Origin of the sequence: Bacillus sp. 1735sda2 (assembly GCF_024159245.1) — a bacterium.
Classification (GTDB): Bacteria; Bacillota; Bacilli; order Bacillales; family Bacillaceae; genus Bacillus; species Bacillus pumilus_O.
Genome location: NZ_JAMYWZ010000001.1, coordinates 3269386 through 3327056, shown reverse-complemented (window position 1 = coordinate 3327056; position 57671 = coordinate 3269386). Strand labels below are relative to the sequence as shown.

At 42.0% G+C, this 57671-nt stretch carries 60 protein-coding genes and 1 other RNA gene (2 of these 61 only partly in view); 50 read left to right on the top strand and 11 right to left on the bottom strand.

What is annotated here, in order from left to right; all coding sequences use genetic code 11:
- Nucleotides 1–123 carry the 5' portion of an HTH-type transcriptional regulator SlrR gene (slrR, locus tag NKR21_RS17465; RefSeq protein ID WP_012011329.1) on the bottom strand. The gene continues 348 nt to the left of window position 1, outside the view, so only the first 123 of its 471 coding nucleotides appear in the window; its start codon is at nt 121–123; the stop codon falls past the left edge of the window.
- Nucleotides 124–380: 257 nt separating this feature from the next.
- Here slrR and NKR21_RS17460 point away from each other — a divergent pair, with 257 nt between their 5' ends.
- From NKR21_RS17460 to NKR21_RS17365, 20 genes are all read left to right on the top strand, one after another.
- Nucleotides 381–1112, top strand: coding sequence for a YveK family protein (locus NKR21_RS17460; RefSeq protein ID WP_003213148.1), 732 nt, complete (start codon nt 381–383; stop codon nt 1110–1112).
- Nucleotides 1102–1785 carry a CpsD/CapB family tyrosine-protein kinase gene (locus tag NKR21_RS17455; RefSeq protein ID WP_119125404.1) on the top strand — a complete coding sequence of 228 codons (684 nt, stop codon included), beginning with the start codon at nt 1102–1104 and terminating at the stop codon, nt 1783–1785. The genes NKR21_RS17460 and NKR21_RS17455 overlap by 11 nt, the downstream gene beginning before the upstream one ends.
- A gap of 164 nt (nt 1786–1949) precedes the next feature.
- A complete protein-coding gene (locus NKR21_RS17450; RefSeq protein ID WP_144455493.1) occupies nt 1950–3824 on the top strand; it encodes a polysaccharide biosynthesis protein in 1875 nt (624 codons plus the stop codon).
- On the top strand, nt 3790–4929 hold the full coding sequence (locus tag NKR21_RS17445) for a glycosyltransferase family 4 protein (RefSeq protein WP_012011326.1): 1140 nt from the start codon (nt 3790–3792) through the stop codon (nt 4927–4929). Before NKR21_RS17450 ends, NKR21_RS17445 begins: the two co-directional genes overlap by 35 nt.
- Nucleotides 4930–4931: 2 nt before the next feature.
- Nucleotides 4932–5771, top strand: coding sequence for a glycosyltransferase EpsE (gene epsE / locus NKR21_RS17440; protein ID WP_041815936.1), 840 nt, complete (start codon nt 4932–4934; stop codon nt 5769–5771).
- Nucleotides 5764–6894, top strand: coding sequence for a glycosyltransferase family 1 protein (locus NKR21_RS17435; protein ID WP_012011324.1), 1131 nt, complete (start codon nt 5764–5766; stop codon nt 6892–6894). The genes epsE and NKR21_RS17435 overlap by 8 nt, the downstream gene beginning before the upstream one ends.
- A 14-nt stretch (nt 6895–6908) precedes the next feature.
- Nucleotides 6909–8012: an EpsG family protein gene (locus tag NKR21_RS17430; protein ID WP_012011323.1), complete on the top strand. Its 1104-nt coding sequence runs from the start codon at nt 6909–6911 to the stop codon at nt 8010–8012.
- A 27-nt stretch (nt 8013–8039) separates the two neighbouring features.
- Nucleotides 8040–9062: a glycosyltransferase family 2 protein gene (locus tag NKR21_RS17425; RefSeq protein ID WP_088001173.1), complete on the top strand. Its 1023-nt coding sequence runs from the start codon at nt 8040–8042 to the stop codon at nt 9060–9062.
- A 5-nt stretch (nt 9063–9067) separates the two neighbouring features.
- Complete coding sequence (locus NKR21_RS17420) at nt 9068–10096, top strand: polysaccharide pyruvyl transferase family protein (protein WP_049754928.1); 1029 nt, start codon at nt 9068–9070, stop codon at nt 10094–10096.
- Nucleotides 10097–10124: 28 nt separating this feature from the next.
- The gene (locus tag NKR21_RS17415; RefSeq protein ID WP_144455495.1) at nt 10125–11639 is read left to right on the top strand and encodes an MATE family efflux transporter; all 1515 of its coding nucleotides are present in this window, start codon (nt 10125–10127) and stop codon (nt 11637–11639) included.
- A 20-nt stretch (nt 11640–11659) separates the two neighbouring features.
- Nucleotides 11660–12253 (top strand): sugar transferase, encoded by a 594-nt coding sequence (locus NKR21_RS17410; RefSeq protein ID WP_012011319.1) that lies wholly within the window; start codon nt 11660–11662, stop codon nt 12251–12253.
- Nucleotides 12216–12905 (top strand): acetyltransferase, encoded by a 690-nt coding sequence (locus NKR21_RS17405; protein WP_012011318.1) that lies wholly within the window; start codon nt 12216–12218, stop codon nt 12903–12905. Before NKR21_RS17410 ends, NKR21_RS17405 begins: the two co-directional genes overlap by 38 nt.
- Complete coding sequence (locus NKR21_RS17400; RefSeq protein WP_144455515.1) at nt 12905–14083, top strand: DegT/DnrJ/EryC1/StrS family aminotransferase; 1179 nt, start codon at nt 12905–12907, stop codon at nt 14081–14083. The genes NKR21_RS17405 and NKR21_RS17400 overlap by 1 nt, the downstream gene beginning before the upstream one ends.
- A 149-nt stretch (nt 14084–14232) precedes the next feature.
- Nucleotides 14233–15855, top strand: a complete 1623-nt coding sequence (nikA, locus tag NKR21_RS17395; protein ID WP_144455497.1) for a nickel ABC transporter substrate-binding protein — start codon at nt 14233–14235, stop codon at nt 15853–15855.
- A gap of 28 nt (nt 15856–15883) precedes the next feature.
- Nucleotides 15884–16828 (top strand): nickel ABC transporter permease subunit NikB, encoded by a 945-nt coding sequence (nikB, locus tag NKR21_RS17390; RefSeq protein WP_144455500.1) that lies wholly within the window; start codon nt 15884–15886, stop codon nt 16826–16828.
- Nucleotides 16825–17658, top strand: coding sequence for a nickel ABC transporter permease subunit NikC (gene nikC, locus NKR21_RS17385; RefSeq protein ID WP_144455501.1), 834 nt, complete (start codon nt 16825–16827; stop codon nt 17656–17658). The genes nikB and nikC overlap by 4 nt, the downstream gene beginning before the upstream one ends.
- A gap of 4 nt (nt 17659–17662) precedes the next feature.
- Nucleotides 17663–18478 carry an ABC transporter ATP-binding protein gene (locus NKR21_RS17380; RefSeq protein WP_186299616.1) on the top strand — a complete coding sequence of 272 codons (816 nt, stop codon included), beginning with the start codon at nt 17663–17665 and terminating at the stop codon, nt 18476–18478.
- A gap of 13 nt (nt 18479–18491) precedes the next feature.
- The gene (locus tag NKR21_RS17375) at nt 18492–19307 is read left to right on the top strand and encodes an ABC transporter ATP-binding protein (RefSeq protein WP_144455503.1); all 816 of its coding nucleotides are present in this window, start codon (nt 18492–18494) and stop codon (nt 19305–19307) included.
- 62 nt (nt 19308–19369) lie between these two features.
- Entirely contained in the window at nt 19370–20698 is a 1329-nt protein-coding gene (locus NKR21_RS17370) for an MATE family efflux transporter (protein WP_144455505.1), read from the top strand.
- A gap of 87 nt (nt 20699–20785) precedes the next feature.
- Nucleotides 20786–21936, top strand: a protein-coding gene (locus tag NKR21_RS17365; RefSeq protein WP_119124387.1) for an IS3 family transposase whose coding sequence is annotated in 2 segments (ribosomal slippage) — nt 20786–21059 and nt 21059–21936 — 1152 coding nt in all. Because the reading frame shifts where the segments join, the coding sequence is not laid out codon by codon here.
- A 68-nt stretch (nt 21937–22004) separates the two neighbouring features.
- Here the strand turns inward: NKR21_RS17365 and yvfG are convergent.
- The gene (yvfG, locus tag NKR21_RS17360) at nt 22005–22220 is read right to left on the bottom strand and encodes a protein YvfG (RefSeq protein ID WP_058013655.1); all 216 of its coding nucleotides are present in this window, start codon (nt 22218–22220) and stop codon (nt 22005–22007) included.
- A 70-nt stretch (nt 22221–22290) separates the two neighbouring features.
- Here yvfG and rpoN point away from each other — a divergent pair, with 70 nt between their 5' ends.
- Complete coding sequence (rpoN, locus tag NKR21_RS17355; protein ID WP_144457055.1) at nt 22291–23589, top strand: RNA polymerase factor sigma-54; 1299 nt, start codon at nt 22291–22293, stop codon at nt 23587–23589.
- Between the two features lie 171 nt (nt 23590–23760).
- On the top strand, nt 23761–24498 hold the full coding sequence (locus NKR21_RS17350) for a FadR/GntR family transcriptional regulator (protein ID WP_119125390.1): 738 nt from the start codon (nt 23761–23763) through the stop codon (nt 24496–24498).
- A gap of 27 nt (nt 24499–24525) precedes the next feature.
- Here NKR21_RS17350 and NKR21_RS17345 read toward each other — a convergent pair whose 3' ends face one another.
- Nucleotides 24526–25968, bottom strand: a complete 1443-nt coding sequence (locus NKR21_RS17345; protein ID WP_119125389.1) for a sigma-54 interaction domain-containing protein — start codon at nt 25966–25968, stop codon at nt 24526–24528.
- Nucleotides 25969–26177: 209 nt separating this feature from the next.
- On the opposite strand from NKR21_RS17345, the gene NKR21_RS17340 reads away from it, so the two are divergent.
- From NKR21_RS17340 to NKR21_RS17280, 13 genes are all read left to right on the top strand, one after another.
- The gene (locus tag NKR21_RS17340) at nt 26178–27371 is read left to right on the top strand and encodes an ornithine--oxo-acid transaminase (RefSeq protein WP_144457057.1); all 1194 of its coding nucleotides are present in this window, start codon (nt 26178–26180) and stop codon (nt 27369–27371) included.
- 111 nt (nt 27372–27482) lie between these two features.
- Nucleotides 27483–28898, top strand: a complete 1416-nt coding sequence (locus tag NKR21_RS17335) for an amino acid permease (RefSeq protein ID WP_088001196.1) — start codon at nt 27483–27485, stop codon at nt 28896–28898.
- A gap of 313 nt (nt 28899–29211) precedes the next feature.
- Complete coding sequence (locus NKR21_RS17330; protein ID WP_012011305.1) at nt 29212–30249, top strand: sugar-binding transcriptional regulator; 1038 nt, start codon at nt 29212–29214, stop codon at nt 30247–30249.
- A 31-nt stretch (nt 30250–30280) separates the two neighbouring features.
- Nucleotides 30281–31288: a type I glyceraldehyde-3-phosphate dehydrogenase gene (gene gap / locus NKR21_RS17325; protein WP_012011304.1), complete on the top strand. Its 1008-nt coding sequence runs from the start codon at nt 30281–30283 to the stop codon at nt 31286–31288.
- Between the two features lie 213 nt (nt 31289–31501).
- Nucleotides 31502–32686, top strand: a complete 1185-nt coding sequence (locus NKR21_RS17320; protein WP_144457059.1) for a phosphoglycerate kinase — start codon at nt 31502–31504, stop codon at nt 32684–32686.
- A gap of 30 nt (nt 32687–32716) precedes the next feature.
- Entirely contained in the window at nt 32717–33478 is a 762-nt protein-coding gene (tpiA, locus tag NKR21_RS17315; protein WP_119125386.1) for a triose-phosphate isomerase, read from the top strand.
- On the top strand, nt 33471–35006 hold the full coding sequence (gene gpmI / locus NKR21_RS17310; RefSeq protein WP_012011301.1) for a 2,3-bisphosphoglycerate-independent phosphoglycerate mutase: 1536 nt from the start codon (nt 33471–33473) through the stop codon (nt 35004–35006). The genes tpiA and gpmI overlap by 8 nt, the downstream gene beginning before the upstream one ends.
- A gap of 29 nt (nt 35007–35035) precedes the next feature.
- Nucleotides 35036–36328, top strand: a complete 1293-nt coding sequence (gene eno / locus NKR21_RS17305; protein WP_012011300.1) for a phosphopyruvate hydratase — start codon at nt 35036–35038, stop codon at nt 36326–36328.
- 260 nt (nt 36329–36588) lie between these two features.
- Nucleotides 36589–36858, top strand: coding sequence for a hypothetical protein (locus NKR21_RS17300; protein ID WP_012011299.1), 270 nt, complete (start codon nt 36589–36591; stop codon nt 36856–36858).
- A gap of 58 nt (nt 36859–36916) precedes the next feature.
- Nucleotides 36917–37684, top strand: coding sequence for an ATP-binding cassette domain-containing protein (locus NKR21_RS17295; protein ID WP_144457061.1), 768 nt, complete (start codon nt 36917–36919; stop codon nt 37682–37684).
- On the top strand, nt 37656–39053 hold the full coding sequence (locus tag NKR21_RS17290) for a hypothetical protein (protein ID WP_144457063.1): 1398 nt from the start codon (nt 37656–37658) through the stop codon (nt 39051–39053). Before NKR21_RS17295 ends, NKR21_RS17290 begins: the two co-directional genes overlap by 29 nt.
- Nucleotides 39050–39418, top strand: coding sequence for a metalloprotease family protein (locus NKR21_RS17285; protein ID WP_144457065.1), 369 nt, complete (start codon nt 39050–39052; stop codon nt 39416–39418). Before NKR21_RS17290 ends, NKR21_RS17285 begins: the two co-directional genes overlap by 4 nt.
- A complete protein-coding gene (locus NKR21_RS17280) occupies nt 39415–39696 on the top strand; it encodes a hypothetical protein (protein ID WP_144457067.1) in 282 nt (93 codons plus the stop codon). Before NKR21_RS17285 ends, NKR21_RS17280 begins: the two co-directional genes overlap by 4 nt.
- 20 nt (nt 39697–39716) lie before the next feature.
- Here NKR21_RS17280 and NKR21_RS17275 read toward each other — a convergent pair whose 3' ends face one another.
- A complete protein-coding gene (locus tag NKR21_RS17275; RefSeq protein WP_144457069.1) occupies nt 39717–40181 on the bottom strand; it encodes a GNAT family N-acetyltransferase in 465 nt (154 codons plus the stop codon).
- A 15-nt stretch (nt 40182–40196) separates the two neighbouring features.
- Nucleotides 40197–40661, bottom strand: a complete 465-nt coding sequence (locus tag NKR21_RS17270) for a hypothetical protein (protein ID WP_144457072.1) — start codon at nt 40659–40661, stop codon at nt 40197–40199.
- A gap of 117 nt (nt 40662–40778) precedes the next feature.
- On the opposite strand from NKR21_RS17270, the gene NKR21_RS17265 reads away from it, so the two are divergent.
- Nucleotides 40779–41411 (top strand): MarC family protein, encoded by a 633-nt coding sequence (locus NKR21_RS17265; RefSeq protein ID WP_144457074.1) that lies wholly within the window; start codon nt 40779–40781, stop codon nt 41409–41411.
- Between the two features lie 55 nt (nt 41412–41466).
- Here NKR21_RS17265 and NKR21_RS17260 read toward each other — a convergent pair whose 3' ends face one another.
- A complete protein-coding gene (locus NKR21_RS17260; RefSeq protein WP_012011291.1) occupies nt 41467–42003 on the bottom strand; it encodes a GbsR/MarR family transcriptional regulator in 537 nt (178 codons plus the stop codon).
- Between the two features lie 269 nt (nt 42004–42272).
- Here NKR21_RS17260 and NKR21_RS17255 point away from each other — a divergent pair, with 269 nt between their 5' ends.
- Genes NKR21_RS17255 through NKR21_RS17240 form a run of 4 tightly spaced genes read left to right on the top strand, consistent with a single transcriptional unit; the run spans nt 42273 to nt 45730 of the window.
- Nucleotides 42273–43421, top strand: a complete 1149-nt coding sequence (locus tag NKR21_RS17255; protein ID WP_088001211.1) for a betaine/proline/choline family ABC transporter ATP-binding protein — start codon at nt 42273–42275, stop codon at nt 43419–43421.
- Nucleotides 43422–43434: 13 nt separating this feature from the next.
- Nucleotides 43435–44088 (top strand): ABC transporter permease, encoded by a 654-nt coding sequence (locus NKR21_RS17250; RefSeq protein ID WP_003213477.1) that lies wholly within the window; start codon nt 43435–43437, stop codon nt 44086–44088.
- Between the two features lie 13 nt (nt 44089–44101).
- Entirely contained in the window at nt 44102–45019 is a 918-nt protein-coding gene (locus tag NKR21_RS17245) for an osmoprotectant ABC transporter substrate-binding protein (RefSeq protein ID WP_012011289.1), read from the top strand.
- A gap of 21 nt (nt 45020–45040) precedes the next feature.
- Nucleotides 45041–45730: an ABC transporter permease gene (locus NKR21_RS17240; protein WP_044138966.1), complete on the top strand. Its 690-nt coding sequence runs from the start codon at nt 45041–45043 to the stop codon at nt 45728–45730.
- 80 nt (nt 45731–45810) lie between these two features.
- Here the strand turns inward: NKR21_RS17240 and NKR21_RS17235 are convergent, their stop codons facing one another.
- From NKR21_RS17235 to NKR21_RS17225, 3 genes are all read right to left on the bottom strand, one after another.
- Nucleotides 45811–46131, bottom strand: coding sequence for a catDE operon transcriptional regulator CatR (locus NKR21_RS17235; RefSeq protein WP_058013669.1), 321 nt, complete (start codon nt 46129–46131; stop codon nt 45811–45813).
- 82 nt (nt 46132–46213) lie between these two features.
- Nucleotides 46214–46612: a helix-turn-helix domain-containing protein gene (locus tag NKR21_RS17230; RefSeq protein ID WP_012011286.1), complete on the bottom strand. Its 399-nt coding sequence runs from the start codon at nt 46610–46612 to the stop codon at nt 46214–46216.
- 130 nt (nt 46613–46742) lie between these two features.
- Nucleotides 46743–47135 carry a helix-turn-helix domain-containing protein gene (locus NKR21_RS17225; protein ID WP_144457076.1) on the bottom strand — a complete coding sequence of 131 codons (393 nt, stop codon included), beginning with the start codon at nt 47133–47135 and terminating at the stop codon, nt 46743–46745.
- Between the two features lie 153 nt (nt 47136–47288).
- On the opposite strand from NKR21_RS17225, the gene NKR21_RS17220 reads away from it, so the two are divergent.
- From NKR21_RS17220 to ssrA, 7 genes are all read left to right on the top strand, one after another.
- Complete coding sequence (locus NKR21_RS17220) at nt 47289–47522, top strand: helix-turn-helix domain-containing protein (protein ID WP_012011284.1); 234 nt, start codon at nt 47289–47291, stop codon at nt 47520–47522.
- Between the two features lie 26 nt (nt 47523–47548).
- Nucleotides 47549–47839 carry an AbrB/MazE/SpoVT family DNA-binding domain-containing protein gene (locus tag NKR21_RS17215; RefSeq protein WP_144457078.1) on the top strand — a complete coding sequence of 97 codons (291 nt, stop codon included), beginning with the start codon at nt 47549–47551 and terminating at the stop codon, nt 47837–47839.
- A 186-nt stretch (nt 47840–48025) separates the two neighbouring features.
- Nucleotides 48026–48259, top strand: coding sequence for a preprotein translocase subunit SecG (gene secG / locus NKR21_RS17210; RefSeq protein WP_003212746.1), 234 nt, complete (start codon nt 48026–48028; stop codon nt 48257–48259).
- A gap of 124 nt (nt 48260–48383) precedes the next feature.
- Nucleotides 48384–49130 carry an alpha/beta hydrolase gene (locus NKR21_RS17205; protein ID WP_012011281.1) on the top strand — a complete coding sequence of 249 codons (747 nt, stop codon included), beginning with the start codon at nt 48384–48386 and terminating at the stop codon, nt 49128–49130.
- A gap of 19 nt (nt 49131–49149) precedes the next feature.
- The gene (gene rnr, locus NKR21_RS17200) at nt 49150–51492 is read left to right on the top strand and encodes a ribonuclease R (RefSeq protein ID WP_119125375.1); all 2343 of its coding nucleotides are present in this window, start codon (nt 49150–49152) and stop codon (nt 51490–51492) included.
- A gap of 139 nt (nt 51493–51631) precedes the next feature.
- Nucleotides 51632–52102 carry an SsrA-binding protein SmpB gene (gene smpB, locus NKR21_RS17195; protein WP_012011279.1) on the top strand — a complete coding sequence of 157 codons (471 nt, stop codon included), beginning with the start codon at nt 51632–51634 and terminating at the stop codon, nt 52100–52102.
- 174 nt (nt 52103–52276) lie between these two features.
- Nucleotides 52277–52639, top strand: a transfer-messenger RNA (tmRNA) gene (gene ssrA / locus NKR21_RS17190).
- An 87-nt stretch (nt 52640–52726) separates the two neighbouring features.
- On the opposite strand, the gene NKR21_RS17185 is transcribed toward ssrA, so the two are convergent.
- The gene (locus NKR21_RS17185; RefSeq protein ID WP_012011278.1) at nt 52727–53557 is read right to left on the bottom strand and encodes a hypothetical protein; all 831 of its coding nucleotides are present in this window, start codon (nt 53555–53557) and stop codon (nt 52727–52729) included.
- A 709-nt stretch (nt 53558–54266) separates the two neighbouring features.
- Between NKR21_RS17185 and NKR21_RS17180 the strand changes: the two genes are divergently transcribed.
- Nucleotides 54267–54818 (top strand): hypothetical protein, encoded by a 552-nt coding sequence (locus tag NKR21_RS17180; RefSeq protein WP_119125374.1) that lies wholly within the window; start codon nt 54267–54269, stop codon nt 54816–54818.
- Nucleotides 54819–55134: 316 nt separating this feature from the next.
- Here the strand turns inward: NKR21_RS17180 and NKR21_RS17175 are convergent, their stop codons facing one another.
- Nucleotides 55135–55377, bottom strand: coding sequence for a hypothetical protein (locus NKR21_RS17175; protein ID WP_144457080.1), 243 nt, complete (start codon nt 55375–55377; stop codon nt 55135–55137).
- A 64-nt stretch (nt 55378–55441) separates the two neighbouring features.
- Here NKR21_RS17175 and NKR21_RS17170 point away from each other — a divergent pair, with 64 nt between their 5' ends.
- Together NKR21_RS17170 and NKR21_RS17165 are read left to right on the top strand one after the other, a co-directional pair.
- Complete coding sequence (locus NKR21_RS17170) at nt 55442–57031, top strand: histidine kinase N-terminal 7TM domain-containing diguanylate cyclase (protein WP_144457082.1); 1590 nt, start codon at nt 55442–55444, stop codon at nt 57029–57031.
- Nucleotides 57032–57309: 278 nt separating this feature from the next.
- Nucleotides 57310–57671, top strand: the 5' portion of a protein-coding gene (locus NKR21_RS17165; protein WP_144457084.1) for a DUF6376 family protein. 94 nt of this gene lie beyond the right edge of the window; only the first 362 of its 456 coding nucleotides appear in the window; it begins with the start codon at nt 57310–57312; its stop codon lies beyond the right edge, outside the window.

The following is a 57671-nucleotide window of genomic DNA, read 5'->3' as shown; positions in this document are numbered from 1 at the left end:
ATTTCTGTGGACACCGCGCTCAATCTTACTCAAATACGATTTAGAGACATGGGCATCTTCAGCCAGCTGCTGAATGGAGTATCCTTTCCTCTTTCGGTAAATGCGTATCACCTTTCCTATCATTCGATCAATGATCTCCCTTCTCCCTAGCTAATCGTAGTGCGACCTTTTCGTTCATTATAAGAAATAAATTGTTCTTTATAAAATTCAAAAACGTAAGAATCAGGAAGTAAACAAAAGAAAACGAACGATTTCGTTCTTTAAAAAGAACTATAAGACCTATTATGACATTTTTCTTTGCGGGTATTATCTTTTATAATCCAATCATTAACAAAAAGAAACCATATATAACCTTTTTATGATGAAATCGGGAGGTATCTATGAATGAGAATATAGGTTTTAAGCAGCTGTTTTCTGTCATTAAAGAGAAAATGGCCCTTCTGATCCTGATTGTCCTGATCGTAACGGGCATTTCAGCCTACTATCAGTTCTATGTCTCGACTCCTGTATATCAGGCAACCACTCAAATTCTTGTTCATAAACGCAGCAATGACGCACAAGCAAACTTAAACGATATTCAGATGAACCTTCAATATACACGTACCTTTCAAGTTTTATTAAAAAGTCCAATCGTCATTGAAAAAGTAAAAGAAACACTCAACCTCACAGAATCAGCTGAAGGATTAAAACACAAAATTGCCACAAGTACAGAAAATGAGTCAGAGGTCATTAATATTTCTGTACAAGATGAGGATCGCGCAAAGGCAGTTGCCATTGCGAATACTGCAACAGAGGTGCTGCAAGAAGAAATCAAAAAAACCATGAATATGGATCGCATTAATGTTTTGTCTGAAGCCAAACTGTCCAATACGATTCTTATGAATTCAAGAAAATTCGTTCATATCGTACTGGCACTAGGCGCCTCTTTATTAGGGGGGGTAACACTCATTTTCTTAATGAACTTACTCGATGATACTGTAAAACGAACACATCAAATAAGAGAAGAGATCGGATTGCCGTCGCTCGGCAGCGTCTATCAGATGCAGGCAGACAGGAGGGCAAAAAAAGACAAGCAGTCCGTCATAACGGGAGGACAGAACATTGATCTTTAAGAGAAAGAAAAGAGAAAAGAGAGATTTATCCTGTATTTCAGTATTAAATCCTCACTCTGTCATAGCAGAACAATTCCGTACGATCCGAACGAACATTGAATTCACATCCATCCAAACAAGGTTGAAATCTATATTGGTGACATCCTCCTTGCCGAAGGAAGGGAAATCATTTACGGCTGCAAACCTAGCAGCTGTTTTTGCACAGCAGAAAAAGCGGGTGCTGCTGATGGATGCTGATTTGCGAAAGCCGGCTGTTCATGAATATTTTGACCTGAGTCATCATACGGGCTTGACCAATGTGCTATTAAATAATTGCAGCTTGGAGGAAGCCATTTTACCCACACCCATTGAGCATTTAGAGCTGCTTCCGAGCGGAACCATTCCGCCGAATCCAGCTGAGCTGCTCTCCTCTTCTGTCATGAAGCAGCTGTTTTATGAAATCGAACAGCAATATGACATGGTGATTGTGGATTCTGCGCCGCTTCTGCCAGTGGCCGATGCAAAGATCCTGGCGAACCGGACAGATGGAAGCATTCTCGTTGTCTTAAGCGGCAAAACAAAGATAGCTGCAGTGAAGAAATCAAAAGAAGTATTAGACGGGACAACAGGTAAACTACTTGGAGCTATGCTAAATGGAAAAAAAGAGAAAAAGGGAAGGCTGTATATGTATTAACAAGATTGATAGGTGATGTCTCCTAATCTTTAACAATGGAGGCACTCGATCCTGCTGTGGGCATGACAATGCCTTAGATGCTCGTCATCAATAGTGGGATGTGAGGACGGGTTTGATGCCCATTTTACGTAAGAATAGTGATGTTTTAAAAAGGGGGAGGAGCGTTGACTTACGCCCAAAGATTATCAATCATCGTGGCACTAGATTCATATCTCATCTTAGTGGCTGTCTTTTTTGGTTTTCAATTTGTCCAAGAAGCGGCGTTAACTGTTTATACATTTGAAATGCTCGTCATTTCTTCGCTCAGTCTACTCATTGGGCACCATTTGTTTTCGTATATTTTTCACGTGTACAAGCAAGTATGGGCTTATACAGGAGTAAGAGAGTTATTTTCTTTAATGAAGACCTTTGTATGTTCTTTTTTATTTTCAATGGCAATGCTGTACCTTTTCGTGCAGACATGGCCCTTTCGTTTTTTATTCATCGTGTGGCTTTTCCACGTATTATTCAACGGTGCATCTCGAATGGCGTCCAGGCTACTCCATGATGGGGCAAAGCGGCTACAGGTAGAAAAAGAGCGGGCTTTAATCATTGGCGCCGGATCGGCTGGGACCATTATCGTTCGTCAGCTTCAGCAATCGAGTGATGTACATATTGAACCCGTCGCCTTCATAGATGATGACAAGACGAAGCATAAGCTTGAAATCATGGGACTGCCTGTTCTAGGAGGAAAAGAACAGATTCAAACAGCTGTTGTGATGATGGATATACAAAAGATCATCATCGCCATTCCGTCCAAAAGCAGTCATACGTTAAAAGGGCTGTATAAGGAGTGCGTAGCGACGGGGGTCAAAACGCAGATCATGCCGGAGATGGAGCAGATTTTAAAAGGAACCCATGCGCTGAATCAATTACGAGATGTACAGCCAGAGGATTTATTAGGGAGAGAACCGATTCAATTAGATTCAAGCCGTCTATCTGTCCATTTAAAGGGGAAAACGATCATGGTTACAGGGGCAGGCGGATCAATTGGATCAGAAATCTGTCGTCAAATTTGTGTGTTTGCTCCTCAAGCGATTGTGCTTGTGGGACATGGAGAATTTAGCATTCATTCTATTTTACTAGAGCTGAAAGAAATTTATGGGGACACCATCAGTCTCTATCCGCAAATTGCGGATATCCAAGATAAACAAAAAATGAGTGAAATCGTTGGTCAGTTTCAGCCGGATATGATTTATCATGCCGCGGCACATAAGCATGTCCCGCTCATGGAGATCAGTCCAAAAGAAGCCGTGAAAAACAATATTATCGGGACAAAAAATGTCGCAGAAGCTGCACATGAGCATGGCATTGAAACATTTGTCCTCATTTCCTCTGACAAAGCGGTCAATCCTGCCAATGTCATGGGCGCCACAAAACGATTTGCTGAAATGCTAATCATGCAAATGGGGGCAAGCAGTGACACAAAATTTGTCGCGGTTCGGTTTGGAAATGTACTCGGAAGCAGGGGAAGCGTCATTCCAATTTTTAAGAAACAGATTGAACAAGGGGGGCCGGTCACGGTCACACACCCAGCCATGACAAGATATTTTATGACCATTCCAGAAGCATCAAGACTTGTCATTCAGGCGGGAGCCCTAGCAGAAGGAAGACAGATTTTTGTATTAGATATGGGGGAGCCAGTGAAAATTGTCGACCTCGCAGAAAACCTCATTCACCTCTCAGGCTACACTACAGACCAGATTCCGATTACGTTCACAGGCATTCGCCCTGGGGAGAAAATGTATGAGGAACTACTCAACCAACATGAAAAAGCACAGGAACAAATTTTCCCGAAAATTCATATCGGCCATGCGCTGGATGGGGACCCATATGTGCTGAACCGCTTTATCCATGAATTTGACATGATGAGTGAAGAGCAAATGAGAGAAGCATTGTTTGCTGCCATCGAATCACATGATTTGTTGTCTGAACAGATGACAAGAGAGGGGGAAGCGCTTGCCGATGAAGAAAAAAGTCTTGTTTTGCGCAACGGTTGACTATCATTTTCAGGCATTTCACCTTCCGTATTTTCGGTGGTTTCAGGAACAAGGATGGGAAGTGCATACAGCGGCAAATGGTCAGCTGGAGCTTCCCTATGTGGATCAAGCGCACTCGATTCCGATTCAGCGCTCTCCTTTTCATGTGCACAACCGGCTTGCGTATGTTGAGCTGAAGAAGCTGTTAGCGAAAGAGCACTACGACTTCATCCATTGTCACACACCAATGGGCAGTGTGATTGGTAGACTTGCAGCCAAAAGCGCGCGCAGAAAAGGGACGAAGGTACTTTACACAGCACATGGCTTTCACTTTTGGCAAGGAGCGCCGCTTCAAAACTGGTTGCTCTATTATCCAATTGAGCGATGGCTCGCCCGCCATACAGACGCTCTGATCACCATTAATGGAGAAGATTTTAAAAGAGCTGATCGTCTATCAAAAGAGCGGGCATCTGTTTATTATGTTCCTGGTATGGGTGTGGATATGAAACGATTTGCACCAGTTAATGAAAAAGAAAAGCAGCGTCTTCGTGCAGTCCATGGCTTTTCTTCAGCAGATTTTATTGTGCTGTGCGCTGGCGAATTAAATGCGAATAAAAACCAAGGGATGCTCATCAAAGCATGTGCCAAGCTATATAGGAAAATACCAAATGTGAAGATCGTGTTTGCCGGGGAAGGGGCCATGCGGCCGACGTATGAAAAGCTAGTTCATGAGCTCCATCTTGAAAAGCAGGTCCAATTTGCTGGTTTTTGCAAACAAATTGAAGAATGGATGCATTTGAGTGATGTATGTGTATCGACTAGTTTGAGAGAAGGGCTTGGCATGAATCTGCTTGAAGCCATGTCTGCAGAAAAGCCGGTCATTGCTACAGAGAATAGAGGACACTGTGAACTGATCAGACATGGCGTGAATGGCTTTTTAGTCAAAACACATGATGTGAATGACTTGGCTGAATATTTGCACCAGCTTTATCACAAAAGGGATCAGCTGCCCCTCATGGGAAAAGCAGGGCGCTCATTAGCACATGCATTTGCACAGGAGCAGACGGTGAGTGCGATGGAAGAAATTTATACCACTTATATGGATCAAGCAGAGAAGGTGATGTGAGCATGCGTAAGCCAAAGGTGTCTATCATCATGGGCGTCTACAATTGCCAAGACACAGTAGAAGAAAGTATTGAATCCATTCTTCAGCAAACATATGACAACTGGGAGTTCATCATATGTGATGACGCATCAACAGACGGCACCTATGAAAAAGTGCTGTCTTATACAAAACGAGACCCTGAAAGAATTCGCCTTATCCGCAATGAGCATAATCAAAGGCTCGCTGCCAGTCTGAATCGCTGTCTAGCTGAAGCGAGGGGAGACTTGATTGCAAGGCAGGATGGCGACGATATATCAGTACCTGATCGTTTAGAAAAACAGGTGCATTTTCTTGAAACACATCCTGAATATGATGTGGTCGGGACGGCGATGACCGTGTTTGATGAATCGGGTACAAAAGGTGTACGTGCACTGATTTCAGCGCCTGATCGAAAAGTGCTGGCAAGAGGAACGCCTTTTTGTCATGGAACCATTATGATGAGGGCTGCTGCGTACAAGGATTTAAATGGATATCGCTCTGTGAAAACAACGAGGCGGATGGAAGATATCGATCTGTGGATTCGTTTTTTTGCTGCGGGGAGAAAAGGCTTTAATTTACAAGAGCCGTTATACCTTGTAAGGGAGGATGAAGCGGCTTTTCAGCGTCGTAAGTTTCAATATTCGATAGATAATGCTTGGCTCGTTTTAAAAGCATGCTGGTTATTAAAATTGTCGCCGATTCATTATTTGTTTGCGCTAAAGCCTGTGGTCCGCGCCTGTTTATCACCAAAGATCATGAAATTTTATCACCAGCGGAAGCTAGAGGCGTCTTTGTTGAAAAGGAGGCCGATTCGCGATGAGTGAGCCAAAGCGTGTCCTTCATATTGTGGGCGGGATGAACCGCGGCGGAGCTGAAACGATGATCATGAACATCTATCGTGCACTCGATCGAAATGTCCTTCAATTTGACTTTATTACCCACCGGAAGGATGTCTGTGATTATGATGAGGAAATTCAGAAACTCGGTGGACGTATTTTTTATGTCCCGAGTATTGGAGCTTCCTCCCCTTTTGCATTTGTCAGAACTTTGACAAAGACAATCAAGCGAACAGGACCGTATCAAGCAGTGCATGCACATACAGATTTTCAAACAGGCTTCTCTGCCCTTGCTGCGAAATTGGCGGGTGTGAAGGTACGTATTTGTCATTCGCATAATACTGCTTGGAAACAGTCGCCAAATGGGATAGACCATATGATGCTCAAAGGATTTCGCCGGCTGATTTTTGCATTTTCTACAAAGCTTGTTGCATGTGGTGAGGATGCCGGTGCCTTTTTATTTGGTCAGAAAAAAATGAAGAATGGACAGGTTGAGGTGCTGCCGAATGGGATTGATTTATCCCTTTTCTTTCAGCCTGATCCAGAAGAAAAGGTGAAGATCAAGAAGCAGCTAGGTCTTCACGAAAAGAGCATGGTGATAGGTCATATTGGCCGCTTTCATGAACAAAAAAATCACGTTTTTTTTATGGAACTGGCACAGACCTTAAAGAGGCAGGGGGTCTCATTTCAGCTTGTCCTTGTAGGAGATGGACCGCTGAAGCAGGTGGTTGAATCGTATGCGGACAAGGCCGGCTTGTTAGACGACATTGTCTTTACAGGCGTCGTATCGGACATTCCAGAATATATGAAAGCATTTGATGTTTTTGTCATGCCTTCCTTGTTTGAAGGACTTCCGCTCGTTTTAGTGGAAGCACAGGCATCTGGATTGCCTTGTGTGATTTCAGATCATATTACAGAGGAAGTAGATTTGGGCTGCGGTCTTGTGAAAAGAATGTCGCTTCGGGATTCCGCGCATGAATGGATGAAGGCGGTGCTTGAAGCGTATCATGCAGAGCCGCCTCTTCAAGAGACCATTACGTCCCAGCTTGAACAAAGAGGATTTGATGTCAAACAGAACATCACACGTGTGATGAATGGATATGGACTGTAAGGAAGGAATGGCAGATGGCGGTATATTTGGTGAACATGATCATGGTCTATTTATGGTCGAGCTTTGCTGCATTTTACGGCAGGCGAGATGATACCATTCAAAGCGGATGGCGACCTAACAAGATTCTCGTGTTATTTCCGTTTTTGTTTCTTTGTATTGTCGCTGGTATTCGGTACAAAGTAGGAACCGATTTTGTCACGTATGGACAGATGTATGAGTTCTCCGTCAATTATGAAAAGCCTTGGCATATCTTCGGATTTGGTGTGGATAAGGCGGCCACTGACCCAGGATTTACGTTTATTTTATGGATGCTCAATCAACTGTCCCATGATCCGCAAATTATGTATATCTCAGTTGGGGCGATCACCTATTTTTTTATCATCAAGACGCTCATTCAATATGGCCGTCCCTTTGAGCTAAGTATGCTGCTTTTTCTCGGCACCTTTCATTATTACGCTTCGTTTAATGGCATGCGTCAATATATGGTGGCGGCGATTCTTTTTTATGCCATCCGTCTTGTGATCAATGGTCAGTGGAAATTGTATTTTCCGCTTGTCCTCGTATGTTCCTTGTTTCATTCATCGGCTCTTATCATGATTCCTGTGTATTTTATCGTGAGAACTAAATCGTGGTCGTGGATGATGCTTGTCTTATGCATGATTTTCTTAGGGTTAACCGCTCTTTATGACCGCTTTGTTTCCGTGTTTGTCGTGATGCTACAGGGCAGTTCATATGGGCATTACGAGGAATGGCTCACAACGAATACAAATGGAATGAATGTGACAAAAATCGGTGTATTGATTTTGCCGCTTTTGCTTGCCTTCTTTTATCGAAAACGGCTTCGTGAGCTGACGCCAGAGAGTGATTACGTTGTGAATTTTTGTTTGCTCGGTTTCTTGTTTGGCATCCTTGCCACAAAGGATGTCATTTATGCAAGATTTCATATCTATTTTGGTTTGTATCAGCTTATTTTACTGCCATATTTCACACGTATTTTTGATCAGCGGTCTAATGTCTTTATCTATGTAGGGATTGCTGTTTGCTATATTCTGTACAGCATCATGCTGATGCCGTTCGATTCATCTGTGTTGCCGTATAGGACGATATTTACAAAGTAGATTTTAAGAAAGGTGGAGCATGTTGTCATGCCAGCTATCAGTCTATTGGTCGCAGTCTACAATACGAGTCAATATTTGGAGCAATGCCTTCAATCAATTGTAGATCAAAGTTTTTCAGATATTGAGGTCATTCTCGTGAATGATGGATCTACAGATCGTAGCGGAGAATATCTTGAAGCATTTGCTGCGCAAGATCAGCGGTTTCGGGTCATTCATCAAACCAATCAAGGGTTAGGCGCTGTGAGAAACCGGGGCATCGAAGAAGCAAAGGGCACGTATATTGCCTTTATTGATTCAGACGATGTTCTCGCACCACATTACTGCGAAGCCTTATATGAAAAAGCTAAAATGACCGGCGCAGATCTAGTAATCAGTGAATACTGGATTCAATTTGAACAGTCAAAGCGAACCATACCAACGACGCTGTTAGCCGAGCGATCAGCCGAAAAAACAAGTTTAATTGAAGCGTTATTGCACGGAGACATCACGGGGTTCTCATGGAATAAGCTGTATCGGCGTGCCTTTATCGAAGAACACGACATCCGATTTCCGCTGAGGGGGGAACTTGAGAACATAGAAGATCAATATGTGACGCTGCGCTGTTTTTCTTTATCACGCGGCATTGCCTTTGTTCATGAACCTCTTTATTACTACCGGGTCCATCTGTCTTCTATTGTGCAACGATATCAGAAGCAGTATTTTCATCATGGACTCACTTTTTATCATGCGCAGCGCTTGTTTTTGACAGAATATGATGACATCTCTTTGTATGAGAAGGCACTTGATTTTTTTATTGTCAATCATACCCTTCATTGTATGCTCAACGAATGGAAGAGCCAAAATGCACTCTCTCTTCGGGAAAAACTTGATCACATGCGGGAAATGGTGACACACGAGGCTTTTCAGGATGCTGTCAAACAAGTGGAACCATCGAAGCTGACCGCTCGAAAGCGAATGATTTTATTCCTTGCGAAGTGCCGGCTGGTCTATCCACTATCTGCCGCCGCTTCTAGCTATCAAAAATGGATCGAATATCAAACAAGGAAATAGGGGTGATGAGATTGACATTGCAGCAATTGAAGGCGCACGCCGCAGAGTGGCTGCTCTTAAAGGTTAAATATCCACTTGAATACCGACTAAGCCGCCAAAGCCTGCCAGAGCGAAGTCATCAGAAGAAAATCATTCTCACGCTGCTGCCAGGGCATGATAATTTAGGCGATCATGCCATTGCCTATGCGAGTTATTGTTTTTTAAAAGAGCACTTTCCCGCCTACGATATCATGGAAGTGGACATGAAAGAGATCTATCGCCTCGCCCGTCCGTTAAAGCGTATGCGGCATCCAGAGGACATCGTTTGTATCATCGGTGGGGGCAATATGGGAGACTTATACCGTTATGAAGAATGGACGAGACAATTTATCATGAAAACCTTCAAGTCCTACCCCGTGATTCAATTGCCGGCAACTGTCCATTTTACAGAAACAAAGAGAGGGAAAAGAGAGGAACGCCGCGCCATTCAAACATACAAACACCATCCAAGGCTGCTTCTCATGGCAAGAGATCAAACAACCTACACTTGGATGAAACAGCACTTCCCTGATCAAGATGTATGGAAACAGCCTGATATGGTGCTGACATTAGATGAATCGACTAAGGAACCAAAACGTGAAGGGGTTCTACTTTGTTTGCGAGAGGATAAGGAAGCGTATCTCACTGAAAAGGAGCGGCAGCAGCTAAAGCAGCATATTCAAGAGACGTATGATCCAGTCGGTTTGATTACAACGACAATTGGCAAACGAGTTGATCGAACGACTCGCCTAGATGAATTATCTGCGTTATGGACAGAGTTACGTAAGGCGCAGGTCGTCGTCACAGATCGGCTTCACGGTATGATTTTTTGTGCGATTACAAAAACACCGTGTGTTGTCCTCAGGTCGTTTGATCATAAGGTGATGGAAGGGTATGAATGGGTGGCACATCTTCCTTTTTTGACGCTATTGAAAGAACCGAATGAGGCGACTGTGAAAGAGGCGATTCATCAACTGATGAAAACGAGCGGACAAAAGGGAGAGGAAGCTGGATGAGGGCTTTTACACGCTGCGTGAAATCAAAATGAATCGAGCATTTCTTTACAACGCCAGTGCAAACATCATGACGTTTGTCTTGATGATGCTAATGTCTGTTTGTTTAACGCCGTACATCGTTCATACACTTGGAGTCGAAGCATTCGGCTTAATCCATCTGACGCAAAATATGATCAACTATTTATCGGTTATCACGGCTTCATTAAGTGCTGTTGTGGTGCGCTTTTTTTCTGTGGCGGCTCATAAAGGGGAAATCGAGAAGGCGCAGCGCTATCTCTCATCTTATTTCGTCAGTTCTATTTTTTTATCGATCAGTCTGTTTCTGTTTTGTCTGTTCATGTCACGCCAGCTGGTAGAGTGGCTTCATGTGCCTGGTGATCTCGCAAAGGATACACAGACCGCCTTTATATTAGGGGGTCTTTTATTTATGCTCAATTTTGTCATGTCGGGCATTGGGGCTGCGCCGTTTTATGCGAATAAGTTATATGTATCAAGTATTGGTCAGACCATTCAAATGTTTTTGAGGGCACTGATGATTGTGATGCTGTTTACATGGACGGCACCCGCCATCTGGCATATTCCACTTGCGGCTGTGATAGGAAGTTTGGCGGCTATGGGAATAGGTATCTATTATTTTAAAAAACTTATCCCTTGGTTTTCGTTTAAGTGGCGGCACGTTTCACTATCTTCTAGTCTCACACTTGTTCGATCAGGGGTCTGGCATTCTTTTGAGCAAATGGGGATTTTATTATTTCTACAGATTGATTTATTGATGACGAATCTGCTCATTGGAGCGGAAGCGACGGGACAGTATGCGGCGATATTACAATTTCCATTACTATTACGCACACTCGCAGGAACATTGGCGGTTGTGTTTGCCCCAACGATTACCAAATTTTACTCGAATCAAGATGAAGAAGGTCTCATCCAATATGCAGCGAGTGCCATTAAGTGGAGCGGTTTATTTGTCGCGTTTCCAGCCGCTCTGCTCGGAGGACTTGCCGGTCCACTCATGCTTTTATGGCTTGGACCTGCCTTTGAAGAGCTGAAATGGCTTCTCATGATTCATGCTGCTTATTTATGCTTGACCTTGATGTTTTTACCGCTGACATATGTGCCCACCGCTTTTAATCGATTGAAGGTTCCGGCGGTGGTCACGCTCATATTAGGTGTATCCAATGTGCTTTTTGCCTATGGATTGACTCATATGCTTCAGCTTGGTTTATATGGCATTGCATCAGCGGGAGCGATTGTTTTATTGATCAAAAATATCGTGTTTCTGCCATTTTATACGGCCCGCATCACGAAACAGAAACGGACCATCTTTTATAAACATACAATCGTTCCACTTGCAGGAGCGCTCATGATTTGGGGCGTCTGTGCAGGAATTCAAGCAATTTATGACGTGACCTCATGGTGGGAGCTGTTTTGTATTGGCGGTTTTTGTTTCTTTCTTTATTTGGGCTACTTGTATCAATTTGCAGGAACAAAACGAGAGCGGCAGCAGCTGGTGAGTAAGGTGAAACAAGCTGTTTCCCGCTAGTGAGATAAGGAGATTTCATGATGAAAAGAATGTTAGATGTGATGGTGGCATTGACGCTGCTCATCGCAGGCAGTCTTCTTTTTCTTCTGCTGTATGGACTGATTCGGTGGAAAATTGGGACGCCTGTGTTGTTTCGGCAGAAGCGGCCTGGTCTATATGGCCGGCCATTTATGCTGTATAAATTTCGGACGATGACCGATGAACGCGACGAGCATGGGGTGCTCCTGCCAGATCATCTTCGATTAACAAAAACCGGCGCCTTGATTCGCAAGCTCAGTCTTGATGAATTGCCGCAGCTAGTCAATGTCCTAAAAGGAGAGCTTAGTCTCGTTGGACCAAGGCCGCTTTTGATGGAGTATTTGCCAATGTATACAGAGGAGCAAGCAAGGCGCCATCTTGTCAAGCCTGGCATTACTGGATGGGCACAGGTGAATGGAAGGAACACGATCTCCTGGGAGGAGAAATTCACCTATGACCTCTGGTATGTCGAGCATCAATCATTTTGGCTTGATATGAAAATTTTATGGATGACCTTGCTGAAAGTGATCAAAACAGAGGGGGTGCAGCAGCCGCATCATGCCACAGCTGAAAAATTCAAAGGAACCGATATGTAAAGAGCAACCGATTGGTTTAATTGGTGCTGGTGGGCATAGCAAAGTCATTCAAGAAATGATTGCTGCCCATCCCGATTACTCATTATGCGCTGTATTAGATGATCAATTTGAAGAAACTACGACTAAAAGCAGTATCTTGTATGGACCGATCTCTATGAGTCAAGAGCTGAGAGAGACAATACCGCATATGAAATGGCTGATTGCGATTGGACAAAATGAGAGCAGACAGTTAGTAAAGGAACGCCTCGCTTTTGGAAACACGGCATTTGCCACACTCATCCATCCACGGGCGGTCGTAAGTCCATCAGCGATCATTGGAAGGGGAGCTGTCGTGATGGCAACGGCAGTCGTTCAAGCAGATGCAGCAATCGGTGAACATGCGATTATCAACACAGGATCAATCGTAGAGCATGACTGTATACTCGAATCGTTTGTGCATCTGTCACCGGGAGCAGTGTTAACTGGCTGTGTGTCTGTACGAAAGGGTACACATATAGGGGCAGGTGCTGTTGTGATTCCCGGGACATCGATCGGAAGCTGGACAATCATTGGCGCAGGAGCCACAGTCACAAAAGATATACACGATCAGAAAGTCGCTGTAGGCATACCTGCAAGAGAAATCAAAGATCGGAGAGAGGGTGGTGGGAAATGATGAAAGAAAGGAAACGAATTTACTTATCACCTCCGCATATGAGCGGAAAAGAGTATTTGAAAATAGAGGAAGCCTTCAAGAGCAACTGGATTGCACCGCTGGGACCTCTTGTGAATGAATTTGAGCAGGCAGTTGCGCACTATGCAGGAGTGAAGGCAGGAGCGGCTTTATCTTCTGGAACAGCAGCCATTCACCTCGCATTAAAGCTTATTGGTGTTCAAAAAGGAGACATGGTCTTTTGTTCCACCCTCACATTTGTGGCAACTGCAAATCCAATTTTATATGAACAAGCGACACCCGTTTTTATTGATTCTGAAAAGGATACATGGAATATGTGCCCGCTTGCTTTAGAGAAAGCCTTTGAGGAATCAAAACGACTCGGAAAAAGACCACGTGCAGTCATAGTCGTGCATTTATATGGACAAAGCGCAAAAATGGACGAGATCATGGCGTTGTGTGAAGCATACGATGTACCAGTCATTGAGGATGCGGCTGAATCGTTAGGCGCTCTATATAAAGGAGAAAAAAGCGGCTCAATGGGCAGGTTCGGTGTCTATTCGTTTAATGGAAATAAAATCATTACAACATCAGGCGGCGGAATGCTTGTGAGTGATGATGAAGCTGCGATCGAACGCTGCCGCTTTCTCGCTTCGCAGGCTAGAGAGCGCGCGATGCATTATGAGCATCAAGAGATAGGATATAACTATCGTATGAGCAACCTACTAGCAGGCGTCGGGATCGCTCAAATGGAAATATTGGACGAGCGTGTTGAACAAAAGCGCCACATTTTCAAGCGGTACCATGATGCATTATCTAAAGTAGAAGGTCTTTATTTCATGCCAGAATATCAAAACACCAAGTCTAACCGTTGGCTAACGACATTGACTATTGATTGTGAAAAGCAAACATCTCCAGTGGACATCATTGCTGCACTAGAAAAAGAACAGATCGAAGCAAGGCGTGTATGGAAGCCGCTGCACCAGCAGCCGCTCTTTCGTGATTGCCTCTTTTATTCGGCTGCGAAAGGCACTTCCGTATCTGAGTTGTTATTTGAAACAGGGCTTTGTCTCCCCTCTGGAACAAGTATGACAGAAGCTGAACAGGATCGTATCATTGACATACTTCGTCATGCCCTGCGAGAAAAAACAATCCCCTCTTCACAGGCTGCTCACTCGTAAGCAGCCTGCCTCTCTTTTTATCAAATTCACCATTTAGTGGGATAAATAGGAATAAGTATTGTCAATTCGATTTAAATATGATATTGACAACGAGGACCTTCCTCCTTAAAATGAAAATGATTATCAGCATCAATTAGGAGGAACATCTTATGTCGATTTGGAGCCATTTTTTTCCGAAAATTAAAATAAATACAGTCATCCCTTTCCTGCTTATCTTTTTATTAGTAGGCTGCTCTCAAGCAAACAATGGAGCAGGTGGAGATAAGGATCATCCTGACATGATCACGATGGCCTGGCCGAGAGATATTGGCGAAATGAATCCGCACGTATACAACCCATCACAATTGTTCGCGCAATCAATGATTTACGAGCCATTGGTTAGCTATCAAAAGAATGGAAAGCTAAAACCTGAATTAGCGAAATCATGGGATGTGTCAAAGGATGGCAAGGTGTACACGTTCCATCTAAGAGACAAAGTGACATTTTCAGATGGATCTGAGTTTAATGCAAACATTGTGAAAAAGAACTTTGATTCCATCTTGAAAAACAAGGATATACATAGCTGGTTAGGTGTGATAAAAAAAATCAAAAAAACAGAAGCAGTAGACAAGAAAACGTTTAAACTCACATTAACAGAGCCATATTATCCAACTGTTCAAGAATTAGCCGTTGTCCGCCCGGTTCGTTTTCTAGGCGAAGCAGGCTTCCCTAAAAACGGAGATACATCAAAAGGAATTGAAAAACCAGTAGGGACAGGCCCTTGGGTATTAAAAACATATCAAAAAGATGACTATGCCATTTTTGAACGGAATGATCATTATTGGGGAGAAAAACCAAAGGTCAAAGAAATCAAAGTCAAGGTCATCCCAGATGCGGAAACGAGAGTTATGGCATTTGAAAAAGGTGATGTAGATGTCCTTTATGGAGAAGGAACCATTAGCTTAGATGCCTACAAACAGTTAGAGACAAGCGGCAAGTATGAAACAAAAATGTCAGAGCCTGTAGCAACGAGACAGCTTGTCATGAACACAAAAGTGGATCAGCTGTCAGATGAGAAAGTGCGACACGCCCTTCAATATGCGATCAATAAGAAATCAATGGTAGAAGGTGTCACCTCTGGCTTAGAGGATGAAGCAGATCACATATTGCCGACCAACATGCCTTACACATCCGATATTAAGGTGAAGTCGTTCCAATATGATGTAGACAAAGCGAAAGCATTGCTGGATGAAGCAGGCTGGACACTTCCAAAAGGAAAAACCGTTCGTGAAAAAGATGGAAAAACGCTTGAATTTAGTATGATGTATGATTCAGCAGAATCAATTCAAAAAGCGATGGCGGAGACGCTTCAAGCAGAATGGGGTGCCATCGGTGTTGGCGTCAAACTTGAAGGTGTGGAGCTGGCAACACAGGTGCAGCGCTTTAAAGCCAACAAGTTTGATATGAACTTCTTTAGCAACTACGGAGCGCCATATGATCCGCATACATTTATGAACGTCGTCTCATCAGATGGTTTTGGATTCAAAGAAGCCATCTCAGCCTATCCAAATAAGGACAAGCTGATCAAAGAAATGAGCGAAATTCCATCAACAACCAATGAAAACAAACGAAAAGCACTTTATTCGTCTGTCTTATCTTCATTACAGGATCAAGGGGCGATTGTGCCAATCTCTTATTTTAAAAAGACAGCCGTTTATCAAAAAAATGTGAAGGACTTTGAGTTCCCAGCAAATCGCGATGAACATCCATTCACAGGTATTAAGCTGTATTAAGCTGAAGTAATAGAAGGAAGGTTAGGAAATGGGCCGCTATATCGTCAAACGCATGCTATCAATCATCCCTGTATTTTTATTAGCCACTCTTTTCACGACTGGTATGATTCACCTTTCTCCAGTTGACCCGGCGGAGGCATATTTAGCAGCGGCTCATATCCAGCCAACGGATGAAATATTAGCGCAAAAACGAAGTGAATTTGGATTAGACCAACCGTTTTATATGCAATATCTTCACACCATTGAAAAAGTCATTCACCTTGATTTTGGTAAGTCATATATGTCTAACCAGCCTGTGCTTCATGAGGTGATCTATAGAATACCCGCGACGATTCAGTTGGCGCTGACTAGTCTACTGATCGCTATCTGTGTCAGCATTCCACTCGGATTTTTCAGTGGCATGAGGAAAAATGGAGTTGTTGATCATGTGAGCCGGCTCGTTTCTTTCTTAGGAGCATCTATCCCGACGTTTGTCTTGGGGTATTTGCTCATCTTCTTTTTTTCAGTGAAGCTCGATCTTCTACCGGTTGAAGGGGTCGGAACATGGGCGCATCTCATCCTTCCGTCGGTCACACTGGCCGTCCCTTTAATTGCGATGTATACAAGGCTATTACGATCAAGTGTTAGTGAGGCGCTACAAGAGCCGTTTGTTCAATATGCGAGAATCAGAGGATTAAAGGAACGGTCAATCATGTTCAAGCATGTATTGAGAATTGCGATATCGCCCATGCTGACAGGGCTTGGGGTGAATCTTGGCAAGCTGCTCACAGGAACCATTATCGTCGAGGCAGTTTTTTCATGGCCAGGGTTTGGACGCTTCTTTATTGAAGCGATCTTTAACCGGGATCTGCCGGTCATTCAATTCTATGTCCTCATGGCAGCATGTATCTTTATCTTGAGCAGCTTGATTGTGGACTTACTTCAGCTGATCATTGACCCCCGTATTTCCAGAAAGGAAGGCCGCCAGTCATGATGACAAAAGGAAAATATCTCTTCTCTCATCAAAAGATGATCTCGATCTGCGTGGTGCTCCTTGGTCTATTGCTGATTGTCACAATATGTGCACCGTGGATTGCCCCGCATGATCCGGCGGCTGTCAATCTAGCGATGAAGCTAAAGGGGTCATCGTGGGAGTATCCTCTTGGGACAGATCAATTAGGCCGATGCAATTTATCACGAATTTTATATGGTGCCCGTGTTTCACTAGGCTGTGTGTTATTAATCTTTCTCTCTTCTTTATTCATTGGGTTAATCGTTGGTTTGTTGTCAGGTTACAAAGGCGGCTGGATCGATCACGTCTTAATGAGAATCTGCGACGGGATCATGGCATTCCCGAACCTAGTGCTGATCCTCGGACTAGTCGGCATCTTCGGTCCTGGACTTTCTCAAGTTGTGCTGGCTTTGATGCTTGTACAATGGGTATACTATGCTCGCGTCTTCAGAGGAATGGTACTCAGTTTAAAGGAACAGAACTTTATTGCCGCAGCGAAAATTAGCGGGACATCCCACTGGAATATCATGAGAAAGCATATGATTCCAAATGTCTTGCCGCCACTCGCTGTCATTGGCACACTTGAAATGGGCTGGGCGATTATGGACATTTCAGCAATGTCCTTTCTCGGATTAGGCGTTCAGCCTCCTATGCCAGAATGGGGAGCGATGATCCATGAAGGAAAATCGTATATTCAAACGAATCCGCAGTTGATGCTGTATCCAGGCCTTGTCATCATGGCTGTCGTCGTTCTTTTTAATTTACTAGGAGAAGCCCTTTCAGAGAAATATGGTATCAAACGCCGAGTGTAAAGGAATGATCAATGTGCAAGAGTCCATTTTACAAATAGAGAACCTGCATGTGCAGACGAAAACGCCTCATGGGACAACCTCTCTTATTCAGGACGTATCGTTTGAAGTAGGGAGAGGTCAAATCGTTGGATTAATAGGTGAGAGCGGCTGCGGCAAAACAGTCACAAGTATGTCGATCTTACATATGCTTGACCGGAAAACAACGGATGTTACTGGCAGCATCACATTAGAAGGACGAGAATTGATCGGTATGAGTGAAAGGGATATGCGTTCTATTCGGGGTAAGGACATCTCGTATATTATGCAAAATCCAATGAACAGCTTTACCCCAGTATGGACGATCGGTCATCAGCTGATTGAAACCATCCGCCGGCATACCACTGTTAGTAAAAGGCAGGCAAAAGCGAAGGCGATGAATGCGTTAGCGCAGATGAATCTGCCGCAGCCAGACAAGCTATTAAACAAGTATCCTTTTGAACTAAGCGGCGGCATGCTGCAACGTGTCATGATTGCCATGGCTGCCTGTATGCACCCGCCTCTCCTCATAGCAGATGAACCAACAACTGCTTTAGATGTACACACGCAGAAACTCGTGCTGGAGCATCTGAACGACATTCGTCATGAGTATGGAACCGCCATTTTGCTCATTACTCACGACCTTGGCGTCATTGCAGAAATGGCAGATCAGGTTGTTGTCATGAGGCAGGGAGAAATGGTAGAGAAAGCAGAAGTGCTGGAGCTTTTTGAAAACCCAAAGCATGATTATACAAAGAAACTATTAGCAGCTCGTCCATCCATCCCAGCTGTTTGCCCGATTTGAGGTGAGAAGACCCTTGCATTTATTAGAAGTGAAAGCAGTTAGTCATTCATACAACAACCGGTCGTTTCTGATGAGAAAAAAAGGCGCAGACCAAGTTTTAAACGGCGTCGATTTCATCATTGAAGAAGGCACGTGCGTCGGATTGCTGGGGCAAAGCGGCGCAGGAAAAAGCACGCTAGGCCGTATCATACTTGGTCTAGAGAAGCCAAAAGCCGGTCAGGTTCTCTTTGAAGGGCAGGATATATATTGTGCAGATCAACGAACACGCAAACATTATCGCCGGCATGTGCAAGCGGTGTTTCAAGATTCGTACTCGGCGGTCAATCCAAGGTGGACAGTCGAACAAATTTTATCCGAGCCGCTTGAAAACTATGAAACCATGAGCCGAAAAGAACGTAAAAGCGTGCTCATCCATTGGCTGGAAAGAGTCGGGCTCAGTGAAAAGGATTTGTCTAAATATCCGCATCAATTCAGCGGTGGTCAGCTGCAAAGGATCAACATTGCTAGAGCCTTATTGCTGCAGCCAAAGCTCGTCGTACTGGATGAATCCGTCAGCAGTCTAGACATGGTCACACAGGGTGTCATTTTAGATTTATTAGTAGAATTAAAGAAGGAACTAGGTGTCGCTTACTTATTTATTACACATGATATGACGGCAGCCTATCACTTAAGTGATCAATTGGCGATATTGGATCAAGGTGAACTTGTTGCTCAATTTCAATCAAAGGATGATTTCTTTTCATCAGAAGAGAAAGCGGTGCAAAAAATGAGAGATGCAATGCTCGCAGACCATCCTTTGTCCCGAACAATTGGTAGACCGATTCGATAATTCTTTATTTCAGCAATGCCTCTTTTAGAAGAGGCTATTTTTCATGAAAGGCAGGTGGCATCGTGAACCATCGAGTGTATTTAGCTTTAGCCATTCCTTTAACCATCTCAACGATGACCACTCCATTACTTGGAGCCGTTGATACAGCTGTTGTCGGTCAACTTGCCAATCCCGCCTATATTGGAGGCGTCGCGGTTGGCAGTCTTATTTTCAGTACACTCTATTGGCTCTTTGGTTTTTTGCGGGTGAGTACATCTGCGTTTGCCGCTCAGGCAAACGGGGCGCAGAGTGAAGAGCAGGGCGTACTTGCTTTTCTAAGACCCTTTTTAATCGCCATCATTGTCGGCCTTTGTTTTATTGCTCTGCAATGGCCTATTATTCAATCTGCTTTTCTCGTGATCTCTCCCGCTGCGGATGTTCGGCAATTTGCAGCAGATTACTTTCATATTCGGATTTGGGGTGCGCCATTTACCTTAATGAATTATGTGATATTAGGCTGGCTGATGGGAATGGCAAAAATGAAAGAAGCCCTCTCTTTACAAATCTTGATCAATGTCATGAATATGGTCCTTGCCCTTCTGCTTGTTCATGTGTTTTCGTTTGCAGTCAAAGGGGTGGCGGCTGCGACATTGATATCTGAATTAACCGCCTTTGTGCTAGGCGCATGGATCATCATGAAGCATTCAAAAAACGGGTTCCAAATGCCGTCTCTTAAAAAAATCATGGATACACAGGCAGTGCAGAAAATGTTTCATGTGAATAAAGATTTGTTTATTCGAACGATTTGTCTGCTCGTCGTGATTAACATGTTTACAGCAAAAGGAGCTTCTTTTGGAACAGAGATGCTGGCGGCCAATGCCATCTTATTTCTAATTCACTACATCATGGCTTATTTGTTCGATGGTTTTGCCAATGCATCCAGCATCCTTGTGGGCAGATCAGTTGGAGCAAATGACCGCACCCTTTATGAGAGAACTTTAACCCTTTCAAGGCAGTGGGCACTTGTTATGGCATGCCTCATTGCGTCGGTTTATTTTCTCTTAAAAGAGCCGATCTTGGGCTTGTTTACAAATCTTCCGCGTCTTCTAGATGTGACATTAGGCTATGCAGACTGGCTCGTTCTCTATCCGTTTGCCGCTTGTTTCGGTTTGGTCATATACGGCGTATTTACAGGTGCAACAGAAATTGCCCCTGTCAGAAATTCGATGCTGTTTGCGATGGTCTTGTTTATCGTTGTTCAAGCAGCAGTTACGCCTATTTGGCACAATCATGGTTTATGGTTTTCCTTTATCATCTATACAGTTGGACGGTCTGGCTTTTTGATGATGTACAAATCAAGGCTTGATCAGAAACTTTTCGCAAAAGAAAAACACCCTTTGCCATGGAACTGACCCCATAAGATGAGACAAATAAAAAACACCTTCAAGTTTGAAAAAGGATCGTTGTGATCCGAAATAAAACATGGAGGTGTTTTTTCTATGGGGACAAGAGTGAGTTATCCGGTTGAAGTCAAACAGAAGGCTGTGGAAATGAGGTTGGCAGGCGTACCTATGAAAGAGATCATGCAGAAATTGAATATCAAGAATAAGACGCAGGTTCAGACATGGGTGAGATGGCATAAAGCTGGGGATACACACAGGTTCGAACAACCTGTTGGAAAACAATATACCTATGGAAAGGGTCCCGAGTACTCTTCTGAATTAGAGAGACTACAGGCAGAAAATCGCTATTTGAGTCAACAGAATGAAGTTTTAAAAAAGTACAACGAATTGGAAAGGAAGTTGATAAGGAAACGTCAATCAAACTCGTAGAAGAATTGTGCAAAACGATGACGGTACAGGACATCTGTGTCCATTTAGGTATCTTACGTACTTCGTATTATAGATGGAAAAAGGATTTGACTCAGACTCATTCTAAAAGACAACTAGAGAAACAGGTCGGCACGTTGTGCCGAAAGCACAAATATCGATATGGTTATCGGAAAATCACAGCCATACTAAAAATGAGAATGCGTATTAACCATAAAACTGTTCAACGTATCATGCAGAAAAACCAGTGGCAATGCCGGGTTAAAATGAAAAAGCGTAAGAAGAATGGGCAGCCTTATGCCGTAGCCGGTAATATACTGGATCGGAATTTTCAGTCTGATCGCCCTCTTGAAAAATTAGTAACGGACATCACGTATTTGCCTTATGGACAGAAACAATTGTACCTTTCCAGTATATTGGATTTATATAATGGAGAAGTGATTGCTTTTACGATTGGTGATAAGCAGGACACAGACTTTATCTTAAACACACTTAATCAGCTCCCAGCACTGCCTGAGAATTGCGTGTTACATAGCGATCAAGGTTCTGTGTATACATCTTACGAGTATCAAAAAGCTGTTCATATAAAAGGCATTACCATGAGCATGTCCCGTAAAGGGACGCCCGCTGATAATGCCTCCATCGAATCGTTTCATTCCTCACTAAAGTCTGAAACGTTCTATCTTAACAGGATTGATCGTACTACGACCACCATCGTAGAACGCACTGTCAAAGAATACATTTATTATTATAACAACATTCGTATTCAAACGAAACTAAACAACCAATCACCGATAAACTATCGGCAATTGGCTGTATAAAGGTGTTTTGATTCCTGTCTCAAAAACGGGGGTCAGTCCCCCATTATGACGAAGGGTGTTTTTTTCGTTTATTCACTTTCTTTTTTCACCTTTTGATACGCCTCATCAAGATGCTGAATACGCTTCAAAACCACAGCGTTTTTGGTCAGCTGATCTTGTACAAGTGTTGACACCACTGAGCGGTAATAAGCATTCATCGCATGAATTTTGTCTTCATTTTGATTCATGGTGATGTGCTGTTTCAAGTTGTCAACAAAGTATGGAACGGAAAAAAGTTCAGACATGGAAATCACTCCTATTTCGTATATACGGTCCGTCAATCTTCATGTAAAATGATGAGAGGGAGGGGAGACAATGAGCCTTAATCTGCAACAAGAACAAGTATTAAAGCAGGTGCTCACACAAGAACTCAGGCAGGCCATTACATTGCTCCAGCTGAACAGCACTGAGCTTGGCGAGTATCTTGACCAGTTAGCGCTTGAGAACCCTCTGATTGAGCGGAAAGACACGGACAGCTATCAACCAGTTTATCATAAAAAATCTCAAGACCGAATGACAGAGCCGTATCGAACGCATCAAAAAGAAAGCTTGCAAATGTATTTAAAGAAACAAGCCATTGATTTAAATCTAAATGAAAAGAATCAAAGGATCTTTCATTTTATGATCGAGTCCATTGATTCCAACGGCTATTTAAATGAACCGGTTGATGAGATGGCAGCTGTCTTAAAGGTGTCAGCTGAAGAAGTAGAAGCCGTCCTTCATCAGCTTCAATCACTAGAGCCTGCTGGTATTGGGGCGAGATCATTACAAGAATGCATCCTGCTTCAGCTAAGAAGAAAAAAGGAACGCTGGTACGAAGCCGAGCTGATCATCGATGAGCACTTTTTTCTCTTTGCAAGAAAGGCTTGGAAGGAAATTGCGGCGAAAACAGGCATTTCCATGAAAACACTACAAGCAGTACAAGATGAGGTGTCCCAGCTTGAACCAAGACCAGGCATCCATTTCTCATACGAAGAAGATCATATGTATATAGAGCCAGATGTGACAATTACTGTCGTGCAGGATCACATTACATTTGAGCTGAATCAGCGCGCTTTCCCAGATGTTGAAATGAATGAAAGATACTTCGCTATGATTCAAGACCAAAAGCGTCATGAAGCATATGTGTATCTAAAGGAAAAAGAGCAGCAGTACAATTGGCTTGTCCAAGCGCTGAAGCAAAGAAAACAAACGATGACCCATGTCGTTCGTGAGATTATCTTACACCAGACGGATTTTTTCCTTACAGGGAAACATAAAATGAAACCGCTTACGATGAAGCGGATCGCAGATATCTTGCAAGTGCATGAGTCCACAGTCAGCCGAACAGTGAAAGGGAAAATGGTGCAAACCACGTATGGTCTCATGGAAATGAAACAATTTTTCCAAGCAAAGCTAGAAGGACCCTCGCTGGAAGAGGCATCTAGCTATACAGTCAAGACGTACATCGCAGAGCTGATCCAAACGGAAAATAAGAAAAAACCGTATTCAGATCAGCAAATGATGACGCAACTGCAGCAAACCTTTGGCATCCGAGTGTCGCGCAGAACCATTGCGAAATACCGTGAACAAATGAATCTTCCATCATCTACACTGCGGAAGCGCTATGATTAAAATGAAGTACTTGCCAGAAACATGGCAGGTGCTTTTTTTAGTTGGAAGCGAGGTACGCAGAAGATTTTTTGAAAATTAAATCGGGGAGACGTGTGAACGGAAATTTTGGGGTAAAGTATAAGATAGGGCATGAGCCGATAAGGGTAGACAACAGTGATGAGGTGAGACCAATTGAAATATAAACAAATCAAAACCAAAAAAATATACGAAGAAATTGCGGATGCATTAATCGAATCCATTCGTACTGGTGAGCTTCTTCCGGGAGAAAAATTAGATTCGGTTCAAGCGCTTTCAGAAAGCTTTCAAGTCAGCCGTTCCGCTGTGAGAGAGGCGCTGTCTGCTCTCAAGGCAATCGGATTAATAGAAATGAAACAAGGGGAAGGCACATATGTGAAGCAGTTCGATCCTGAACAGCTCGCATTTTCTTTATCTCCTGCATTTTTAATGAAGCAGCATGATGTCAGACAGCTCCTTGAAGTGAGAACGATTATTGAAACAGGTGCTGTCAAAAAGGCGGCGCTGCTTCGGACGGACGATGACCTTCATCAGCTGCGTGATGCACTCGAACAAATGAAGCAAGCAGAAGCCCGTGAAGAAATTGGTGAAGAGGCAGATCTCACCTTCCATCTTGCATTAGCCAAAGCCTCGAAGAATGACATATTAAAGGTGTTAATGAATCAAGTCTCAACCTTGTTAGTCGAAACGATGCGGGAAACGAGAAAAGTTGTGTTATTCTCAACGAAAGCCTCGATTCGGAAGCTTTACGAAGAACATGAACAAATTTACAAAGCCGTCATGGCCAGGCAGCCAGAAGAAGCAGAGAAAGCGATGCTTACGCATTTGAAAAATGTAGAAACCTTGCTCGGTGATGTGCTACAAAAACCAGCAGAACAGTCAGATACACAATAAGCTGTGCCGAATGATGGCACAGCTCTCTTATTGACGAGAAATATGTAGCTTTTTCATTCGATATTGCAGACTTTGCCTGCTCATGCCCAATAACTTAGCAGTCTGTGAAATATTATCGTCCATTTTTTCTAAGTAATGGACGATGTATTGTTTTTCGAATCGTTCCATTTGGGTTTGAAAATCAGTCGTTTGTTCAGGGCTTGTATAGACAAAGGTGTCAGCAGCTACGGTTTGCTGCAAAGAATTAGTTTGCAATTGCGCAGGAGGACGGCCTTCCATTTGCTTAAATCGAAAATGATAGGGAAGGTGATGCATACTTAATTCGTCTTCATCCATCATCATATTCATCCCCGCCTCAATCACATGCTCCAGTTCTCTTACATTGCCTGGCCAATCATACGCCTTAAAAAGGGCAAGTACCTCTTCATCAGCTGCCTTCACCTTCATTTGAAACAGCTCATTATATTTTTGAATAAAATGATTCACAAACGTAGGAATGTCCTCTTTTCGTTCAGAAAGCGGCGGAATAAATAAGGTGACAATACCGAGACGATAAAATAAATCTTTACGCATGCGTCCACCTGCGATGGCATCCACAGGGTCCTCGTTCATATTGGCAATCACTCTTACATCAACAGCGATTTCCTTTGTGCTGCCAAGCCTTCTCACGCGTTTCTCCTGTAAGACGCGCAGTAGTTTTGCTTGAAGATGAGGATTTAATGAGTTGATCTCATCTAAAAGCAAGGTTCCTCCTTGCGCCTGCTCAAATAAGCCAGGCTGATCAGCTGCTCCCGTAAAAGCTCCTTTTTGTGTACCAAAAAGCAGGCTTTCAATCAGATTATCAGGCAGTGCCGCACAATTTTGGGTAATAAATGGTCCAGATGACCGGCTGCTGCCGTTATGAATGCTTTGAGCAAACAGTTCTTTCCCAGTCCCTGTTTCGCCAACAATGAGCACATAAGAAGAGGTGCGTGTCGCTCGTTTCGCATGCTCAATCACCTCTAAAAATGCAGGGCTTTGTCCAATAATGGATTCGAAGGTAAAGCGAGTGCTTCCTTTTTTCTTCATATTGTGATGAATCAGCCGTTCCAGCTTGGTGACATCATTCGAAATTTCAACAGCCCCTTGAATGAGACCGTCTCGAACGAGCGGATATGTATGGTTAATCGTTGTAATTTCTTTTCCATTGTAATTATGATACGTCTGCTTGGCATGTACGGTTTGTTTTCCGGTACGCAGCGCTTGGACAAGTGTACTGTGCATTTCATCTTGAAAGGCGAAGAAATCGAGTACATTTTTATGGAGAACATCAGAGCGTTTTAAAGACTCAATCTCCATCATTTTTTTATTATAAACAACCGTATGTCCATTCTCATCAATTGCATGAACCCCGACATCAATTAAATCGAGCATTTGTTTATATAAATCAATCTCATTTTCAAGCTTTGCGGTATGCAGATCTTTTTTCACTTGCGCCACCTCCTGACGTTACTTCTATTTTACATGAAAAATTTTGCGGTTTCCTACAAAAAATTTGGCATGTGCAAAGAAATTTTGCTCAATGAGTGATTTAGATCCTTGTGATCAAGCGGTCAGAAAGTTGGCACGATCCTTGCATAACATATGGATGAAGATGTATCCAAATGAAAGAAGCTACCTGATAGAAGGAGGAATAGATGATGACACAGACAAAAGAATTGATTCAACAAACAGAACAATATGGAGCGGCAAACTATCATCCACTGCCAATTGTCATTTCAGAGGCTGAGGGAGTGTGGGTGACAGACCCTGAAGGCAATCGATATATGGATATGCTAAGTGCGTATTCCGCAGTGAACCAAGGACATCGCCACCCTCGCATCATTGAAGCGCTAAAAAAACAGGCAGACCGTGTGACACTCACGTCGAGAGCCTTTCATAATGATCAGCTTGGCCCTTGGTATGAGAAAATTTGCAAACTGACAAATAAAGACATGGCACTCCCAATGAATACAGGTGCTGAGGCTGTAGAAACAGCCATAAAAGCCGCAAGACGCTGGGGCTATGATGTAAAGGGAATCGAAGAGAACCGTGCAGAAATCATTGCGTGTGTTGGCAATTTCCATGGGAGAACGATGACGGCTGTGTCTCTTTCCTCAGAAGCAGAATATCAAAGAGGTTTCGGTCCAATGCTTCCTGGAATTAAGCTGATTCCTTACGGAGATATTGAAGCGTTACGTGAAGCAATCACACCACAGACAGCGGCTTTCCTCATTGAACCGATTCAAGGTGAAGCAGGTATTGTCATGCCGCCAGAAGGATTCTTGAAAGATGCAAAAGCGCTTTGTGAACAAGAACATGTGTTGTTCATTGCAGATGAAATTCAAGTGGGATTAGCACGAACAGGTAAGATGTTTGCTTGTGATTGGGAAGACATTGAGCCAGATATGCTGATTCTTGGGAAAGCTTTAGGCGGCGGAGTATTCCCAATCTCATGTGTCGTAGCAAACCGTGATATTTTAGGTGTGTTTAACCCCGGTTCTCATGGGTCTACTTTTGGAGGAAATCCACTTGCATGTGCGGTGTCGCTTGCTGCACTGGATGTCTTAATCGACGAAAAACTTGCAGCACGCTCTATGGAGCTTGGTGAATACTTCAAAGACAAATTGTCACGCATTCAAAGTCCTATGATTAAAGAAGTGCGTGGACGCGGACTATTTATAGGCATGGAGCTGACAGAGGCAGCTAGACCTTATTGTGAAAAGCTAAAACAAGCAGGTTTGTTATGTAAGGAAACTCATGAAACCGTCATCCGTTTTGCACCACCGCTGACCATTTCAAAAGAAGATTTAGACTGGGCGATTGGTCATATTGAAGCATTGTTTCAAGCTTAAATAGCAAAGGGGGAGGAGGCTTCACTTTCTCCCTTTCTTTTTCAACAAACAGCGAATTTTGTCAAAGGATGCTGAATAGAAGAGATAAGAGAAAGTGGGGAAGTGGATTTGATGCAAGAACAGCATAATGAATTAGAGCGTTCCATGAAAAGCAGACATCTCTTTATGATTGCCCTAGGTGGCGTCATCGGTACGGGTCTTTTCCTTGGATCAGGACTGATTATCCATCAGGCAGGACCAGGGGGAGCCATTCTATCGTTTATCATTGGTGGATTTTTAATGTATTTGGTCATGCTGTGTCTTGGAGAATTAGCAGTGGCGATGCCGACCGCCGGTTCCTTTCAGGAATATGCAACCAAATATATCGGCCCGTCCACAGGTTTTATGATCGGCTGGCTGTATTGGTTTAGCTGGGCGTGTACAATTGGTCTGGAGTTTACATCAGCAGGCATATTGCTCCAAAGGTGGTTTCCAGATATCCCGGTTTGGCTTTGGTGTCTAGCATTTAGCGTCATATTATTTGCCGTGAATGCCATCTCTGCTCGCAGCTTCGCTGAAACGGAGTTTTGGTTTTCAGCCATTAAGGTTGCGGCCATCCTATTGTTTATTATCATCGGAATTGGCGCAATTTTCGGAATGATTCATTTGAAAGGCGGAGAACCAGCCCCTTTATTTCATCATTTGACGGATCATGGCGGACTATTTCCTAATGGTGTTTTTGCTATTTTATTAACCATGGTCACGGTCAATTTCTCCTTTCAAGGAACAGAGCTTGTAGGGATCGCAGCAGGTGAGAGTGAAAGCCCTGAAAAAACATTGCCTCGATCAATACGAAATATTATTTGGAGAACAATGGTCTTTTTCGTTTTATCCATTGCGGTTCTAGCCGCACTCCTTCCATGGCAGACAGCAGGCGCAGTCGACAGTCCGTTTGTGGTCGTGCTGGACAAGGTCGGCATCCCATATGCTGCAGATATCATGAATTTTATTATCATCACAGCGGTCTTATCTGTAGCAAACTCTGGATTGTATGCATCATCACGTATGCTCTGGTCACTTTCAAAGGACGGAAAAGGACCCGACTTTACGAAAAAACTGTCCAAGCGTAAAATCCCGATCAATGCATTATTGGTGACAATGGGTGTATCTGCTCTATCTCTGCTTACAAGTGTCGTGGCACCAAAAACGGTGTATGTGTGGCTTATTTCAATTTCTGGAATGGTTCTTGTTGTCGTGTGGATGTCCATTTGTTTGTCTCAATATTTCTTTAGAAAACAATTCATAAAAGACGGTGGAGATGTAAAGGATCTCGTCTTCCGTACACCGCTCTATCCATTTGTCCCACTAGCAGGCTTCATCGCCTTTGGCATCGTGCTTATCAGCTTATTCTTTATTGAGGATCAGCGAATTGGCCTTTATTGCGGCGTACCGTTTATGGCCGCCTGCTACATCATTTATTATCTCAAAATCAAACCGAAGGAAGAGGCAAAGCGTTTCGCCGAAGAGGAAGGAATTCCAAAAACATAAAAGACCGACTATATAAAAAATGTGCATGCGGCCCTCTTACGCATGCACACTTTCATGGATGAATTCATTCAATATAGAAGAAAATAAAATATTTTGAAAAGAAATATCATAGCAAGAACCTTGATGACAAGCAGGTTATCGGTGAAAATGTGTCTATTTTTTGTCTAAATGTGTTTGTAGGAGTTGAAAATGCAAGATTATCCTGTTAAAATAATTAAAGAAAGCAGGGATTGATTTTTTTTGGCTGTGGCGGGACGTTTTTTGTCACAGTGGGACGTTTTTAGTCCAACGTGAAAAGAAAGGGTCGTTAGCCATGAATCGTTTATTGGAAGCTCAAAAAAAATTATTGCCAGATCTTCTCACAGTTATGCAAAAACGCTACGACATTTTGCAATACATCAGGTTAGCTGAACCAATCGGCCGCAGAAGCCTTGCGACGAGTCTAGGTCTCAGTGAACGCATCTTAAGAGCTGAAGTTCAGTTTTTAAAAGAGCAAAATCTGCTGGATGTCAAAACGAGCGGCATGATGCTGACGAGTGAAGGTCACGCTTTGCTTGAAATGCTTGAAGGAATGATGAAGGACGTTTTAGGTTTAACCTTTTTGGAAAATACATTAAAGAGGAAGTTAGGCCTAGAAGAAGTCATGATCGTTTCTGGTGACAGTGATGAATCCCCGTGGGTGAAGCAAGAGATGGGAAGAGCTGCTGTGCAATGTATGAAAAAAAGGTTTACTGGAAATAATATCGTCGCCGTCACTGGCGGAACGACGATGGAAGCCGTTGCCGAAATGATGACCCCTGATGCTAAAAACAGAGACATGATGTTTGTCCCTGCAAGAGGCGGTCTTGGGGAGAATGTAAAAAATCAGGCAAACACCATTTGTGCCCACATGGCTGAAAAAGCTTCCGGTACTTACAAACTGCTGTTTGTTCCAGGACAGTTGTCAGAAGGTGCTTACTCTTCCATTATTGAAGAGCCGTCCGTCAAAGAAGTGCTTCAAACGATTAAATCATCCACGATGCTCATTCATGGAATCGGTGAAGCAAAAACAATGGCGATGAGACGAAACACACCAGCTGAAGATTTAAAAAAGATTGATGAGCATGACGCAGTGACAGAGGCCTTTGGCTATTACTTTAACCGTGATGGTGAGGTCGTCCACAAAGTGCACTCCGTCGGCATGCAGCTAGATGATTTAGAAAGCATTCCACACATCATTGCTGTTGCAGGTGGATCATCAAAGGCAGGGGCCATTGAAGCTTATTTCAAAAAACCCCGCCGAACGGTTCTCGTCACAGACGAAGGAGCCGCAAAAGAGTTATTAAGGGAGTCAATTGATCCCTCAATATAAAACATTGTGACCTATAAAAGGAGGAAACATCATGGCAGTAAAAGTCGGTATTAACGGATTTGGACGTATTGGACGTAACGTATTTCGTGCAGCATTAAACAATCCTGAAGTTGAGGTAGTAGCGGTTAACGATCTAACAGACGCTAACATGCTTGCACACCTTTTACAATATGACTCTGTTCACGGAAAACTAGATGCAGAGGTTTCTGTAGATGGTACGAACTTAGTAGTGAACGGTAAAACAATCGAAGTATCAGCTGAGCGTGACCCTGCGAAATTAAGCTGGGGTAAACAAGGCGTAGAAATCGTTGTTGAATCTACTGGATTCTTCACAAAACGTGCAGACGCTGCAAAACACTTAGAAGCTGGCGCTAAAAAAGTCATCATCTCTGCTCCTGCTAACGAAGAAGATATCACAATCGTTATGGGTGTAAACGAAGACAAATACGATGCAGCTAGCCACGATGTCATCTCTAATGCATCTTGTACAACAAACTGCTTAGCTCCATTTGCAAAAGTACTTAACGATAAATTTGGTATTAAACGCGGTATGATGACAACAGTTCACTCATACACAAATGACCAACAAATTCTTGATCTTCCGCACAAAGACTACCGTCGTGCTCGTGCAGCTGCGGAAAACATCATCCCAACTTCTACAGGTGCTGCGAAAGCTGTTTCACTTGTATTGCCTGAACTTAAAGGTAAATTAAACGGTGGCGCTATGCGTGTTCCAACACCTAACGTTTCTTTAGTTGACCTTGTAGCTGAATTAAACCAAGATGTAACGGCTGAAGATGTAAATGCAGCACTTAAAGAAGCAGCTGAAGGAGAACTTAATGGAATCCTTGGCTACAGCGAAGAGCCATTAGTATCTGGTGACTATAATGGTAATGCAAACTCTTCAACAATCGATGCTCTTTCTACAATGGTAATGGAAGGCAGCATGGTGAAAGTCATTTCTTGGTACGATAACGAGAGTGGATATTCTCACCGCGTTGTTGACCTTGCAGCTTACATTGCAAAACAAGGTCTTTAATTTGTCACACTGAAGGAACTCACTTGGTTCTTTCCTAGAGACACGATATAATGAAGACGGACAAGGGAAGGGGAAGCATCCCTTTCCCTTTTTCTCTGTTTTTATCCGTTCTGCACGATTTCTCGTTTTGATGAGGGCAAAATGGGAAAAGGATAAAGAGAGACTTGTCCAATGCGTAAGGAAACCAGAATAAAGGAGGATCTCCTGACGAGCATGAATAAGAAATCAGTAAAAGACATTGACGTAAAAGGTAAAGTTGTGTTCTGCCGCGTAGATTTTAACGTTCCAATGAAGGACGGAAAAGTGACGGATGATACTCGTATTCGCGCAGCATTACCAACGATTGAGTATTTAACAGGACAAGGCGCAAAGGTACTACTAGCTAGTCATTTGGGTCGTCCGAAAGGTCAAGTTACTGAAGAATTGCGTCTGACACCTGTAGCGAAACGTCTGCAAGAGCTTCTTGGACAAGAAGTGAAAAAAGCGGATGAAGCTTACGGCGACAACGTGAAAAAGCAAATCTCTGACTTAAAAGAAGGAGATGTGCTAGTGCTTGAAAACGTTCGTTTCTATCCTGGTGAAGAAAAGAACGATCCTGAACTATCAAAAGCATTTGCTGATTTAGCTGATGTGTATGTCAATGATGCATTCGGTGCTGCACACCGTGCACATGCATCCACTGCTGGTATTGCAGCTTATCTTCCGGCTGTTTCGGGCTTCCTCATGCAAAAAGAGCTTGAGGTTCTAGGAAAAGCCATTTCAAACCCTGATCGCCCATTTACAGCGATTATTGGTGGCGCAAAAGTAAAGGATAAAATCGGTGTGATTGAAAGTCTTCTTGATAAAGTGGACAACCTTATCATCGGCGGCGGACTTGCTTACACATTTGTGAAAGCACTAGGTCACGAAGTAGGGAAATCTCTATTAGAAGAAGACAAAGTCGATTTAGCGAAATCCTTTATGGACCGTGCAAAAGAAAAAGGCGTGAACTTCCTGATTCCAACAGATGTTCTGGTAGCCGACGACTTTTCAAATGATGCGAATACGAGCATTGTGCCAATCTCTGAAATTCCAAGTGATCTAGAAGCACTTGATATTGGAACAGAGACAATAAGCAAGTACGCTGATGTGATTAAAAACAGCAAACTTGTTGTTTGGAACGGACCAATGGGTGTATTTGAAATCGACGCATTCGCTAAAGGAACAAAAGCAATCGCAGAAGCACTGGCAGAAGCAAAAGATACATATTCTGTCATTGGCGGTGGAGATTCAGCAGCAGCTGTTGAGAAATTTGGTCTTGCTGATCAGATGAGCCACATTTCTACAGGCGGCGGTGCTTCACTTGAATTTATGGAAGGCAAAGAGCTTCCAGGTGTTACTGCATTAAACGATAAATAAGACCAAAACTGCTATAAGGAAGTGTCAATCATGAGAAAACCAATTATAGCTGGGAACTGGAAAATGAACAAAACACTTGGCGAAGCGGTTAGCTTCGTTGAAGAAGTCAAGTCATCCATTCCATCTCCTGACAAAGTGGAAGCAATTGTCTGTGCGCCAGCCCTTTTCCTTGAAAAGCTCAACAGCCTTTCTAATGGAACAGACCTTAAAATTGGTGCACAAAACATGCACTTTGAAGAAAATGGTGCATTCACTGGTGAAATCAGTCCTGCTGCACTAAAAGATCTTGGCATCGGCTACTCAGTGATCGGTCATTCAGAGCGCCGGGAGTTCTTTGCTGAAACAGATGAAACAGTGAACAAAAAAGCACATGCTGCATTCAAGCATGGCATCGTTCCAATTATCTGTGTAGGTGAAACGCTTGAAGAGCGTGAAGCTGGCAAAACAAATGAACTTGTCGCTGATCAAGTGAAGAAAGCACTAGCTGGTTTCACAACTCAGCAAGTCGCTGAATCTGTTATTGCATATGAGCCAATTTGGGCTATCGGTACAGGGAAATCTTCTACAGCGAAAGATGCAAACGACGTTTGCGCGCATATCCGTCAAACGGTTGCAAGCGAATATGGTCAAGAAGCGGCAGACAGCCTTCGCATTCAATATGGCGGAAGCGTGAAACCTGCGAATATTAAAGAATATATGGCAGAATCCGATATTGACGGTGCTTTGGTAGGCGGCGCAAGCTTAGAACCTCAGTCTTTCGTTCAATTATTGGAGGAAGGTCAATATGAGTAAGAAACCAGCTGCATTAATCATCTTAGATGGATTCGGTTTAAGAGGCGAAACAGTCGGTAACGCTGTTGCCCAAGCAAAGAAACCGAACTTCGACCGCTACTGGAACGAATTCCCGCATCAAACCTTAACGGCTTCAGGTGAGGCAGTAGGCCTCCCGCAAGGTCAAATGGGGAACTCTGAAGTTGGGCATTTGAACATCGGTGCAGGACGCATTGTGTATCAAAGCTTAACAAGAGTGAATGTTGCCATTCGTGATGGGGAATTTGAGAAAAATGAAACGTTCCTAGAGGCAATGACTTATGCAAAAGAGAATGACAAGGCCCTTCATTTATTCGGTCTTCTGTCAGACGGCGGTGTGCACAGCCACATCCAGCATCTTTTTGCCTTGCTGAAACTAGCGAAAAAAGAAGGCTTAACAAAAGTATACATTCACGGCTTCTTGGACGGACGTGATGTTGGTCAAAAGACAGCTAAAGTGTACTTAAAACAGCTTGAAGAACAAATCAAAGAAATCGGTGTCGGAGAAGTGGCAACACTTTCTGGACGCTATTACTCAATGGACCGTGACAAACGCTGGGATCGTGTGGAGAAAGCATATCGCGCGATGGCGTATGGTGAAGGCCCAAGTTATCAAAACATCTATGATGTCGTTGATGACTCCTATGAAAATGGAATCTACGATGAATTCGTTATTCCATCTGTCATCACGAGAGAAAATGGTGAGCCAGTTGCCAAAGTAAACGACGGCGATTCTGTGATTTTCTATAACTTCCGCCCAGACCGTGCGATCCAAATTTCGAACACTTTCACAAATGAAGATTTCCGCTCGTTTGATCGCGGAGAAGCACATCCGAAGAATTTACACTTCGTCTGCTTCACACACTTCAGTGAAACGGTTGATGGCTATGTTGCCTTCAAACCAGTGAATTTGGATAACACAGTAGGAGAAGTGCTAGCGCAAAATGGATTGAAACAGCTGCGGATTGCTGAAACAGAGAAATATCCTCACGTGACGTTCTTTATGAGCGGTGGACGTGAAGAAGAATTTCCTGGTGAAGACCGTATCTTGATCAATTCTCCAGATGTGGCAACCTATGACCTCAAGCCAGAAATGAGCGCTTATGAAGTAAAGGATGCACTTGTTGCAGACATCAATGCTGACAAGCATGATGCGATCATCTTGAACTTTGCTAACCCGGATATGGTTGGTCATTCAGGTATGCTCGAGCCAACAATCAAAGCCATTGAAGCAGTAGATGAGTGCTTAGGAGCTGTTGTCGACGCAATCCTAGCAAAAGGCGGACATGCCATCATCACGGCAGACCACGGTAACGCAGACGTGCTTATTACCGAAGAAGGAAAGCCGCATACTGCACATACAACAAACCCTGTTCCAGTGATCGTAACGAAAAAAGGGGCAACGCTTAGAGAAGGCGGTATTCTAGCCGATCTATCTCCAACGCTTTTAGACTTACTTGGTGTTGAAAAACCAAAAGAGATGACAGGAACATCATTGATTCAGAAATAACAAATTGATTCAAAAGGAGAGAAATAACGATGCCATACATTGTTGACGTATATGCACGCGAAGTATTAGACTCTCGCGGTAACCCAACAGTTGAAGTAGAAGTTTACACAGAATCTGGCGGCTTTGGCCGTGCACTAGTACCAAGTGGTGCTTCTACAGGTGAATATGAAGCAGTAGAACTACGTGACGGAGACAAAGACCGTTACCTAGGAAAAGGTGTTCTGACAGCTGTAAACAACGTAAACGAAATCATTGCACCAGAGCTTTTAGGCTTTGATGTCACTGAACAAGTAGCAATTGACAAAATGTTAATCGAACTTGATGGAACAGAAAATAAAGGGAAATTAGGCGCAAACGCAATCCTTGGCGTATCTATCGCTGTAGCACGTGCGGCTGCTGATTTCTTACAAATTCCACTTTACCAATACCTTGGTGGATTCAACTCCAAAACGCTTCCAGTACCAATGATGAACATCGTCAATGGCGGAGAGCATGCGGATAACAACGTAGACATTCAAGAATTCATGATTATGCCTGTAGGTGCACCGAACTTCCGTGAAGCACTTCGCATGGGCGCACAAATCTTCCATAGCCTAAAATCTGTATTAAGTGCAAAAGGCTTAAACACAGCTGTAGGTGACGAAGGTGGATTCGCTCCAAACCTTGGTTCTAACGAAGAAGCACTTCAAACAATCGTAGAAGCGATTGAAAAAGCTGGTTTCAAACCAGGTGAAGAAGTGAAACTTGCAATGGATGCTGCATCTTCTGAGTTCTACAACAAAGAAGACGGTAAATATCATTTATCAGGCGAAGGTGTTGTGAAAACATCTGCTGAAATGGTTGACTGGTATGAAGATATGGTATCGAAATACCCAATCATCTCAATCGAAGACGGCCTTGATGAAAACGACTGGGAAGGTCACAAACTATTAACTGAGCGCCTTGGTAGCAAGGTTCAGCTAGTAGGAGATGACTTGTTCGTGACAAACACGAAGAAGCTTTCTGAAGGAATCAAAAACGGCGTTGGTAACTCAATCCTAATCAAAGTAAACCAAATCGGTACATTAACTGAAACATTTGATGCAATCGAAATGGCAAAACGTGCAGGATACACAGCTGTTATCTCTCACCGCTCTGGTGAAACAGAAGATAGCACAATTGCAGACATCGCTGTTGCAACAAACGCTGGACAAATCAAAACAGGTGCTCCGTCTCGTACGGACCGTGTGGCGAAATACAACCAATTACTTCGCATCGAAGATCAATTGGCTGAAACAGCTCAATACCACGGCATTGAAACATTCTATAACTTGAATAAATAATGCCAGCAACGCGCTGCGTTCCGCTCTTATATCAGAGTGGGCGCAGCGTTTTTTTTTTGTGTTGATAGAGATTCCGCAGCTGTTTCAATAGTCACATCCTATTTTTGTAAAAAATCGTCCTTCAGTCAGAGGGAAAGCGCACAGCTTTACCATTTATAAGCAATAGATCATGAAAAATCGACTAAAAATATGATCTGAAATGAACTTATGTTTTCTGTATGCGGGATGGTATCATTTTACATATATTAGGGGGTGATGAGATGCTGAATCCTTTTAGCCTTCGTTTTCCAGTAGGTGTGTATATGTATGTCCTTCACCTATTGGCGGCTTATGATGAAAGGAAGCAACGAATTCTAACTTCTAAGAACGTACAGAAAAATGCATTTTGGATTTATGTCCTTGCCGCTATTTTAGGTATTGTGACAGTCGCAGCATTGATTTGGGCATGCAAGACTTTTGGAAAAGGCTCTAAATTTTTAGGCGAATTCAAGTTCTTAGGCATGTACGTGAAAATCAAATGCGGTTTCTAACACGGATGAGAACAGATGCAAGGTCATCTGTTCCATCTGAAACAAACGGAGGAATATGATGCTGACTTTACAATTACAAGAAAAAACGTATAGCCGCACCTTCTCTCTTCGTCATATACAACTGAACGTGGAGAAAGGCCAGACGATGCTTCTTTTAGGACACAATGGGGCAGGAAAGACAACCATGATCCAAGCTATGTTTGGACTCACGCCATTTACTGGCTACGTTTCCTTACATGGTGAACAGCTGAACCTTCAATCCTCAGCACATATTTCACTTTTGAAAAAACACGTTTCTTATATTCCTGACGATCATGCATTGTTCGATTATTTAACACCAAGGGAATACTTTCAATTACTTCAGCTGCCACATGAGCAAGATGTTACACGTGAAGAGACATTTACGGATTTGTTTGAGCTGAGTCCGTATATGGATCAGCCAATCGCTCAGCTGTCCCATGGCAATCAAAAGAAAACACAGATTATTTCGCAGCTCCTCAGACCGTGTGATTATTATGTATTTGACGAGCCAACGAACGGACTTGATCCAGATATGATGATCATCTTAAAAAAGGTGCTCATGAAGCTGAGAGATCAAGGCGCTGGCATCCTGATATCAACTCATCATTTGAGCTTTGGTGATACATTATATGATCATCTCATGATCTTAAGGAATGGTGATATCAAGCTGAATATGTCCCGCCAAGAAACGAAAGAGACATATCCTCATCAGGCACTTGAAGAGATTTATAAAGAAGTAAATCGAGATTACTATATGCAGGTGGAGAGGTTACTCAATGATTTGGACACGACACGTTCTTCATAAAATAGAATGGGGCATGCTGACAACGAAAGGAAAGCAGCTTGGAAAAAAGTATCCTTTGCAGCTTCTCGCAGCCGCCGTTTTTTTCTTGCTCATCTATGCGATATATGTTGTCATCAGCCTGCGCTTTTACATGCAGGTAGGTGAAAGGGAGCCGGCTGCGCTATACACCCAATTTGTCAAAATGTCGCTCTTACTATTAGGAGCAGGGATTGTGTTATCCCGGAATAAACTGAAGCGCCAAGAATATCAATTCTACTTTTTGAACAGTGCGATACAAAGTGTACCATTTGTCCTTTGTGCCTATTTCTTTCCAGTGCTTTTTTGCTTTCTCATGGCTGGACTGCTTTTTTTACCGCTTGTATTAGGTCTTTTGATCACAGGTGTCACCCCAACTCTGTATTGGATCATCGTTGTCTGCATCACATGCGGCATATTGGCACTTTATACGCTCTCTTCATGGATGCTGATGAGGATCGGTATAAGCCGTTTCATATTAAAAACAAAGGAACATTTACTGCTACAAACGATCGGCTTTGCGGGATTTCAATTATTTATATTTCTTCTTTTTCAAAAAGCGGTACAGATGATCCATGTATGGCCGGCTGTCTATCTGACGTTGCTGGTGATCCTTCTAAGCGCTGGATGGCTATGGGTAAAGGGATTAGCAGCTTGCTATGTACATCAAATGTTTATGCAGTTGAAAACAGAGATAAAGTCATTTTCTTATCAGAAAATCAGAATGACCTCTTCCTTTTTGACGCATTTGCGGCAGGAAATGGTCTATTTCATCCGATCAGCCGTTTTTAAAGAACAAGGCATTTTGTTCCTCTTTCTCGTTTGTTTGACGGTTGGGCTGCCATTTGTTTTTACACCGGAAGAAACTGGATGGCTATATGCCTTTATTGTGCAGTTTGCGTTAAAGGAAATATTGATCATGCTTCCGCTGATGATTGGCAGAGAATATCATCTCAATCAACGGGCTATCTTTATGTTAAATACATCAAAGGGCGCGTATATATCGTCGAGAATTTTATTTTATTACACAATCAATTTATTCATTTATTTTATGTATATTGGCCTTGCTTATTTGGTGATCGGTATTGAAAGTGAAGGTCATGGCTTGGCGAGCTTGTCCATTTTATTCATGACCGTCATGGCAGCCTGTACGGGATTTGTCGTGAAAATCAGTGATTTTAATAAACTGTTTGTCATCGTGATGATGATTGCTGTATTCAGCTTCATCGATATGCTTTTATTACAATGGCTGTCAGCTAATATGTTTCTTCTTGCCACCGCTTATCTATTTGGTTCACTTGCCTTTTTCAGTTGTATATATGCTGTGATGGTAAAAAGGCCGATATTGCGATGATCGGGCTGATCCTCAGTTTACTAGCTGTTGTGCTCATTCATGAAATCGGTCATATACTGATGATCATAGTGTGTAACAAACTCGAAAAAAGGCAGCTCTTTGATTTTGTGGTAACGATTGATTGGAAGCATGTGGCGATCGTCCATGAGACATTTGCCAGGCCGAGCTCTAATCTGATGGTGGCGCTTGCGGGTCCGCTGTTTCCGGTACTCTGCTCGATTGTGCTTTTTTTGATATGGAAGCATCCGATGAGTCATCAGCTGCTATTTTTTTCTTTACTGAACACTGTGATGCTGCATCCAGCTTGCCCAGACGGACAAAATATCACAGCCAGTTTAAAAGAGATGAAGGAGAGAAAGAGATGATTAAAGTATTTCATTCGTTTTCTAGCGGCTTAACATTTGCGATGCTGTATCTATTTGCTGTGTTTATGACCCCTGTCTTTTTACTACTGCTAGAGGTCAATCAAATCGAATCAAGTCCAACGCTGTTTGGCATGCCATTTTATATCATGAAAATTGAAGAGTATCAATTCAGCTCTGAGGCGACGCTTTTTGGATGCGTTGTCTGCTTTTTAGCTGGCGCTGTGCTTTATTTTTTCATTCAATATGTGATTCATGCTATGAAGAAAAGAAGAGCATAAAAAAAGCAGGCTGAAAAAAATCAGTCTGCTTGAAATGTGAGAGACAGCCGTACCATATCCATACACTGAATCCCATTTTCATAAATTGGTTCATCATAGTGCTTCAGAAAGAAACCGTGATCGATGGATGCTATGCGAAAACCACATTTTTGATAAAGTGCGAGCTGCTGAATACTCGAGTTGCCAGTGCCAATTTCAATCGTATGAAAACCAGCGACTTTCGCTTCAGCGATCGCATGGTGGATCAGCTGCTTCCCAATTCCCTTTCCTTGCCATGACTCCTTTACCGCAACATTCATGATTTCCACTGTATGCTGAGAGAGCGGTGTCAGTACATAGACACCAATCACATCCTCTTCATGAAAGGCGGCATAACAAGAACCAGATTGTACATAAGTGAGAACCTTTTCCTTTGAAGGATCAGCTAATAGTAAAAGATCCATTGGGAGAGATTCATCATGAGATAATGGCCGAATCTGTATCACATTTTTTCATCCTTTCTATTCTTTAATATACCCTTGTTTCACGCCCCAATCGTATTGGTCCTGTACCCACTGTGAGGGAGGATGATGGGTGACATTCGGGTCTTTTTTGACAGTTGGTTTCCTTGTAGACTGAGTGGTCTGCTGATTTGCTTGAGCAGTAGCTTTTGCTGCTGCCAGCTCTTTTTGAAGCTGGTCGATTTTTACCTCAAGCGCTTTACGCTGTTTGACCTCTTTTTCATAGGCTTTCTTTTCTTTTTTGAGCTTTTTTGTGACGTTGGCTATTTGCTTTTTTTGTTCATCGTTTTTATGCTTCATATCTGTTTGATCTGATGTTAACTGCTTGAGCTTCAGATCGCTCGTTTTGCTTTCTTGCTGATGAGTTTTCTCTGCCTTTTCGATGGTTTGCTGCTGCCAAACAATCCAGCCACCTAAGGCAATAACTGCTACAGAAAGAAGAATGATCGTCATTGTTTTCTTCATGTGTGAACCCCTTTCTTTAAACCTCTATTATCATCGGTTAAAGATATACAGGTTTTAACATCACAAGGGAATATTCACATCAGAATGGCAGACACTATGAAAAAAGGAGGGTGTCTGTTGATTTCCTTTATGATTCATGTTGTCGTCTCATTATTTGCTGTATCAAACCCCATTGGAAACGTACCGCTTTTCATTACCTTAACAGAGGGCTATACAGAGAAAGAGCGCTCCCAGACAGCCAAAAAAGCCATCGTGGTCTCTTTTATTATTTTGATTGCCTTTTTATTGGCAGGCAGGCTCATTTTCAAATTGTTTGGGATCGATATTCATGCACTCCGTATCGCTGGCGGTATTTTTATTTTTGGCATCGCTTACAATTTGCTGAATGCAAAAGAATCTCACGTTCAAAATCCTCATTCAGAGGAGAAGGCAGAAAGCAAAGAGAAGGCAGATATCTCCGTTACACCTCTTGCCATTCCGATCATCGCTGGTCCCGGTACAATCGCTACAGTCATGAGTTTAACCCCTGGAAGTCAAGGGATGCTCCACATGTTTTCGATTCTAATCGGCATTGTCATTGTTCTTACCATGACGTATTATGCCTTTCATTATTCAAGTTTTATTATGCGGAAAATGGGGAAAACAGAGATGAATGTCGTGACGCGATTGATGGGATTAATTCTGGCTGTAGTGGCAGTTGAAATGATCGGCGCAGGCTTAAAAGGGATGTTTCCGATGTTTATGTCATAAGTGTATATAAAAAAGCTGTTTTTTTCTACAATGATGTAAAATAAAACAGCTTTTTTTAAGGTTTCGGCACATGCTTAAATACTTCTTCACTTTCAAAGAACTCAATTAAGCGGCTAATCCAATCATAGTAATCAAGACTTTCCTTGATTTCTGAAAGAAGCAGATTGATTTTATCCTCTGTTTCTTCTGGTAAATCTTCCTGTTCAAGCAGCTCTTGCAATTCCTTGCACGTTTTCTTATGTGCTTTACGGTTTTTACTGACAACACGTGTCCAATTGGCTGCAAACAATGAAATAAACGTTTGGTATTGATCTTGCTCAACGTCATAAAGATCTTTACGTATTCCTTTTTCATAAACCTTTTCCGCAATATTTAAATCGAGCATTTCTCGAACGACTTGACTCATCCTCGTTTTGCTCATGCCGGTCGCCTCTGATAGCTCTTCCAGCGTCATTGGTTTACGGTTCATGTGAATGATACCAAGCACTCTACCCACTGTAGAAGAAAGACCAAAGGCATTCATGTTCTCTGCAGCTTTTTCAATATAATGATCCTGTGCTTTTTGAATGGCGCCTAGCGCTTGCTTGTCCACTCCCCGCTTCATCCCTTCACGATTGACAATTTGTAACACAATATATCATATACCTGTTTGTTGATGAAAACAATAAATATTGAGTAATTGCTAGTAATTTGCAGGAAAAAGGAGAGATCTCTAGATATTACGGGGTTAACTGAAAATTTTATATAAATGTTATGCAATACAAACACATCATAAACTTTTTATTTTATAAAGTTTGCACTATAATTAATAAGGTGGAAATTTTCTGAATATATAGATCCAACTAATTGGAGGTGTCTCATTTGCTGAAACTAGAGAATGTATCTAAGACGTATAAAGGTGGAAAAAAAGCTGTCAAAAATATTGATTTAGACATAGCAAAAGGAGAATTTATTTGTTTTATTGGACCGAGTGGCTGTGGTAAGACCACAACCATGAAGATGATCAATCGACTCATCGAACCTTCCTCAGGAAACATTTTCATCGAGGGAGAAAATATTATGAAAAAAGATCCAGTTCAATTAAGAAGAGAAATCGGTTATGTGATTCAGCAAATTGGACTGTTTCCCCATATGACCATCGCGCAAAACATCTCACTTGTGCCAAAGCTCTTAAAATGGCCGGAAGAAAAACGGAACGAACGAGCACGCGAACTGCTGAAGCTCGTCGACATGGGCCCAGAATTTTTAGAGCGCTATCCTCATGAACTGAGTGGAGGACAGCAGCAGCGTATCGGAGTTCTCCGCGCACTGGCAGCAGAACCCCCTCTGATCCTCATGGACGAACCATTTGGTGCTCTTGATCCAATTACACGAGATACATTGCAGGAAGAATTTAAGAAACTGCAAAAAACATTAAATAAAACCATCGTCTTCGTCACACATGACATGGATGAAGCGATTAAACTAGCTGATCGAATTGTGATTTTAAAAGATGGAGAGATTGTCCAAGTAGGCACACCTGACGATATTTTACGTAACCCAGCCAACGAGTTCGTAGAAGAATTCATTGGAAAAGAACGCCTGCTTCAATCAAATCCGAATATGGAACGTGTAGAACAAATGATGAACACGTCACCAGTCACCATTACAGTCGAACAAACATTGACTGATGCCATCTACATCATGAGAGAGAAACGGGTCGATTCCTTGCTTGTAGTAGACGAAAATGGTGTGTTAAAAGGCTATATCGATATTGAAACAATTGATGCGAATCGCAGAAAAGCGGCTTTCGTTGGTGAGATCCTAAATACAGAGTTCTATACTGTACAAGAAGGCGCACTTCTCAGAGACACCGTTCGGAAAATCTTAATACGCGGTATTAAATATGTACCGGTTGTCGATGCCAAAGGGCATTTAAAAGGCATTGTGACACGGGCAAGTCTTGTAGATGTTGTGTACGACTCCATTTGGGGAGACGATACGCCAGCGTCTGCCATTGAAATGAACTAAGGGAGGTGGACACATGGATCAAATCATCGATTTTCTAGAGAAAAATGGTGGGGAACTCCTCACAAAAATGTGGGAGCATTTATATATTTCCTTAATTGCTGTCGTACTAGGAATTATCGTTGCCGTTCCTTTAGGCGTCGTTCTCACGCGAATGAAACGAGGCGCAGGTTTTGTCATCGGTGTCGTGAATATCTTTCAAACACTCCCTAGTTTAGCGATTCTTGCATTTTTTATTCCTATTTTGGGAGTTGGGAAAATACCTGCAATCGTTGCTCTCTTTTTCTATTCAGTATTGCCTATTTTGAGAAATACGTATGCCGGCGTCCAAGGGGTGAACAAAAATCTCCTTGAATCCGGTAAAGGAATCGGCATGACGACATGGGAGCAAATTCGTCTTGTGGAACTTCCGCTTGCTGTACCGATCATTATGGCAGGTGTCCGAACGTCAACGATTTATTTAATTGGCTGGACAACACTTGCTGCTTTTATCGGTGGAGGCGGTCTTGGTGACTACATTCTCATTGGACTTCAGCTATATCAGCCGGAATATATTATTGCAGGTGCCATCCCAGTTACTATTTTAGCGGTCATCATCGACTTTACCTTGATGAAGCTGGAGAAAAAAGTAACACCAGAAGGCTTAAAAGGGTTGAAGGAAGTTTCATAAGGAGTTGGCTTATGTGAAGAATCGAAAAACAAAATGGATCAGTGCACTGCTTGCCGGATGCTTGCTATTGATAAGCGGCTGTTCACTTCCTGGACTAGCCGGCTCCTCAGGCAACACGCTGCGGGTGGGAGCACAAAACTTTACCGAATCAGAAATCATGGCCTATATGGTGAGCGATATCATCGAACATTACACAGATAAAAAGACAACCATTGTGAAGAACTTAGGCTCTAATACCGTACAGCAGAAAGCAATGGAAAATGGAGATATCGACATTGCTGCGACTAGATATACAGGGACAGATTTGACGAGTACGCTTGGAATGGATGCGGAAAAAGATCCGGAGCGTGCAATGGAAATCGTTCAAAAAGAATTTAAGAAACGCTATGATTACAAATGGTTTGATTCCTATGGCTTTGATAATACGTATGCCTTTGCCGTGACGCAAAAGATGGCGAAGGAAAACAAGTTAGAAACGGTCTCTGATTTGAAAAAGAATGCGAAGAATTATCGGTTCGGTGTCGATAATATTTGGCTCAAAAAGAAAGGCGACGGTTATGAAGGGTTCGTGAAAACATACGGAATTGAATTTGGAAGCACGTATCCAATGCAGATTGGTTTAGTCTATGATGCATTAAAAAATGAAAAAATGGATATTGTGCTTGCCTATTCAACAGATGGACGAATCAAAGCCTATGACCTCAAAATTTTAAAAGATGATAAGCGATTTTTCCCGCCATATGATGCATCGCCAGTTGTCCCGGAAAAAGTCTTAAAAGAGAACCCAGGGCTTGATAAGGTGATCAACAGACTGATCGGAAAAATCGATACAGAACAAATGCAAGAGTTGAACTATCAAGTCGACGGAGAGCTTCAAGAACCAGCCACCGTTGCGAAGAATTTCCTGAAAAAGCACAATTACTTTGAGTAAGATGGGGAGGTGTCACGGCTGATGGACACACTGCAGCAATTATGGACGTATTATCAGCAGAACGGTTCATATGTGTTAGAAGAATTTTATCGGCATTTTCTCATGTCAGCGTATGGTGTGCTGTTTGCGGCAATAGTCGGAATTCCAGTAGGCATCTTTGTGGCGCATTACCGTAAGCTAAGCAATTGGATCTTTGCCATTACCAATGTCATTCAAACCATACCGGCGTTAGCGATGCTTTCCGTGTTAATGCTTGTGTTAGGACTTGGCGCAAATACAGTCATCTTATCACTCTTTCTGTATTCGCTTCTGCCGATTATCCGCAACACGTATACAGGGATTGTCAGCATTGAACATGCGTATTTAGAATCGGGTAAAGCGATGGGCATGACGAAATGGCAAGTGCTGAGAATGGTTGAATTACCGCTTGCTTTATCGGTCATAATGGCTGGTTTAAGAACGGCACTGGTCATTGCCATCGGTATTACAGCGATTGGGACATTTGTTGGTGCAGGAGGTCTAGGTGATATCATCATCAGAGGATCAAACGCCACAAACGGAACAGCCATCATTTTAGCAGGTGCGATTCCAACTGCACTCATGGCCATTATCGCTGACCTAGTCATGGGCTGGCTCGAACGTTATTTAAGCCCAACGAACAAGAAAAAAGAAAGAAAAGCATTAGCTGAAAAAAACATGACATCTGCTTAAGCGGTTGAAAAGATAAAACCTCCCTTACAATCTGTAAGGGAGGTTGTTTTATGAGATCAGGCAGTTCACATGCAGTTATTTTATGATTCAAGCGTGATCCATTCAGTAGACCACTTCGAAATTTCCTCAAAAACGGGTGCAAGGGAACGCCCCATATCAGTTAAAGAATACTCAATACGCACGGGTGTTTCAGCAAAAACTTCCCGTTTTACAATGCCTGCTGCTTCCAGTTCTTTTAATCTCTCAGATAATACTCTTCCGCTTAAATTTGTCAGAGCGGCCTCAATTTCACTAAAGCGCTGCGGACCTGAGAGAAGCTGAAAAACAATCAGTGCAACCCAGCGTTTACTCAATAACTCAACTGCTTTTTCAAACCGCGGGCACATATCAGATTGATTCATCTTTCTTCACTCCAATCTGAACCCATTATACCGTAAATTTGTCATAAATCAGCTCAAAAAGCTTGTCAATGATCAAAACATTCTAAGACGAACGGCTGTTGATTATAAATAACAGATAGCGATTGAGATCTTCTATTTCTTTTTTCGAAAGAGTTGACCAAATGTCTCCATCAAATAGTTCGAGATCGCCAAGTTCGTATTGCGCTGCGGCTTCCTTTATTTTGGATAGTGCCATTTCCTCTTCCTTCAACTGATGGACAGAAGAGGCTTCCTCAATATAGCCCGCTGCCTGCATCATATCTTCATAAGGAACCTTTAATGCACTGGCTAGTTTTTTTATCGTAGGAGGCTTTGGAATGCCGCGTTTCCCATTCTCAATACGAGAAATACCAGCAGCACTGACCTCTGAATACATGGCTAATTGGTTCACTGACAGCTTCTTTTCCTCACGTAATGCTCTTAAATATGCACCAAATTTCATCAAGGCAAAACCTCACATGGTTATAGATTAGATATGTCTATTTTACTTGATTTATTGACTATTGGCAACAAGTATACCATGAAAATATTGACATTAGTTAATGGTGAATGTATCTTAGGGTTATGCCCCGCTATTTATTCGTCTTTTTTTGGTTAATGAGCGTAAGAAAGTATTCATTCAGCTGGCTGATGTCTTGTGCGGATAGCCTTTCCCATAGGTCTCCGTCAAACATGGGAAGATGTTCTACATCCTTTTGAAGCGCCGTTTGATAGATTTTCAACACGGATTCATATTTTGGTTTCATTTCATGAACTTGTTCCTGTTCAAGCAGCATTAAATCCTCATAAGGCACCTTCAAGGCGTGTGCTAATTTTTTTATGGTTAAAGGCTTCGGCACACCACGCTTTCCATTTTCAATACGAGAAATACCAGCAGCGCTTACACCTGAATACATGGCGAGTTGATTGACAGACATTTTTCTATTTTCTCTTAAAATGCGTAATTGTTCACCAAAGTGATTCATGACATCGAACCTCACATTTCAGTATATGACTTATTTTAGTATGATCATTGACCAAAGGAAATAGCAGAGGGGTAAAAGTGTTGACTTAAGTAAATGAATCTGATTCATGTGAGCACCTACACGTTGTACATATTGATTCCATAGGAGGTTGTAATGATGGTCGAAAAGATTCAGATCAGGCGGACTTTTGTCATGCAGTATATGATCGAAAACGATATGTCTTTAAATCAGCTCGCTGATGAAATTGGCATCTCTCCTGCCACACTTAGCAGGGTATTAAATGGTCATCGGAAACCAGGCCAACTTGTCATTGGCAAAATGATTCATTACTTTGATAAAAAATTTGAAGATCTATTTTACTATGAAAATATTGACAAAAGTCAATAAATGAAATGATCAAGGAGGCAATGTCGTTGAAAAGTACTGGGATGGTCAGACATATTGATTCACTAGGCAGAATTGTTCTGCCTTCAGAAATGCGCAAGGTACTCAATATTAAAGAAGAACAACTGTTAGAAATTTTCATTGAAGATCAAACCATTATGCTGAAAAGATATGATGCAGATAAGAGCTGCTTGTTAACTGGACAAGTGACGAAGTACAACAAAAGCTATGGAAATGGGAAAGTGATGCTGAGTCCTGAAGGAGCTGAACGTTTGTTAGTAGAATTAAAACAGCTATTGCAAGAAGAAGCAACCCGTTAAAAACGTGTTTTTAATCGAAAATTGCATATAAAAAATGCTGCATACTACTCTTTGGAATGAAATTGAATCAAAATAACGAATAAAGTCGACAATATAGAGGGAATCTTTATTTTGATGTTTCGTGACATGCACCTTGTTTTCATGTAAAATAAAGTTATGTGTACCAGTTTGTCTGGAGGTGTTTTTATGCACGCATTTGTTATCACATTACTCGTAATTGTCAGTATCGCACTTATCATCGTTGTATTGTTACAATCTAGTAAAAGTGCTGGACTGTCAGGCGCTATTTCAGGTGGAGCCGAGCAGCTTTTCGGTAAGCAAAAAGCGAGAGGTCTTGACTTGATACTTCACCGTTTAACGGTTATTTTGTCAGTGCTTTTCTTCATCTTAACACTTGCATTGGCATATTTAGGCGTGTAAAGCGCGAGTAACAGAAGGTCTGATCTTTTTTCAGACCTTTTTTTATTATCAGCACTCTTTTGTGTTTGTTTCATACATACAAGTGGAAAATATAAACCATATCAGAAGGAAAGGAAGTCACATCATGAAAGTTGTTACACCAAAACCATTTACGTTTAAAGGTGGAGAAAAGGCGGTGCTTCTTCTTCACGGTTTTACTGGGAATACAGCCGATGTTCGAATGCTTGGCCGTTATTTGAACGAAAGAGGATATACGTGTCATGCACCACAATATAAAGGACACGGTGTGCCACCAGAAGAGCTTGTCCATTTTGGACCGGATGACTGGTGGAAGGATGTACAAGAAGCCTATCAATTCTTGAAAGATGAAGGCTTTGAGGAAATTGCGGTTTGCGGACTATCCCTCGGAGGAGTTTTTTCATTGAAATTAGGTTACACTGTACCTGTAAAGGGAATTGTACCTATGTGTGCACCTATGTACATAAAAAGTGAAGAAGTCATGTACCAGGGTGTACTAGAATATGCCCGTAACTATAAGAAATTCGAGGGTAAGTCAGAGGACCAAATTGAACAGGAAATGGAAGAGTTCAAGAAAACGCCAATGGATACACTTAAGAGCCTTCAAGCACTCATTGCAGATGTTAGAAACAATGTCGACATGATTTATTCACCTACTTTTGTTGTTCAGGCACGTCACGATCATATGATTAATACAGACAGTGCGAATATCATCTACAACGAAGTAGAGACAGATCAAAAGCATTTGACATGGTATGAAGAATCAGGCCATGCGATCACGCTTGATAAAGAGCGCGAGAAGGTTCATCAGGATGTATATGCATTCTTAGAATCACTTGATTGGTCAATTTAAATATATAGGGGGTTAGAGTGTGCAAAAAGAAGAATTTATGGATGAATTACTCGCTTTTATGAAAGATGAAGCGTATAAACCGTTAACCGTTCAAGAGCTGGAAGTGATGATGGAGATTACCAATCCCGATGATTATAAAGAGCTCGTCAAAGCACTTGTAATACTGGAAGATCAAGGACTCATCGTTCGCACGCGCAGCGATCGCTACGGTGTACCAGAAAAAATGAACCTGATAAAAGGAAAGCTGTCTGCTCATGCAAAAGGCTTTGCATTTGTGACACCAGAAGAGTTTGGACAGGATGATATTTTCATTCCGCCAAATGAGCTAGGCACAGCGATGAATGGTGATACGGTTATGGTTCGTGTCAGCCATAAATCAAACGGCACAAAAAAAGAAGGGACGGTCATCCGAATTCTGGAGCGTAATACTCAGACGGTTGTCGGTACCTACACAGAAACGAAAAGCTTTGGCTTTGTCATTCCAGATGATAAAAAAATCACAACCGATATCTTCATCCCGAAATCCGCTAAAAATGGAGCGGTAGAGGGGCATAAAGTGGTTGTGACGCTGACTAGCTACCCAGAAGGAAGAATGAGTGCAGAGGGCGAAGTGACTGAAATCCTCGGTCATAAAAATGACCCTGGCATTGATATCCTATCAATTATTCATAAACATGGCTTGCCAGGGGAGTTCCCAGAAGAAGCGCTCCAGCAGGCAGTAGACACACCTGAAACGATTGATGAAAAAGACCTCGAAGGCAGACGTGATCTGCGTAACGAAACGATTGTCACCATCGACGGAGCAGATGCGAAGGACTTAGATGATGCCGTTACGGTGCAAAAGCTGGATGATGGCAAATATAAGCTAGGCGTGCATATTGCAGATGTCTCTCATTATGTCACAGAGAACTCTCCGATTGATCAGGAAGCTTATGAGCGTGGAACGAGTGTATATCTCGTAGACCGCGTCATTCCGATGATCCCGCATCGCCTCTCAAACGGAATTTGCTCATTGAATCCGAAGGTCGATCGTCTCACACTATCTTGTGAAATGGTCATTGATCGAAATGGAAAGGTCGTCAAACATGAGATTTTCCAAAGTGTGATCAAAACGACGGAAAGAATGACTTATTCTGATGTGAATAAGATTCTAGTCGATCAAGACGAAGAGCTTTTAGACAAATACGAGCCGCTTGTGCCAATGTTCCAAGAGATGGAGAAACTTGCAGAGATTCTTCGCGAGAAACGAATGGAGCGCGGGGCTGTAGACTTTGACTTCAAAGAAGCAAAAGTGCTTGTGGATGAAGAAGGAGCAGCGAAAGACGTTGTTGTTCGTGAACGTTCAGTCGCCGAGAAATTAATTGAAGAATTCATGCTTGTAGCAAACGAAACGGTTGCAGAGCATATCCACTGGATGAATGTACCTTTCATCTATCGAATTCACGAAGAACCAAATCCTGAGAAGCTTCAGCGCTTTTTAGAGTTCGTGACAACGTTTGGTTACATTGTGAAAGGAACGTCGACAAACATCCATCCACGTGCACTTCAAAGTGTACTTGATGCTGTGAGGGATCAACCAGAAGAAGTTGTGATACAAACTGTCATGCTTCGTTCGATGAAACAGGCGAAGTATGATCCGGAAAGCATCGGCCATTTTGGTTTATCAACGGAATTCTATACACATTTCACATCACCGATCCGCCGTTATCCGGACTTAATCGTGCATAGACTGATTAGAACCTATTTGATTCAGAAAAAGACAGACGAAGTAACCCTAGAAAAGTGGGGCCAGTTGCTTCCTGAAATTGCAGATCATGCGTCTACCATGGAACGCCGCTCAGTCGATGCAGAGCGTGAAACAGATGATCTCAAGAAGGCAGAATTTATGCTTGATAAAATCGGTGAAGAGTTTGATGGCATGATTAGTTCCGTGACGAACTTCGGGCTATTTGTTGAACTGCCGAATACAATTGAAGGTCTTGTCCATGTCAGCTACATGACCGACGACTACTATCGCTTTGATGAGCAGCACTTTGCCATGATCGGTGAACGAACAGGGAATGTCTACCGTATCGGTGATGAAATCACAGTCAAAGTGGTGAATGTCAATAAAGATGAACACTCCATTGATTTTGAAATCGTCGGTATGAAAGGCACCCGCCGTAAATCACCAAAAGATTTTAAGTTTAAAAAACGGACAGATTCACCAGCGAAAAAAGGGCGCGGAGGTCAAAATGCCTCTGGTGATAAAGCCAAAGAGGATAAAGGCGGAAGTGACTGGTTCACAGGCCGTAAAAAGAAGAAAAAGAAAAAACGCGTCTTTGATAACGCACCAAAACAAAAGCGTAAAAAGAAAAAGTAATGTGACAAAAAGCAAATAGGGCATCACGCTCTATTTGCTTTTTGACCACATAGCGTCATTATTGTCGAAAGCTGGATTGTTTGATAAAATAATCCGTACGATTTGGACCGTGTTTGTGTCAAAAGGAGGGTGTACGCTAATGCCAAAGGGAGAGGGAAAGGTTGTTTCCCAAAACAAAAAAGCAAATCATGACTATTTTATAGAAGAAACATATGAAGCTGGCCTTGTGTTACAAGGAACTGAAATCAAATCGATTCGGGCAGGAAAAGTGAATTTAAAAGATTCCTTTGCCAAAATCGAGCGAGGAGAAGTGTTTCTTCACAACATGCACGTGAGCCCATACGAGCAGGGGAATCGTTATAACCATGATCCGCTGAGAACGAGAAAGCTACTGCTTCATCGCAAGCAAATCAGCAAATTGATTGGTGCAACAAAGGAAGAAGGCTACTCACTCGTACCTCTGAAACTCTATTTGAAAAATGGATTTGCCAAAGTGTTGATTGGAATTGGGAAAGGGAAAAAGAAATACGATAAACGTGAAGATCTGAAGAAAAAAGATGCAAAACGTGAAATCGAGCGTGCCTTCCGTGATCGTCAAAAGCAATTCTAGCCTGATGCAGATGGCTTGCTGAGAGCGGAAGCATTATGCTACAATATGTTATGCAATAAACAATCATTGTTGTTTTTACAGAAACCACCAGTTGTTTCAAGCGATGAGATTGTTATAATAGTTATATACGGAAGCAGTGAAGCTGAACTTCCATCCCGTATATCCCTTTTACAAGGGGACGTTACGGATTCGACAGGGATGGTTCGAGCTTAGGCCGCGAGCCGAGAGGCGATCTCGTTAACACGCACCTAAATGTAACTGGCAAAACTAAAAGTTTTAACCAAAACTTAGCACTAGCTGCCTAATAAGCGCAGCGAGCTCTTCCTGACATCGCCTATGTGTCTGTGAGGAGCCCAATGAAGTAGGCTACGCTTACGTTTTCGTCTGAGGACGTAAGAAGAGATCCATCAGACTAGCTCTCCAAGCGCCCGTCAGCAGGCATGCGGATGAGTGAACACCAAATATGTTGACTACGCTCGTAGACGCTTAAGTAATCGATGTCTCTGGACGTGGGTTCGACTCCCACCGTCTCCATATGAAAAAAAAGTGCCAAGACCGTTATTTATAATGGGTTTGGGCACTTTTTTAATTTGCGGAATTCATTATCTAGTTGCTATGAACGATTTAGGTATTATTGAGATGAAGTTGTTTATATATAAGTGAGCTTCGTTCTTGAATCGCTTTATTGACAAAAATTAAAAATTCAATCAGATTATTTTCATCTTTAGTACTAACGGTTCCTTTAAAGTGATTGTTCCAAAATTCTTTTGGGTTACTGGATAAATCTTTTGGATTTTCTAAAAAGCTTTGTAAAAAATTCTTCTCCACAAATTTAGGCCAAGTATTAAAACTTAAAATCCACTTTGCAGATTCAAAAATATATTTTGCATACTTAACACTGCTATTGTAAAACGGATTTTCTAAAAAATTATCAATAGAATCATTACTATTTTCAAAATCATCTAAAATTATTTTAATTTGATTCAACGATATATCCCAATAATCATAGGTAGAACTGTAACGTTTACTATTAAAAGGAGAAAACCAACGTTTTTTATTTTTGATAGCGTATACAGGTATAAAATTACCTACTGTGTGGGTTAGTTTTGCATATTCTTTAAAATGAGGATTAGATAAGTTATATGTTTCCTTATAAAATGCTTTGTAAGGAGTTACGAATGAATTCATTGTTTCTCCATTTGCCTCAACAAAATTTGTTTCTTTAGTATCCCAGAATATAAATTCATTACCCCATAAGCTTTTGTATATTTCAAGGGTTAAAGGTAATCTATCACAGTCAGATCGAGATCCATAAATATTACCTTTATATAGAATCATATTTGCAATAGGGTTGTTTTCATCATATGTTAAATTTCTCAAATCGAAAATCTCTCTTTTGAAATCATAATTTATAAAATCTACTTCTGAAAGTTCCAATAACTCATCGAAAGTCATTAGTAAGTTCTCCTTCTTGTTCAGTCTTTTTTGAATGATTAACTAAATTTCCTTAAACTTAAAATAAAGTTATTTGAGTTTAGGTAATTAAAAAATAAATTACTCCTATGCATTTACATCAATAGCTTTATAACACTCAAGTTCTTTCATAAAACTAACCTAAAGTTTTTCATGATCAATTCACGTTAAATGACTATAATTACTAATACCACCTTTATTTTTTATAATTCTAGCTACGTAGAAAATAAGTCCAGAATAACTCTTTTTTTGTTAAGTGTATAGGGAAAATATATAAATATATCCACTTTTTAACCGATAATTAAATGTAGGGGTGTTCATTTCAATGAACAAAGTATAAACTAAATCACTATTCTCAATGATGATTATGTATGCCGTACTGTTGGTATTCTATACAACTGCAGCAACGAAAAGGTAGAAAAACTTTGTGCCAAGTGGTACGAGAATACAGTCGTGATATCGAAATCACAATGCTCATGATTGTTAAAAGATACTGCCATTAATACAGGTAATGCCATCTATTCGATAAAAAAGTATATGAGTAATTGCTAAAAACAAAAGATATCAATAAACTCATAGATTAATCACCGAAAGCACTTAAAAATCTTGATCTTAACAAAGCATACGATCACAGAGCTAAAGCTAATGATCAAGTAGAAAAATTCTCAAAAAGGTAAGGAGTAATTGACACATGAAAACAAACAAAAGGACAATGATTTCTATATTTCTTCTAGTATTAACATTGATGCTGAGTACAGCATGCGGAAAAAATGAAACAGTAAACGGTTCTGCGTCAGATAAAGAGCCGGCAAAAATTGAAAAGATGACCGATAAAGAATATGCTTCATGGTATAAAGGGTATCTAAAACGTTTTGAAGATAGAGTTATGCCTTTCTTTTTTTCATTAGTTCCAATGGATGATCGCTATGATAAAGAATGGGCTAGTGAACTTGAGAAGAAAATTGATAGCCTGCGAGAATTACTTAACGAAGCCAAAGAAAATGAAAACAAAGTTCCTGATACGTATAAAAAAGCAAATAGTTACTTAGTGAAAACATATGACAACTTAGAGCCGATTTTCAAAGATATCTTAAAGGTTGCAAAGCAAGATAAGGTAGACGGTGATGATTTGAATTTTGTTGATTCTAGGATGACGAAAGCATTAGAAGATATGGTTCATGCAAAAGCAGAAGTTACTAAAATTAATGATGAGAAAGCAAGTGAAAAGCCAAAGAGTAAATAAAGAAGGCTATTTTTTTTAAAAGTAGCTGTTCATATAAGCTGAAGAAAGCACGTGTCTAGGTCCATTATTATCCCACGTCTAATCAACTTGGCGCACAGCAGAACCAGAGATTCTAGTTCATGCAATCTCTGGTTCTTATTATGTACGTTTCCTTGAAGAAGACGTCACCAACCGAAAAAACAAAGGACAAACCACAATCATCGCAATTATCATTAACAAACCATTCGATACAATTTTCACAAACGTTGTTTGAACCACATAAACTGCGATCAGCAGTATATAACTCACCAAAAATATCAATCCAGATGCTCTCTTCTCAAACGGCTTCTCCAAAAAAATCAGCATAAACAGCCCCGCCATTATAATCAAAAAAGTCATATACCTTGATAGCCTCCTCTTCATTGATCCCAATCTCCACATTGTACAGATATTTCTCCAATCGCAACATATCTCTCCCTAAAATTAAGCAAAAAGTAGCGGAAATATAAGGTTTCATGGACAAAATTTGACCGAAACTGTACAAAAAACCTCCACCCAAATCAAAATCACATCTTCCCATTTGTGACTTCCTCATATATAGTAAGATTAGACTAGTTCTAAATAACTGAAATTGGGGCGTTTACATGGATTCGATTGTTTTACATTTTATTGTGATCATGAGTGTTTCTGGCATTCTGTCCGTGATATTATCAATCATTGCTCATGCGAACCGCCACCGGTATATTGGCTGTCAATTGTTTATGTACATGTCTGGAGCAACTGCGATTTATATCTTTGGGCACACATTTGAATTACTAGCAAGTACACCTAGGGAGATTATGTTCTGGGTTTGTTTTCAATACATTGGTCTTCCGTTCATTGCGCCATTTAGTCTGATGATTGTGCTGCAATTTACGGGGTTCCATCAATATTTCACAAAGCGCCGCGTGCTTCTCATCTTACTGATTCCAACTCTCACCACCATTATGGTGTTCACCAACTCTTTTCATTCACTCTTTTATCGAAGCATTACGATGAATCCAGTAGACGGATTTTTATTGGCTGACTTTACGATTGGCTATTGGTATATCATTCATGGCGTCTATACGTTTGGCTGTTCGATGCTCGCTATTTTTATGCTGGTTTGGTTTTTGCGTGTGACAAAAAAAGAGTATTTAAAGCAGATCCTTATTTTGCTAGTGGGGATGTTACTGCCAATCACGACATCTTTTATCTATTTATTAGGCGTGACACCTCTTCATATTGATCCGGTTCCTGTGGTGATGTTTTTAACCAATGCGCTCTACTTATGGGCGATTATGTCGTTCCAGCTCTTTAAGCTCTCTCCCATTGCGATGGAGCGTGTGTTTGAGCATATGTCTGAGGGAGTTCTCATTCTAGATCGATACCGAACACTCATCGATTACAACCCCGCTGCTGCATCGATCATTCCAGCCCTTTCAAATAAAAAGGGGATTGGTTTTAAAATAGACGATATATTCTCGGGCTTCATCAAAGATCATGACTTCATTCAATGGCTGCGTTCTCCGCAGGATCATTCGCAATATGATTTAATGTTGGAAAGGGAAAAAGATCATTCCAGCTATTATCATTTGACCGCATCGTCCCTATTTAATAGAAGAGGAGAGATCGAGGGTAGGCAAATTGTGATCAGTGATGTAACAGAGCAGCGTTTATTGCAGGAAGAGCTGGAGCGTCGTGCGTATATTGATGGATTGACGAATATCTTCAATCGTTCTTCATTTATTGAACGAACGCAGATGATCCTGGAAGAGGATGCGCAGGATACGGCTGTTATGCTGTTTGACATTGATTTCTTTAAACAAATCAATGACACGCACGGACATCATATTGGAGACGAGGCACTGCGTCATGTTGTCACCATTTGTCAGCAGCATTTACAGATGGACGATTTATTCGGACGATATGGCGGAGAAGAGTTTGCTATTTGTCTGCCGCATCATTCTTTTGAAGAGGCCTGTCATATCGCAGAGCGAATTAGACATTCGTTTGAGATGAGTTTCTTTGAGAATGAGGAGGAAAAAGTGCGGGTGACAGCAAGCTTTGGAATAGCTCACACAGCTTATGATCCCAATGTATTAGAAACTCTTCTATTTGAAGCGGATCAAGCCTTGTATATGTCAAAACGCCAAGGACGCAACCGGATTTATGCGTCCACCGGAGCGGACTATATGCTTTATGAAGATAATTGATTTACCACTTGCTTCTCATTGACGGTTGTCCTAACATTCGATATGATAAACATAACATTTGAACGGTTTCCTAAAGGGGAGTAGCTTTTACGGTCTGGTCGTCATTACAGAAACATTCGTTGTTTCTCGGCCATTCCGGCATGAACAATGTTAGCCAGACCTTTGCCTATCACACATGGGGCAAAGGTCTGGCTATTTTTAAGGTCTTTTTGCATCTGTGTGATAGAGAAGCGGAACCAATGATGCTTTTAATCCCACAGATGAAAGGATGATCGATCATGAAAAAATATGTGATGGCTTTCCTATTTTCCGGAACGTTTGTATTAAGCGGGTGCTCCGGCTTCCTTGATCAGGTCAACGATACGACGACATATGTCACTGAGGCAAATGAATATGTGACAGACATTCAGCAATTTACAGAGGACTTTCCAAAACTCGCTGAAGAAGCTGTGCAAAATGCCGCCAAAAAGGCAGAATTAACCCAGCAACTAGAATCATTGAAGGCAGACATTCAAGAATTTAATGAAGTCACAGCACCTAAAATAGCAGAAGACCTGCATGCGCAGATCATTGAAAAAAATGAGGTGCTGTCAGAGGAAATTCAGACGTATTTACAGCAATTGAAAGCAGACAACATTGA

Excerpts from the sequence above, each read along its gene's own strand:
- NKR21_RS17330 (WP_012011305.1), top strand. The coding sequence starts at position 29,212 with ATGAATCGTTTATTGGAAGCTCAAAAAAAATTATTGCCAGATCTTCTC.
- NKR21_RS17295 (WP_144457061.1), top strand. The coding sequence starts at position 36,917 with ATGCTGACTTTACAATTACAAGAAAAAACGTATAGCCGCACCTTCTCT.
- NKR21_RS17250 (WP_003213477.1), top strand. The coding sequence starts at position 43,435 with ATGGATCAAATCATCGATTTTCTAGAGAAAAATGGTGGGGAACTCCTC.
- NKR21_RS17435 (WP_012011324.1), top strand. The coding sequence starts at position 5,764 with ATGAGTGAGCCAAAGCGTGTCCTTCATATTGTGGGCGGGATGAACCGC.
- NKR21_RS17320 (WP_144457059.1), top strand. The coding sequence starts at position 31,502 with ATGAATAAGAAATCAGTAAAAGACATTGACGTAAAAGGTAAAGTTGTG.
- NKR21_RS17300 (WP_012011299.1), top strand. The coding sequence starts at position 36,589 with ATGCTGAATCCTTTTAGCCTTCGTTTTCCAGTAGGTGTGTATATGTAT.
- NKR21_RS17225 (WP_144457076.1), bottom strand. The coding sequence starts at position 47,135 with ATGAATCACTTTGGTGAACAATTACGCATTTTAAGAGAAAATAGAAAA.
- NKR21_RS17280 (WP_144457067.1), top strand. The coding sequence starts at position 39,415 with ATGATTAAAGTATTTCATTCGTTTTCTAGCGGCTTAACATTTGCGATG.
- NKR21_RS17410 (WP_012011319.1), top strand. The coding sequence starts at position 11,660 with ATGAAAAGAATGTTAGATGTGATGGTGGCATTGACGCTGCTCATCGCA.
- NKR21_RS17180 (WP_119125374.1), top strand. The coding sequence starts at position 54,267 with ATGAAAACAAACAAAAGGACAATGATTTCTATATTTCTTCTAGTATTA.
- NKR21_RS17335 (WP_088001196.1), top strand. The coding sequence starts at position 27,483 with ATGCAAGAACAGCATAATGAATTAGAGCGTTCCATGAAAAGCAGACAT.
- rpoN (WP_144457055.1), top strand. The coding sequence starts at position 22,291 with ATGAGCCTTAATCTGCAACAAGAACAAGTATTAAAGCAGGTGCTCACA.
- NKR21_RS17270 (WP_144457072.1), bottom strand. The coding sequence starts at position 40,661 with ATGAAGAAAACAATGACGATCATTCTTCTTTCTGTAGCAGTTATTGCC.
- NKR21_RS17170 (WP_144457082.1), top strand. The coding sequence starts at position 55,442 with ATGGATTCGATTGTTTTACATTTTATTGTGATCATGAGTGTTTCTGGC.
- NKR21_RS17400 (WP_144455515.1), top strand. The coding sequence starts at position 12,905 with ATGAAAGAAAGGAAACGAATTTACTTATCACCTCCGCATATGAGCGGA.
- NKR21_RS17420 (WP_049754928.1), top strand. The coding sequence starts at position 9,068 with ATGAGATTGACATTGCAGCAATTGAAGGCGCACGCCGCAGAGTGGCTG.
- tpiA (WP_119125386.1), top strand. The coding sequence starts at position 32,717 with ATGAGAAAACCAATTATAGCTGGGAACTGGAAAATGAACAAAACACTT.
- secG (WP_003212746.1), top strand. The coding sequence starts at position 48,026 with ATGCACGCATTTGTTATCACATTACTCGTAATTGTCAGTATCGCACTT.
- NKR21_RS17230 (WP_012011286.1), bottom strand. The coding sequence starts at position 46,612 with ATGAAATTTGGTGCATATTTAAGAGCATTACGTGAGGAAAAGAAGCTG.
- gap (WP_012011304.1), top strand. The coding sequence starts at position 30,281 with ATGGCAGTAAAAGTCGGTATTAACGGATTTGGACGTATTGGACGTAAC.
- nikB (WP_144455500.1), top strand. The coding sequence starts at position 15,884 with ATGGGCCGCTATATCGTCAAACGCATGCTATCAATCATCCCTGTATTT.
- NKR21_RS17340 (WP_144457057.1), top strand. The coding sequence starts at position 26,178 with ATGACACAGACAAAAGAATTGATTCAACAAACAGAACAATATGGAGCG.
- epsE (WP_041815936.1), top strand. The coding sequence starts at position 4,932 with ATGCGTAAGCCAAAGGTGTCTATCATCATGGGCGTCTACAATTGCCAA.
- NKR21_RS17380 (WP_186299616.1), top strand. The coding sequence starts at position 17,663 with ATGATCAATGTGCAAGAGTCCATTTTACAAATAGAGAACCTGCATGTG.
- NKR21_RS17175 (WP_144457080.1), bottom strand. The coding sequence starts at position 55,377 with ATGGGAAGATGTGATTTTGATTTGGGTGGAGGTTTTTTGTACAGTTTC.
- nikC (WP_144455501.1), top strand. The coding sequence starts at position 16,825 with ATGATGACAAAAGGAAAATATCTCTTCTCTCATCAAAAGATGATCTCG.
- NKR21_RS17220 (WP_012011284.1), top strand. The coding sequence starts at position 47,289 with ATGATGGTCGAAAAGATTCAGATCAGGCGGACTTTTGTCATGCAGTAT.
- gpmI (WP_012011301.1), top strand. The coding sequence starts at position 33,471 with ATGAGTAAGAAACCAGCTGCATTAATCATCTTAGATGGATTCGGTTTA.
- nikA (WP_144455497.1), top strand. The coding sequence starts at position 14,233 with ATGTCGATTTGGAGCCATTTTTTTCCGAAAATTAAAATAAATACAGTC.
- NKR21_RS17445 (WP_012011326.1), top strand. The coding sequence starts at position 3,790 with ATGAAGAAAAAAGTCTTGTTTTGCGCAACGGTTGACTATCATTTTCAG.
- NKR21_RS17240 (WP_044138966.1), top strand. The coding sequence starts at position 45,041 with ATGGACACACTGCAGCAATTATGGACGTATTATCAGCAGAACGGTTCA.
- NKR21_RS17430 (WP_012011323.1), top strand. The coding sequence starts at position 6,909 with ATGGCGGTATATTTGGTGAACATGATCATGGTCTATTTATGGTCGAGC.
- NKR21_RS17405 (WP_012011318.1), top strand. The coding sequence starts at position 12,216 with ATGCCACAGCTGAAAAATTCAAAGGAACCGATATGTAAAGAGCAACCG.
- NKR21_RS17235 (WP_058013669.1), bottom strand. The coding sequence starts at position 46,131 with ATGAATCAATCTGATATGTGCCCGCGGTTTGAAAAAGCAGTTGAGTTA.
- NKR21_RS17460 (WP_003213148.1), top strand. The coding sequence starts at position 381 with ATGAATGAGAATATAGGTTTTAAGCAGCTGTTTTCTGTCATTAAAGAG.
- NKR21_RS17285 (WP_144457065.1), top strand. The coding sequence starts at position 39,050 with ATGATCGGGCTGATCCTCAGTTTACTAGCTGTTGTGCTCATTCATGAA.
- smpB (WP_012011279.1), top strand. The coding sequence starts at position 51,632 with ATGCCAAAGGGAGAGGGAAAGGTTGTTTCCCAAAACAAAAAAGCAAAT.
- NKR21_RS17415 (WP_144455495.1), top strand. The coding sequence starts at position 10,125 with ATGAATCGAGCATTTCTTTACAACGCCAGTGCAAACATCATGACGTTT.
- yvfG (WP_058013655.1), bottom strand. The coding sequence starts at position 22,220 with ATGTCTGAACTTTTTTCCGTTCCATACTTTGTTGACAACTTGAAACAG.
- NKR21_RS17425 (WP_088001173.1), top strand. The coding sequence starts at position 8,040 with ATGCCAGCTATCAGTCTATTGGTCGCAGTCTACAATACGAGTCAATAT.
- eno (WP_012011300.1), top strand. The coding sequence starts at position 35,036 with ATGCCATACATTGTTGACGTATATGCACGCGAAGTATTAGACTCTCGC.
- NKR21_RS17205 (WP_012011281.1), top strand. The coding sequence starts at position 48,384 with ATGAAAGTTGTTACACCAAAACCATTTACGTTTAAAGGTGGAGAAAAG.
- NKR21_RS17290 (WP_144457063.1), top strand. The coding sequence starts at position 37,656 with ATGATTTGGACACGACACGTTCTTCATAAAATAGAATGGGGCATGCTG.
- NKR21_RS17185 (WP_012011278.1), bottom strand. The coding sequence starts at position 53,557 with ATGACTTTCGATGAGTTATTGGAACTTTCAGAAGTAGATTTTATAAAT.